We start from the raw sequence: 54,884 nt of genomic DNA, 5'->3' as shown, positions 1-54,884 counted from the left end.
GCTAGACTGAAAAAGAAGAAAAAAGCAGCTTAACGTTGATTGCTTGCACTCATGTTGCCCGGTGACAACACACTCTGCAATCGGCAGAGATAGAAGCTCTTGCCTCTTTTTTTGTTAAAAGTCCAATAAGGCCCTGACCGCCTAGTTTTGGGAGTATTGCGTTCAGAGTGTTGAAGTTTGGTGGGTGGATGTCACTCAAAATTCAACACTCAGCACTCAAAATTATTCATTCACAGCGGCAAACACGGCTGAATAATCTTGGTCAGCTAGTCCTTTGTCTACGGCTTGTTGCACCATATGAGCCACACTTTTGGCGACGTCGGCGTTAAAGGTGTCGGCAGCTTGCACAAACAGGTTCATGTCTTTGAGTAGATGCTTGCTGGGGAAATTGGGATTGGCAAAATTGCGATCGCACATACGTCCTAATTTTTTGTCAAAGGTGGGAGCGTAGAGTGCACTTTGTCGCACAATGGCCATGAATTTCTCAACGTCGATGCTTTCTTGCTGGACCAGTCCTAAACTCATGGAGAAGGCAGTGGTCAGGGTGCCAATCAGCTGGTTCATAGCCAGTTTGACACCACTGCCTGCACCCACTGGACCCATTAACTGAGGTTCTGGCCCAAAACATGCCAAAATGGGTCGCCATTGAGCAAATTGCTCTGGGGTGGCCCCTACCATCACAATTAAAGTGCCTGCTTTGGCTTCGGGGATGCTGCCGAGAACAGGCGCTTCGAAATAATCGCCACCAGCCGCTTGGACGGCTTGGGCAATGGCTTTACTTTCTTGAGGGGCGATGGTTCCCATTTGTAACACTGTTTTGCCCGTTAGCTCTGCCTTAGCTTCTGGACTTAAGAGGGTGGTCTCGATGGCGGCAGCATTGGTCAACATCAGGATAATCAGTTGGGAAGCTGCGATCGCACTAGCAGGATTTTCTGCCTGTTTAACCCCTGTTGCTAACAGTCCCTCTAACTTATGAGCACTGCGGTTCCACGCATATACTTGATATCCAGCTGATTGGAGCAGCTGTGCCATGGGGGTACCCATCAACCCTGTACCTAGAAACCCAATGTTCAATTTAATTTCCTCTCTGTCAGTATGTTTGAATTCCAGCTGTCCTGGGGTAACCCTAGTAACCTGTAAAACTAAGAAGCGATAGTGTTGCTGCTTGTCCTGTGGAAGTTGGCTAATGTCTTTTCACTGGAAATCGGGAGACGCACAAAGCCAAAGGGGCCTTCGTCGCAACCCAATCACTGTATGTATAAATCTTATATGTCCACTTTTTATTGTTCTCGTATCGTAGGTCGCTTAGTTGTATCGTTAAGTGTTTCGGCGGCCCTAATTTTGACTAGCTGTACTCCTCGTGAAGACTGTTCCTTAATTAATGGAGCGCTAGCAGAGGGCAACTTACGTATTCAAGAAATCAATGAAGGCAATCTGGGCGGCTCGGACTACAACCAGGGCATTGAGCGTCAGATTGGCCGCATTTACTATGATGTGTCCCAGGTACTTGATAGTCTGCTGATCTCAAATCGCAAGTTGCAAACGATTCAGTTCCAGCTTGTTGAGGTATATCAGCAAGCTTCGGACTATCGCTATCAAGCGGCGGAGTTGATAGCTAGCAACCCTGACCCTAACGATCAGATTAAAACCGATGTGCGTACACTACAGCTAGATTCTGAAGCGCAGGTGGGAGCAGTGACGGAAAATCTACGTAAACAATGCCCGCTCCGTTAGTAAAACTGTAGAGCGGGCAGCGAGTCAAATAATTTGTGACTGATTGTTTTGGCTATTTATTCGTTATTTAGCTGCGGTGGCTAGGAACTGAATATTGGAGAAGTTGAACTCCATGTCGCCCTCATCATCAGATGCGATCGCACGACGAGTCAAGATAAAGTAATCACCTACTTTGTCGTACTCGTCGGTAAATTCGCTACGCCCTTTTTTCTGCTCTCCAGTTTTTGGGTCGTGGTATACCGAATCATAGGTATGGGATAAGTAGCCGGCACCAGTGTCGTGAGTGCTAAAGGTGTTAATAGTAACGACTACGCCGTGAATGTGGCGATGAACTAGCACCACCTCATTATCAAGAACCTTGTACTTATCACCAGTGGATTTTCCTTCGACCAGGATCTCCACAGCTCCACGCTCATCAGTGTCACCCATGGCAAATGTATTTTTTCCATGGGTATCTTCAAACTCACGGCGTACTCGATGAATGGCAACCTCCCAGAGTTGCCCTTTAACCAGCTTCAGCGCTGCCTCATCCTCAATATCAAAAACCTCAGCTGACAGGTCGGGATTCACTCGAGCTTTCCCAATATAGGTTTGCTCACCATGCTTAAATTCGACATCTGTAGTGTAGCCAGGGAAGTTTCCATCCCAGGTGTAGCGGTTTTCGTAGGCGGCACGCATGATATCGCGCGCAGAAAGCTGTACAGCAGTCATGGGCACTTATTGGATTACATCTATCCTTTACTTTAGTCAGTTTTTTATCCCTTGGGCAGATAGTATATATATCGACTGTCAATAGCGATGATTCCGCCGATGGGAATCATCGTCACAACATATACTCAAAAGATTACTCGTGCACATTACCCCACAGCTCTCCTAAACGCTGATCACGACCACAACCAAGGCGATATAACCGATAGCGAGCTGGATGAGTCTGATAATAATTCTGGTGGTAATCTTCTGCCGGATAAAACGTATCTGCTGGTAGCAAGTCAGTGGCAATGGGTTGATCAAATAAATGACTCACTGCTTCTTTTGACGTTTCAGCAAGCTGTCGCTGAATTTCATTGTTATAAAAAATGATCGATCGATATTGGCTACCTTTGTCGCAAAACTGCCCTTGGCTATCCAGGGGATCTACATTTCGCCAAAAGGTATCTAAAAGTGTTTCATAGCTGATGATATCGGGGTCATACTTAATCTGTACAACCTCTGCATGGCCTGTTATCCCTGAGGAAACCTGACGATAGCTAGGGTTTTCAACTGTGCCTCCCATGTAGCCTGAGGTGGTATCTGTGACCCCTTGTAGCTCATCAAAGGGATGCTCCATACACCAAAAACAGCCCCCTGCAAATGTTGCTTGGGCCGTTTCTGCTACGGCTGTAGAGGCTCCTAGACACCATATGCACCCTATTAGCACACTCAGAAATCCTTGTTGTAGCAACCGTCTCAACGGCCATTTCTTGAAAATGCTGTGCATCATTAAAGTGTACCTCTGCCAGTGATTAGATGCTGGGAATAACAATGGCTCCCAGCATAAATGACAATGAAGCTAGTAGCCAATAGTCAACATACCGTTTGTTCATAAGTCTGATTTTTTGGCCCATCATGTCCAGTTTCTATTGCCTCTTTCTAGCCGACATTGATTGTTGCAGGTTGGTGAGACCTTTCAAATATAGACCCTAGGGTTCAATGCCTGCTTCATCATTCCCCAAGACGCTGTTTTCATCCGGTAATGTAGCTGAGTTGGCCATGATCACGCCGGGTGTCATGAGGGTCGTGAGCTGCATAATAGAGAGATGATTCAATTCAGAGTTTGGATGTCTGCGTCTAAAGTCTAAGATTTGAGAGGTCATTGTCAGATGATCTGTCCCTGTGATGCCCCAGCGTTGAGGTAGTTGCGGGCTGATTGTGTTGCCTGCTCTACTCCACTGCTGGGTGGATAGCGGTGTCATGATTCCGGGTGCGGTGCGACTCTGCCAGGTCATTGTTAACTGGTGGCGTACCAAGGAAGCTGTCATACCTGCCATTACTGCTAGTGGTAATAGAACAGCTACACTGCGATTTCGCCATTGCTGATAAATGGCAGTACGTTTACTCAGTTGTATAAATTTTTGAGCCAATGTAGAAAGCTCTTGCCCATGTACCAATAAGAACTGACTAATATCGTTTAAGTACTTTTGCCCTAATAGATAGTCAGAGCATTTTAATTCCCCACGGGAGTGCCATATCCATGCACGGGTTTCAAGGTCCCGCTGCTGACGTAACGCAGGACGATCAGCCTGTAGCCACTGTCGTAGTAGATGCCAGTCTGATACCAAAGATTTATGGGCTAGTTCAATCCTTTCGTCGGATGTTATTCCCTGTTCACACCAGTGAGCGATGATGCTCATGTCTGAGCGGTTGGAATGATGATTAGCTTGCCAAGCTGCTGTTGCAATGGTCTGACCGTTTGTTTGTGCTGCCAAGTGTGGTTTATCTGAGACTACGAGCCGGGCAGCTACTAACTTCTGCAACATTCGCTCAACCATCACTGCGGAAAATTGTGGATTGATCAGCTCAGATTTGCGAACGGAACGACCCTGATCCAGCCGACCGTCCCCTAAATCACATAGAGCAATAAAAATACGTTTTGCGATCGCTTGTTCATTTGCTGGTAAGGATTCATAAAAAGTTGTTGCTCTGTTCGTGAGCATTTGCGATAAACGCCCTAACTTCATATAGCTATCTACTGAGAGACAAGGACCGCCTTTGCTATAGGACATAGGGGTCCGATGTTGCCAAAGTTCATATAGAATACTTTGTAGCAAGGCTAGTTCACCGGGAGCTCCAGTGAGATCTAACGTTAAATGATGTACTAAATGAGGGTCTATTTTGAGCCCCAGCTTCTCAGCAGGTTTCTCAATCACACTTCGGATTGCTTGGTAATTCATCGGCTTGATGACAACCTGATTATTTTCGATTAGCGAAAACATCTCGCTATGGCATGTCAGATGGTCGAGAGCATCTGAACGGATGCCAATAACAACGCCTAAGGCTATGGATGAACAACGCAATGCGGTGACTAAAACTTCCATAACCTGAGCACGTTCTTGTTGAACTAGGGGATCAGTCGTTGGCATTAATAGCTCTTCAAACTGATCAATAACGAGCCATAACTTAGTGCCAGTAGGTTGTTTTAGTAATGCAGCAGTAGCTAAGTTAATCAGACCACTGGATTCATGACGCAGAAGTTCTTCTGCTTGCCATAATTGTTTAGCCACATCTATTTCCCGACTGCCGAGTGTGAACGCGGTTGCTAAAGTTTTCAATGGCGTTGTCCCAAGATTGACATAGCGTATAAGCCAATTATCGCTGCCCAAAATATCATTACCTGCTGACAATCTGGGAATTAATCCTGCTCGCAGGAGTGATGTTTTTCCACTACCTGATGCTCCTACTACGGCACAGACATTGGTTTGTTGGAGTGACTGAAGAAGTTCTTGTATCAACTCGTCGCGACCAAAATAATACTCAGCATGTTTCTCTTCAAAGGGATGTGGACCTCGGTAGGGACAAAAGTTAAAACTATACTGTTTGAGGCGAGAGATAATTGAGATGTTCTCTGATGTAGATGTTGAGAGCTCTGTGTGTTGGGTAATAACAATTTCACTGCCTCCCTGTTCAAAGAGGGGTTGTTGCAGCTCGCCACTTAGTTGATTAGTGATAGATGCAACTAAGTCAGTACTTGTGACCCGACCACTATTAGAATTTTGAGGCCGTAGGCTAGAGATAACTGCCTGGGTGAGCACACTATAATCGCTACTTAATGACTCATAAGCTTCCTCATACTCACGGGATGCTGCTATAAAGAGATAACTCTGACCATCACAGCCTTGCCATGCTTCATCTTTTAGTGAAAGAAACTCACCACTATGACAACAATCTAAAATAATGATGATTTGTCTGATAGGGCTATGTTTAATAAGTCGGCGCAGCCAGGACAATGATATGCCACTATTATTTGAATTGTTTGGCTGAGTTTCACTAGTGGCGAGATATCCCTCTCGTATACCTATTTCACGCTGAAGCCCATGGCCTGAAAAATAAAAAAAGACAGCTTCGGGAATATGATTGCCTTTGGGCAGTAGAAGTCTAACTAAGCTATTTTCTAATTGTTGTGTAGATACTAATGTTTGTTGGCCTACTTTGGGACGCTGATTTTGTATGATTTCCGGTAACCTACGTACACGGAAATTACCATGGTTCTCCAACAAGTTAGCGATGCCTTCTGCATCTTTAGCTGCTGCTGTGAGTCTAGGTAATGTCTGGTATTGATTAATGCCGACAATAAGTGCGTCCCGTGACATGACCGGTACATTCCAATAAATATTTAGGTGGCGTCATGATTTTCTACTGTGCAGAAGACTATGGCTGCCAGATGGATTTTCATATATCTTGAGAGAAAAACACAAGCAAATGAGTTTTCTGGAGCAAGACATGAAAGCATCAGATCGTTTTGATGCTCGTTTCAGATATAAACAATATTTTCAGAGCTAGCTCGAAAAACACTTGGGTAGTTGAGCAACAACTGATGCCAGTAGGCTTTGAATATGATTGTTTTCATACTCAACATACTAGAAGTTTTTGCGGACAGTCGAGAGGGGTGAGACCCTCCTGTCGGTAATATCAAAGAGAATTAATGTGTTGTGCTTTATGGGTTATCCATAAAAACTCGTAGGAACTTCATTGAAACACTGATTATGGTTGATATATTGATTATGGTTAGACGTATGTTTACTCAAAGTAACAACAAAATTTGCTAGTAAAAATCAGTGAATTAAAGGTTTACTTTGTCCACAGCAAACAAAAAAAAGGTGCCAATCGATCATCATTAATTTATATCGGCCAGTCGGCGGATATTTTTGAATAAGACTCCGTAAGACTATGCAAGATTCCGTTTGGTTGTGTCGGTGATGACCGATATAAACCTTTGTTTAATAGGGGTTCTACTGATCTGTCTGAATGAAGTCTAAAAATATATAGCGTTTTTAATATCATTAACGATGGTGTCACTGCTCATGTCTCATGCACTGACACTATCAAAATCTGTTGATATCAGGGTTAGACATGTCTATATATTGATTTGCTTGAGCTATAACCTGTGGTGTAATTATCTTTGATTACAAAGAAAAAATCTAAGGTTGTGAATCTGCTCAATATGAAGAGTCTAGACAGAATCGCGTAGAGTTTGGGGGTTTATCTATCAGTAGTAATGATACTTAGGAGTTTTTATACTCAGCAATTTAAGGAGATCTACTAAACTGGTTGTTTGTGCTTTAGCTATTTTGAAAAAATATAGCGTTTCTCTATCTGATAGAGCATGGAATTAAGGCTGAAAAGCTTGCTAATAAAAGATTCTAATGTTCTTTGTTTGCGTGGGAACGTTGTCAAAAGTATTCTCTATGGAGTCTTTATAGGTATAAGCCTTAGCCTAGTTGAGCGATATCAGAACTTAGAAATATCTTCCTGAAAAGCGTTGCCTTGCCTTTTACTATGGATCAGCAAAATAGCTTAATTCACAATTATAAGGAACAAACTAATGCACCTCAAAATCTAAAGGAACAGCATCAATGAATATGATGAGATTTTGGGGGAAGGACAGTGCAGAATAAGAGAGGGTTCTTGTTTGCTGAATGCTAGCTTGTCAATGGGCGAGACCTTTAATAAGCGCTTGTGTGACTATGTTAAACCGTTGATTCCCCATGAATGTAAGGTTTGCATTTCAATATTGTTCAACTCTAGGAACTTTGCGTGCCTGCATCCTTCAAGGATAAATAATGGGTGGTTTTGAGAATTATTTATCTTAACAGTTAAGGTCTCGAAAAGTATTAACTCAAACTATTGAAATTGGTCTTAGGGGCTTAACTTAAGCATCAGGGTGCTGCTGAACTACCTTAATCGAAAACTCAATTCATACGTTTATTTAGGATAGTTTCATATGTCACAAGAGATTCTGGAGGCTGCTATAGATGCGGTTAGGGTCGGACAGTTTCAAGCAGGTATTAGTGGCTTGAGGCATGTTGCGTCTCAAGTGCGTCCACCGGATAAGCTATATTATTCGGCAAATATTTGGTTGGTCAGAGCCTATAAAGAGAGTGGTCAACTGCCACAGGCCATTAAACTCTGCCGTCAGTTGGCGACGAGTTCTCATCCCAGAGTTCAAGTTTGGGCTCAGCAGGCTTTGCCGGTTTTGCGACAACCGTCAAACATTTCTAGTCGTCTAGATATTTTCTAGAAACTCTAAAGAAATTGGCAATCCTTAACTCGAATCTTTGATTTAATATCTCTATTGCGGCTATGCCATGCTGGAAGACGTCGTGGCAATCGCTGTCCAGGTAAACTAGGCTAGCGCATGCATACTTTAGAAGATCGTTTAGGGATGTAATCAGGGGTTGCCATGTATCTGCTGTCGGTTACCCTTACTAATTTTAAGACTCATCGCGATCGCAACTTTGAGTTCCAGCTAGGGACCAATGCCATCTGTGGGGTCAACGGTGCGGGTAAGACTAGTATTTTAGAAGCGATTGCTTGGACCCTATTTAACTATCGAGGGAACTATAAGCAAGAGGACTTGATTCGGAATGGCAGTGGTAGTGCGCAGGTTAGAGTCGCGTTTGTTTCTGGCCATGATGGCCGTACCTACGAAGTAGAGCGTTGTACTAGCCGAGGCTATACCCTATACGATCCCCAGCTTGGGGAACGCTTAAATTATAGTCGCATTAAAGATGAGGTAGAACCCTGGCTCAAGCAGCATTTAGGCGTACCGATCGGAACAGAGTTGGGGCAACTTTTTGCTAATACGGTTGGGGTCCCCCAAGGGACTTTTACCGCTGATTTTTTGCTGAGTACTGAGAAGCGTAAACCTATTTTTGATAATGTTCTCAAGGTAGAGGAATACCGCCGGGTTCATAAAGATTCTAACGCTCTGCGGCGGTATGCTGAGGCTCAAGTAGATTTGCTTAAACATCAGCTACAACAGTATGAGGAGCAACTCCAGTCTTTGGATACGCTACAGACTCGCTATGATGGTGTTGCCGAAGAGATTGCTCTTGATGAGCAACAGCTGGTTAATTTACAGCAGGATCTGACGAAACTCCAGGCAAAGAAAGAGGCCTTAACTAGGCAAGCTCAAAAAGTGCAGACTTTACAGCAACAGCAACAGCAACTAGTGTTGCAGCTAGAGGCAAAGCAGCAAGCCCAGCAAGTGATGGAGCAGGCTCAGCTAAGAGCACAACAGGCAACAGAACTATGTCAAGCCCATGCTGAAGCTTATCGATGTTATCTGGCGGTAGAAAATATTCTTAAGACGTTAACCCAGAGAAATAAGCAGTATCAGCAATTATTACAGCAACAGCAGTCCCAACAACGTAGCTTAGATCAGCAAGCAGCTACCATGGCAGGACTTAAAGTGAAACTGGAACAACGTAGTCAGCTTCAAACTCAGGCAGCTAATGTAGCCCAACCATGTCAGCAACAAGATGAGCTAGAGGCTGAACGCCAGGGGGTGATTCAGCAACAACAAGTTTTGGGTAAGTTGCAGCTGCGTTGTCACAGTTTGAAAGAGCGTTTGTCTAGAAACCAGCGGGATGTTCAACAGGTGCAATATGAACGTAAGGCTCTTGATGCACTACAAGACAGTGTAGAGACAATTTCTAGTTTGGAGCAACAGCAACAACGTTGGCAGCAACAGCTGAGCCGAGTTGAGGCCGCTCAACAGTTTGAAGCAGAGCTTCAACAACTGGTTGTTACCCATCGTTCTCAAGCTATAGACTATGGTCAACAAACGATGGCTGCCTTGGCGTCCTTAGAACAGTTGCAACAAAGTTTACCCCTGCTGTCTAATGATGTATTTGAGCAGTTAGAAGCTGCGATCTCAACTGGACAATCTCTTAGTCAGACTACTCTGTCAACCCTAGAGAATATTCTCAATGATCTCTCGGGACAAGTGGACACTGAACAGCTGACTCGTAAATTAATGTCTGTACAGACACAGTTAAACAAAGCTTATGGCCATAAAGCGCAGCTGAGTCATCGCCCACGTCTACAACAAAAATATGCAGAACTGCTCGAGCAACAAAGCCAACTTCAAAACGATATTCTCCAGCTTGAACAACAGCTGACACAAACGGAGCAGCTTGAGCAGCAGTTAAGTGAGATAGATAAAACTTTGGATGCTCTCGGTGATCCGAAAGGACGGCGGCGGCTTTTACAAGAACAGCTTCAGGCAATGGAAAATGTTGAGGCTGACTATGGGCGTCTCACTGCCCAGCATCAAATTTGGGAAAAGCAGCTTGCTGAACTGACTACTCAGCTTTCTGACTTTACTGACCTCGATCAAGAAATTGCCCAGCAGCAGCAGTTGCGCCAGGAGTATCAACCGGGCTATCTGATCTATATTCAAAATGAAAAAGATGCCCAATTGTTAGAACAGCGGACCGCTGATGTAGCAGCCACTCATCAGTTGGTTGTGGAATTAAGCCAGCACCGTGAACGTCTTGTTGATCAGCTGAGTCGTCTCTTGGATGAGTTAGACCCAGCAACATTACAACTGGTAGACCAACGGTATGGGGAGGTGAAGTCTCAGTGCGATCTCATCACGGGCAGTCTGCCTCAGCAACGCAAGCTCCAGGCTGAACTGACCGATCAACTTGAGAGTTTGCGAAAAGTAAAAGAAAAGCGAGATCAGACTCAGCTCGACCTGAAACAAAAGGAGCGTACCAAACGCTTTATTAACTTCGCTCGAAAAGCATATAAAGAAGCCGGACCCCGCATCACTGAACGTTATGTAAAGGGCATCTCCCAGGAGGCAGATCGGCTATTTCGCGATCTGCTCAATCGACCCAACGTCTCATTAGAATGGACACGGGACTATGAAATCGTGGTTCAGGAAGGTAGCAATACGCGTCGGTTTATTAACCTGTCTGGTGGAGAGCAAATGTGTGCCGCTCTAGCTGTGCGTTTAGCCTTGCTAAAGGTCCTTGCTGATATTGATATTGCCTTTTTTGATGAACCGACTACTAATATGGATCGCTCCCGACGTGAGAGCCTGGCTGAGGCGATTGCGCGGTTGAAGGCATTCAAGCAGTTATTCGTGATCAGCCATGACGATACCTTTGAAAAGGTAACCGAGAATGTCATTGTTGTTGAACGAGAAGATTAGCCCGAACGGTTGGTCAAACGTTTTACCATGGTGTCTTTAAGGGTTGAGGGGAGGGGCAGCCACTCAACTAAGATAACCCAAAGGTTTCCCATGCCAACCCTCCATATCTAGGATCTAGATCTAAGGCCGGGTTCCAATCACTGCTCCCTAGATATAAGCTTTTATCAATCTAATTCATTGATTTATTAAGCATTCCGAAAGGTAGAGCTGCAAGGGCAATTTGCCTGAATATCAGCATTTAAGCAACGTGAGATTTTACTGGACTTGATGTGTAATCAGTGGGTGAAAACAGCAAATGAAAACCTCTGTATTGCCTTGCATGTAAATCTTCCACAGGAATTTTATCCAAAAGGTAAATCCGTCTTGGATTTGTAGGCTTATAAGTTAAGCTTTTCACTCCAATTCAAATTAATAAACGAAACAAATAGTGGAGTCATTTCAATTTATTGGTAGACTTTAATCAATGAAAATTAGGAGTTTCATTTATCAGAGTCAATTCTCCCTTGGTAGCCTAACCATTGAGTCTGATTTTCTGAGGCAGTGCAAACAATAGCTTTCTTTGGGAGGCATCAGGCAAGCTTGCTGATTTCAGAACCAATGGTAGGCAACTGGTAGTCTTGGTTGGACTAATAGGTGCTTCAAAATGCAAATTACAAATAAGATACATTTCCGAAATTTACGCGGTGACCTCTTTGGGGGTGTCACCGCTGCTGTGATTGCGTTACCCATGGCCCTAGCCTTTGGTGTTGCCTCAGGTGCTGGTGCGGCATCAGGTTTATGGGGGGCTGTATTAGTAGGTTTTTTTGCGGCTTTATTTGGTGGTACACCCACGCTGATTTCTGAGCCCACTGGCCCTATGACAGTTGTTATGACAGCTGTGATTGCCCATCTAGTGGCTGCTGATCCTGACAACGGTATGGCGATGGCCTTTACCGTCGTCATGATGGCCGGCGTATTCCAAATTATTTTTGGCGCTTTGCGGCTTGGTAAATATGTCACGATGATGCCTTACACAGTGATATCGGGCTTTATGTCTGGTATCGGCATCATTCTGGTGATTTTGCAGCTAGCGCCATTTTTGGGCCAAGCGAGTCCTAGTGGCGGTGTTGTCGGTACGCTACAGGCGATTCCGGAACTGTTAGTCAATATTCAACCGGAAGAGACAATGCTGGCGGCTGTCTCTGTTGCCATTATTTTGTTCATGCCTGCTCGCCTTAAACGGTTGGTCCCCCCTCAACTAGTTGCATTAATAGGTGGCACAATTCTCTCATTAGTCTTATTTCCTGACTTAGACATTCGTCGCATTGGCGAGATTCCTATGGGTTTCCCGCAAATGCAGGTGCCTACCTTCAGTGCTGATCAGCTGCAACTCATGTTTGTTGATGCAGCTGTGCTTGGTATGTTGGGCTGTATTGATGCACTTTTGACTTCTGTCGTTGCTGATAGTCTTACTCGGACTGACCATAACTCTAATAAGGAATTGATTGGTCAAGGTATCGGGAACCTGATGTCGGGACTGTTCGGTGGTATTGCTGGTGCAGGGGCTACCATGGGAACCGTTGTGAATATCCAAACGGGTGGTCGTACAGCCCTTTCTGGCTTGACTCGTGCGTTTGTTCTGCTGGTTGTTATTCTGGGGGCTGCTAATTTAGCTGCAACAATTCCCCTGGCGGTGCTTGCAGGTATTGCTCTCAAAGTCGGTATTGACATTATTGACTGGGGTTTTCTCAAACGAGCGCATCAAATTTCTGTCAAAGGTGCGCTGATTATGTATGGCGTTATTCTGCTGACGGTTTTGGTGGACTTGATTGCAGCTGTTGGTATTGGCGTGTTTGTTGCCAATATTCTCACTATTGATCGCATGAGTCAGCTCCGTTCTGAATCAGTTCGAGCAATTACTGATGCGGATGATGCGATTCGGTTAAATTCTGAGGAAAAACGTTGGTTAGATGAGGGCAATGGTCGCGTGCTGTTATTCCAGCTCAGTGGCCCTATGATCTTTGGGGTTGCAAAAGCGATTTCCCGAGAACATAACGCCATTGGTGAGTATGATGCAGTTGTCTTTGATGTAAACGATGTGCCTCATTTAGGCGTTACAGCATCTCTAGCCTTAGAAAGTGCTATCGAAGAAGCTGTTGAAAAGGGTCGCTCTGTTTATATTGTAGGGGCTGCTGGCCAAACTAAGCGTCGTTTAGCGTCACTGAAGGTTTTTAATCTAATGCCTGCTAACAATCTGTATACAGATCGTACTGAAGCTTTAAGACAAGCTGTTCTTCAAATCTATCCAACGTCCCCAGAAGTGACTGTGTCTGTGGACGCCTCTTCCAAAACCTGAAACCAAATCATGTAAGGGCTATGCAACCTGTTTTGTGGCTGTTACTTGCTCTCGGCATGACTGCTTTAGGTTACCGCTTACGCCATCGTGATGAAGTTTATGCGCTCGCGCTCTATATCGTTGCCTTGCTGAGTGGGCTTTGGGGATTTTCCTTAGTGCCTAGTACGGTGCAACTGACAATGGGGGCTATTGCCATTGGTTGGTTACAAATGAGTAGTCGGCGTAATTAGAGGCTTGTTGTCGGCGAGTAATCCAGCTGTGTTGCTGGGTATTGAATTCAAGCTTTTGGTGAATACCCAGCAACCAACACCTTCAACTTACTATTTTTGCTATTTATCTTGGGAGAGTGCATATTTTTCATACTGAATTTAAGACAAAAACACTTTAAAACTATGAAGCAAAGAGGATTTACTCATGTTGTTCAATAACGTGTCAGCGTTATCCCTGGATCAGTTGATAGACACGTGGCCATCAACCCCATGGACATTTGCAGAAGTCTTGCCAGCTGAGTTCAGCCCTTTTATTTTGATGGGTGTGCTGCTGAGTTTGATAACAGTCTATGCCACTAGTAAGATTGGTGGTGAGCTATCAAAGCGCCTTGATTTACCTCCCGTATTAGGTGAATTAGTAGGGGGTGTTGTTGTTGGTATCTCTGCTCTACATCTGTTGATGTTTCCTGAAAACACCGCAACGATTACAGATTCATTGATTGCTCAATTAGTGCAATGGATGGGGCATCTGGATGCGGATGCAGCAATGCGTGTCTTTGAGGGGCAGAGTGAAGTAATCTCAGTATTGGCAGAATTAGGTGTTATCGTTCTGCTATTTGAAATTGGCTTAGAGTCTGACTTACGTGAATTGAGTAAGGTCGGCTTTCAAGCTGCTGTGGTAGCTGTTGTCGGGGTAGTTGTTCCTTTTACCTTAGGCACCGTAGGCTTGGTATCGATTTTCCATGTTCCTGTTATTCCTGCCATTTTTGCGGGAGCAGCGCTAACTGCGACTAGCATTGGTATTACCTCTAAGGTTTTATCGGAGTTAGGCCACTTAAAGTCTAAAGAAGGTCAAATTATTGTTGGAGCTGCTGTCATTGATGATGTTTTAGGCATTATCGTCTTAGCGGTTGTGGCTAGTTTGGCTAAGACAGGTGAGGTAGATCTGCTAAATGTGGTTTATCTCATCATCAGTGCCAGTGGCTTTTTGCTAGGAGCTATTCTCCTCGGTAAGTTTTTCAATACAGGATTTGTTGCGATTGCTGATAAGTTGCAAACTCGTGGTGCATTGCTGATCCCTGCGTTTACGTTTGCTTTGGTAATGTCTTGTTTTGCTAGCGCTATACATCTAGAAGCCATCTTAGGTGCATTCGCAGCAGGTCTTGTGCTAGATGAAACTGACAAGCGCAAAGAACTCGATCAGCAAATTATGCCGATTGCCGATATCCTGGTACCAATCTTTTTTGTTACTGTAGGTGCGAAAGCAGACCTGGGAGTTTTGAATCCTATGGTTGCTGAAAATCGGGCTGGTTTAATTATTGCCGCTTTCTTAATTGCGGTGGCTGTGGTAGGTAAGTTAGTCACCGGTTGGGCTGTGTTTGGTCAGCCTGGAATTAACCGTATGGCCATTGGTGTTGGCATGATTCCTCGTGGTGAAGTGGGTCTTGTCTTTGCTGGAATTGGATCTGCTAGCGGGGTATTGGATCGACCTTTGGAAGCGGCGATTATCGTGATGGTAATCCTGACCACATTCTTAGCGCCTCCACTACTTCAGCTGACGCTGAAAGGATCTAATGTGGAGATGTCGTCTAGTGACGTGTTGCCAGCGACAGATTAAAGTCGCTAGTCCAATCCTCTGTTGCCGGGGACAGATTAAATATCCTGCCACTTCTGTTGTGCTCAATTGAAGTGACAGGATATTCCTCATAATCTGAATCAACCAGCTGTTTGTTTGATATTTAAATCAATGATTGCTGTACTCGAAGCCTGTATTTTTGCCACGGTCATGGGTGGTTTCTTTGGAATTATTTTGAAGAAAAACCTCATGATGAAAATTCTCTCTATGGATGTGATGAGCACTGGTGTCATTTCCTGTTATGTGCTTGTGGCATCGCATCGCGGTTTGTTTACGCCCATCTTAGGATCTGGGGCTGGGATCGAATTGGGAGCAGACTCTGGGGCCTATGCGGATCCGGTGCCTCAAGCTGTGATTTTGACGGCTATTGTGATTGGCTTTTCGATTCAAGCATTGATGCTGGTCGGGGTGATGAAGCTGTCACGGGATAACCCGACTCTGGAGATTTCCGAGATTGAAAAGAGTAATACGCCATGATGATTTTAACGATTGCTTGGATTGCATTACCGCTCTTAATTGGATTTAGCATCTATCTTTTGCCCAAGTTAGATCGTTATCTGGCCATGGGTGTTGCGCTGGTTTCAATAGGCTATGGTTTGGCCTTATTTCAAATGCCAGATGCCCTCGATATAAGTCTATTAGACAACTTTGGTGTAACTCTTTTAGCGGATTCACTGAGTGGTTACTTTATTTTAGGAAATGCCCTGGTAACAGTTGCGGTGCTGCTCTATTGTTGGGAGCAAGAGAAATCGGCTTTCTTTTTTACGCAGATGATAATTTTGCACGGCAGTGTCAATGCCGTTTTCATCTGTGCTGATTTCATTAGTTTGTATGTAGCCTTAGAAGTCGTTGGTATTGCTGCTTTTTTGCTGATTGCCTATCCACGAACGGATCGTTCTATTTGGGTGGGCTTGCGCTATTTATTTGTCAGCAATACGGCCATGCTGTTTTATCTAATTGGAGCAGTGCTAGTGTATCAGGCGAATGGATCGTTTGCCTACACAGGTTTACAGACGTCTCCTGCAGATGCGATCGCACTTATCATGTTGGGCCTTTTAACTAAGGGCGGCATGTTTGTATCGGGTTTATGGCTGCCGTTAACCCATTCCGAAGCCGCAACACCTGTCTCAGCAATACTATCTGGTGTAGTGGTCAATACAGGTGTTTATCCCTTGGCACGGTGTGCGCTGTTAGTTGATGATATTCAGCCGATTCTTCAATTATTTAGTATAGCCACAGCGCTTTTCGGTGTGGGCTACGCAATCTTTGAAAAAGACACAAAGCGAATGCTGGCATCCAGCACGATTTCTCAGCTAGGATTTGTTGTGGCTGCGCCAGCGGCATCAGGTTTTTATGCACTAAGTCATGGTTTAGCCAAGGCATTGCTTTTTTTAGTCGCAGGCAATTTACAAAGTCGCAGTTTTCAAGAATTGCGTCAGATGCCTATACAGTTTCCTGTGTGGGGTGTACTGACAGCCGCTAGTCTGTCTATTTCAGGTTTTCCGTTAATGGCTGGTTTCGGTGCTAAAGCGCTCACCTTAAAATTAATGGCACCTTGGCAATCCACAGTACTTACCCTTGCAGCCATTGGTACAGCAGTTGCATTTGCCCGATTTATCTTTTTACCATTTGAAAAACTCGCCATCTCAGATAAGAAACCGTCCCGTGGATTTTGGTCAGCGACGATAGTGTTGTTGGGCGGCCTTATTGCAGCCAATAGTTTCTTTTTAGGGGGGTATACACTTCCTAATATTGTCAAAGCATTGCTGGTCATTATTGCAGGCTGGTTGATTTACTTCATAGGTGTTCGAAGACTTAAGTTTGAACTGCCCCGTGCTGCTGAACAATTTGAACATTTGATTGGTGCAATGAGCCTGATTTTAGTGTTGCTGTTTAGTATGGTGTTGGTGTAATGAGTATTCCAGATTTATTACTGCGACTGACGATTTGGTTTTTACTCACAGCTGATTTAAGTCCAGCAAACATTGCGATTGGACTCTTTGTTGCCTGGTTCATTCCTCACCGGTATACTGTTCCCGCTTCTTGGAAGCGCTGGTTAAAAGAGTTGTTGCGAGTCTGCTGGGAAATTGTCTTAGCTATTCCCAAGGCTTATTTTGAAGCGTTTGAGATTATATTGCGTCCCCATGCAAAGGAGGTAATAACGCGAGAGCGTGTACGCCCTTTTCGAACACCTGGCTTGATTTTTCTCGATATCTTTTTAATCACGTTTACACCTAAAACAATTGTCCTTAAATGTCGTGAGGATGGCTGGTATGAGGTCCATCAAGTTGAGCGGAGGAAACGCCCATGAACGGTATTTTATTAGCCATGATCGGTGCTTTATTGATACCAATCTATGAAGCTTGGCAAGATGACGATATCTGGCAAAAAATGTTGGCATTTGCCAGCATTGCCACCAAAACATCAGTCATGATTCTGATGCTTTCTATCCTACGTGATGACTGGATGATTGGTGTTGTTGGAGTCCTAATTTTAAGTGTTGGCAATGCTGCATTAATGTTGTTAGCTCATGTGCTGAGACGGGTGAATGAATCATGATAGATACTGTTATTAATGTCATCAGCTATAGCTGTATTGTAATTGGTCTAATCTTTTGGTTTTGGGGCACATTACCGTTGCTGGGGCATCGCTCCGTCCTCTTTAAACTACATAGTTTGTCTGTTTCTGACACCCTTGGTTCAATGAGCATTATTGTGGGTCTCTTGCTCAAAATTCCGAGAGAATGGCCCTTGCTTTTGCTAGCACTGATTTCTCTGTCTCTTTGGAATACGGTGTTGGGTTATGTTCTGGCTTACTGCTCAAATGAGGGACGTTATGACTGAAGATATTTATACGGTTGCAATACTTCTCCTGCTACCCATGACAGCCAGTATGTTGGTGTCACAAGTAAATCCATACAATGCGCTAGTGATTCGTGGCATCCTTGGTGCTGTTGCAGCCTTAGTCTATGCAATGTTTGGTGCGGCTGATGTTGCTCTGACCGAGGCTTTGGTTGGCACAATGTTATCAATTACCCTCTATGCAGTAGCGGTACGCTCCTCGATGAGTATGCGGCTAGGGGTGGTTGAAACCGCGAGTAGTGAATGTCCAGGCTATGAGGCCTTGTTATCTTCTTTACGCACTCATCTTCAAGAAAAGCATCTGAGATTGGAAGTGATTCCATTCACTCAGACTTCTACCCTGCAGACAGCATTAGCCAATAAAGAAATTCATGCGGTTTTCATGGTGCCAAATTCCGAGAACTCTGATCAGCTAACGGCTCCTACTGGTGACTTGCAAATTCGTGTGCGTCGTCTATATGAGATCTTGCAGGCTAAATTGTCTCATGAGTTAGTGAACCTCAGATTTGCTGATGTAGAAACCGCTAATTTATCCAGAGGGAAAGGACTATGAAGTGGATTTATGTGATTGCTGGAGTTGCTCTCTACATTAAGATGCTGGTTTTTCCTAATCCATCTACTGATATGGCTGAGGTTTCTATTGTTGACGTGATCGTGCAAGATACGGGTGTGTCGAATGCGGTGTCAGGCATTATTTTTAGAAACCGCCTCTATGACACCATTTTTGAAGTTGTTGTTTTTACCCTAGCAATTATGGGGGCACGCTTTTTGCTTGCTAATGAACAGCCTTCCTGCACGATTTACCAATTTACCGATCACCCATCTGTAGTATTGGCACGGTTAGGCGCAACGATTGCAGCCTTAGTGGGTATTGAGTTGGCAATTCGGGGGCATTTGAGCCCCGGTGGCGGTTTTGCTGCTGGTGTTGCGGGCGGTACAGCGATTGGCCTTGTGGCGATTACCTCGTCACCAAAATGGATGGAGGATATTTATCAACGTTGGGGGGCTGCTATTTGGGAAAAGATAGCAGTGCTGGTTTTTATTGTTTTAGCAGTGCTTTCGTTAGTCGGCATTGCTTTACCCAACGGCCAAGTCGGCACGTTAGTCAGTGGTGGCTGGATTCCACTGCTCAATATTTTAGTGGCGGTTAAAGTAGCTTTGGGATCTTGGGCGGCTATTCTGACATTTATTCGTTATCGAGGATTGTTGTAGCTGGTGATGCTACGTCTTAAGTTTGAGTGATAGAACTGCTTGCCATACAAGTTATCGCTTAGTCCTAGATACATCCATGCCTCTCAAACCGCAGTTCAAGAGGCATGGAGTTGGAATGAATTGGAGACAGTGAATGTAGATTCACTATGAGTACCAGCTCTACAGCTAATACGAGAGGGTTAACCCTCTAAGCTTCGACTTGAGAATGCGTCATAGCTATAGGCAGGAGTACGAGTGCTGAAGCTAGTCTCACGTCCAGTGATAGTTTGAGATAGGGCGTCGAAGGAATCAGAACGCCAGTTACGCTCATGAATGGGTTTAGATTGCTCGCCTAGGAAGTATGCTTGAGAGCCAATCAGTACAGCGGCTAGCCAACCTACGATCAAAAGTGCCAATACGATAGCCATATTTAATCTCCTATTTAAAGTGCTGATGATATTGCGATGTAGGGCAACACCAGCCGGTCAATAAGTGCAAGCGTTGTCTTATGTAATTAACGGTAACGAAAATTATTAAGAAACGTCAACTGCGATTGACTAAATTGTTGGTGTGGCTATCAACACTTTGCTTTATGACTATCACCCTTGATGCCAACGTTGTGTGCTCTAAGTAGAGACACTGAGTGTGGGGAGTAGAGTGTATTTTAAGTTACACGCTGTTTGATCAATTCAAACAGTGCTCTCATGCCCATGGCGTCCCCTCCCTCAGGGCGTCCGGGCAAGCTCCGGAGGTTGTAACCCATAAAATCTACATGGATCCAGGAGATGTCTGGCTGAACGAATTCTTGTAAAAAGAGAGCTGCTGTAATGGAACCACCATAGGAGCCGCTGGCAATATTATTCATGTCAGCTACTGGACTATCTAGCATGGAGCGATAGGCCGTATGTAAAGGCAGATTCCAGAGTGGGTCGTCTATATTTAGACCTGCATCAAGTAATGTTTTAGTGACCCCATTGTCGTTGCAGAAAAAGGCTGGCAGTTCAGTGCCAAGGGCAACACGGGCAGCACCGGTAAGGGTGGCACAGTCAATCAGTAAGTCTGGGTCTTCGCTGCTAGCTTCCCATAAGGCATCGGCTAATATTAAGCGTCCTTCAGCATCTGTATTGCCTACTTCGATGGTTGTTCCTTTGCGGGATGTCAAAATATCTAAGGGGCGTAGGGCATTGCCCGCAATGCTATTTTCAACGGCTGCCACCAATACTCTGAGGTTGACCGGTAAGCCGATTTCCATAATCATCTGTGCTATCCCTAGCACCTGGGCTGCTCCCCCCATGTCTTTTTTCATGAGGCGCATGCCAGTGGCGGATTTAACGTCTAAGCCGCCACTGTCAAAGCAAACTCCTTTGCCTACCAGGGTGACTTTGGGGGCGTCTGGATTGCCCCAGCGCAGATCAATCAGGCGAGGCGCACGGGTGCTGGCTTTTCCAACGGCATAGATCATCGGGTAATTTTCGATGACTAAATCGCCACCTGCAATGACTTCCACTTTGGCTTCGTAGCGCTCAGCTAAGCTGCGGGTTGTTTCCTCAAGCTGATCAGGCCCCATATTGTTGGAGGGTGTGGTGATCAGATCGCGTACTAGATAGGTGGCTTCTGTGGCGGCTTTAACGTAGGTTACATCTACATGATCAGGGGGGTGTAGTTTTGCAAGAATGCTGGTTTTGGTCAGTTTGTAGCGATCAAAGCTATAGCTGCCCAACTGCCAACCCAAATACAGTTTGGTCGCGTTAGCGATAGCTAACGCATTGCCCAAGGTGTATGTCCCTGCTGGCAATGTTTTGGGTAGACTTGCCAGGGTCCAGGTATCTATGGTGTCGGGACGCCCCACTAAGACTTTGCCAATTTTGCCAGTGGCATCGGGAATTAAGCATACTTTGCCAGTTTGACCAGAAAATCCGGCTGCCTGGCACCAGGCAGCACTATCAGGATGATCGGTCTGGAGCTCCTCTTCATTGACTAGGTAAATTGCGATCGCATCTGCCAAGGGGGAACCTCCACACGTTCAAACATAGTTATTCAGACGAGTTTAGTTTGCCTTATGGCTACTAGCAACGGTGTAGCACCTGAGCTTTATTTCAAGAAATACACCTTAAAATTATTTGTCTTCATGGCCACTCAAATAAAGCTGGCTTTTCTTCGACGCTCTGACGAACACAGCAACTTTCCAGATGATCGTTCACGGGACCCATGGCCTGCATAAAGGCATAGACGGTAGTTGGTCCAATAAATAACTAGCCCCGGTTCTTTTAAACCTTGCTTAACGCTAGAGATTCTGGCGTTTTATTCAGCTGGAGATAGAGTTGCGTAGTCACACTCAAGCGGGCGTTGAGTGGGCTCATATTGCCAAAAGTTACGCGGCTAGTGAACCCCATTCATCAACACCAATAATGAGGCCCTCAATCATATACGCCTAAGGTTGAACTACGTATTCTCCATCAATGGAGTCAACTCTCCCTTGGTTCGCTAACGTTTGATAAATCATCGCTGCAACTTCGGCACGGGTAGCAGGCTGATTGGGATTGAGCATATCCAAGTTGGGGTAGTTAACGACAATATTGGCTTGGGTAGCCGCCGCCATTTTGTCAATTGCCCAACTAGGGATCTCTGCGGCATCGCTGTAGAGATTAACTATGGTTTGAGTGTCTGTGGGGATGGTGCTATTCAGCCCTGTAACTAAGGCCGTGAGGACCTGGGCACGGGGTACCGGTAGTGTAGGTTGGAAGCTTTCATCAGGGAAACCACTCATAAAGCCACCTTTTACGGCTTTGTCGATGGCTTCGGTTGCCCAATAGCCTTCCTCAACATCCAAGAATGCGATCGCGGCCTCTTGATCTTCTAGGGGAAATGCTTGAGCAATTGCACTCGCTAACTGTGCCCGTGTCACTGGTTGCTCAGGAGCAAACGTACCCTCAGAAATACCATCCAAGACCAATCGCTCACTGAGAGCATCAATGTAGGGCTTAGCCCAATAATCGTCAGGCACATCCTGAAATTGAAGCGCCTCACGGCTTGACTCCAAAGGCTCCTGGTTCGTTGGGGCAGCAGCCGTATCCGTTTGTGCAGGCTGCGCCGATTGTTGAGGCAGCTCCGTTGAGGCAGATGTCTGAATGTCAGAACGCGACGGTACCGTTGTTGTCTGACTAGTAACCCTATTGTTCAGAGAGGGACCCTTCAGAAAGGGATCCTCAGCTGCTCTTTCTAGCGCCTGATTGCTATTCCTAAGGACGCCAGCACTACCTGAACCAATATCCTCTACAGTGCCAAAGCCAATACCATCTCCATCAGTTTCAGCTTCCAGGCTACTATCAGTGTCTTCAGCTCGACCCAGTCGCTCTCCTGCGTCGAACGCACCCGCTACAGAAGGTGCACTATCGGCATTAAAGAGTCCCGCTTGCCCCAACAAGTTCACCCCGGATCGGGTCAACCCCCAAAATAATACGCTGCCCAAGGTTAGAAATGCTACAAATAAAGCAATCAGTTCATCATAGTCAACTGAGCGACGACGATTATTATCAGTACCTGGGTCAGACGGAATTTGTGACACAGCAGACTCCTAATCCCTTAATAGAGGATTAATCAAAATATATTCCCGATATAAAGATAAATCAGAAAAGGATCGACTTAAGCGTTATTACTTACATTTCTAAATTATTCTTTCTATTAAGCTTTTGCGTAAGTGGTTATTTCTTGACAGTGAGCTACCATAGCTTGCTACTTTCTTGACTGATGATTTTACGATTTAGAAAGTCCAAATTAAAATCTACAGTGGGTCGTGCCAAGCGTTTACTGGTCATCGCTTTACCTGCTCTTGGTATGAGTGGCTGTGTAATGATGACTGGGCAAATCTCCACATTGCGCCCTGTGTCCGCCTTGGTGACTCACATCATGGTTAGAGCTACGGCGGTTGGCGCTCTGATTAGTAAGGTTCATCAACGCTTGGATATCCTACAGCCGTTAGAAAAAGAAGCCGTATCCATTGGCGGTTTAGGCCCAGTAAGACTGGGAATGTCTATTCAAGAGGCAGCCAATGCTGCCCAGGTTAGTTTTGTCGTGGCTCCGATGACCCAGTCAGAATTGTGCCAGTACTACTTACCAGAAGTTTATGATCCTGAAAAGGCAACCCGTGTCGCGTCGATTGATGGCATTGGCCTCATGGTGGTGAATGATCAAGTAATTCGAATTGATATTTGGTCGGAGAGTCCAATTAAAACCCTGAGTGGTCTTGGCATTGGTTCCACCATTGAAGAGATTGATGCCGTTTATGACGGACAGATAGACGTGACGCCCCATCCATACACCGACGGCAGTTATGTCACACTAACCTCGGAGGCTGCTGGCAGTAACCTGTATAGCCTCGTCTTTGAAACCGATAAAGAAGGCCGAGTAACCCAGTTTCGCACTGGACAATTCCCTGCCGTCACATGGGCTGAAGGCTGTTCTTAAGCACATCATTATGGCTAATCTTGATAGACTCAGGGGGCAACAGTTCTTTGTTTCCCTGACCTATGGTGAATCGTCTTGCCCAAAGTCAAAGTCTCTACTTGCGTAAACACGCCGAAAATCCAATTGACTGGTGGCCTTGGTGTGATGACGCATTAGAGGCAGCAAGACGTGACAATAAGCCAATTTTTCTGTCGGTGGGCTATTCTAGCTGCCATTGGTGCACGGTAATGGAAGGGGAAGCTTTTTCGGATAGTGAAATAGCTACCTATCTCAATGCCAACTTTTTGCCTATCAAGGTTGATCGTGAGGAGCGTCCCGATCTTGATAGCATTTATATGCAAGCCCTTCAGATGCTTGTAGGACAAGGAGGCTGGCCGCTCAATATTTTTCTATCTCCTGATGATTTAGTGCCCTTTTATGGAGGCACTTACTTCCCCGTTGAGCCTCGCTATGGTCGTCCTGGTTTTTTGAAACTGTTAGAGATTTTGCGCAATCTCTACGATACAGATCAGCCTAAAGTGGGTGCAGTCAAATCTCAGATTTTAGAAACGCTCCAGCAGTCAACGTTGTTGCCCGCAGACGACAACCTCAGTACAGAGTTGCTAGTCCGTGGATTGGCCGCCAGTGTGAAAATCCTGATGCCATCGGGGCAAGGCACCAGTTTTCCCATGATTCCCTATGGGCTCAGTGCTTTACGTTCTATTCGTTGGGTGGAGCCCACAGACGAGCTGAATCCTGAGGAAATTTGTCTGCGTCGAGGAGTGGATATGGCCCTTGGGGGGATATATGACCATGTAGCTGGCGGTTTCCATCGCTACACCGTCGATCCCAATTGGACGGTGCCTCATTTTGAAAAAATGCTCTATGACAATGGTTTGATCATGGAGTACTTGGCAGATTTATGGAGTCAGGGACATCAGGAACCTGCCTTTGAGAGAGCGGTTGCTGGAACTGTTCAATGGCTAAAGCGCGAGATGTGGGCGGGGTATTTCTATGCCGCCCAAGATGCCGACAGTTTTGTCACCCCTAATGACGTTGAACCTGAAGAGGGGGCGTTTTATGTGTGGCGTGAGACCGAGCTGCGAGAACTTTTAACAGATGCGGAATTTGCTGACCTGAACGCTGACTTTTTTATTTCGGCTGAAGGCAATTTTGAGGGTAATATCGTGCTCCAACGGCAGCAGCCTGGAGCGCTTAAGCCAGGGACAGAGTCTGCCTTGAAAAAACTGTTTGCTGTGCGCTACGGTCAACCTGCCTTGGCAACCTTTGCACCAGCAATCGATGCTCATGCTGCCAAAAACTCGGCGTGGCCAGGTCGTATTCCCCCTGTCACTGATACCAAAATGATCGTCGCATGGAATAGCCTGATGATTTCTGGTTTAGCTCGTGCGGCGGCTGTCTTTAACCAGATGGAGTATCTAGATTTAGCGGTTGAAGCAGCTCAGTTTATTTTAGAAAACCAATGGATAAATGGACGCTTTCATCGGTTGAATTACGATGGGGTCCCTGCTGTATTAGCTCAGGCCGAAGACTATGCCTTATTTATCAAGGCTCTGTTGGATATTCAGCAAGCTAGTCTTGGGTTGTCGAAGGGTACAGCAGCAGGCTGGTTAGCCCATGCCAAGAACATTCAAGCTGAGTTTGACCAATGGCTTTGGAGTGATGTAGCCAATGGGTATTACAACACGGCTAGCGATGTCAGTGGGAGTTTATTGATCAGAGAACGAAGCTATCAAGATAATGCAACGCCAGCAGCTAATGGTGTGGCTATTGCCAGCCTGATGCGATTATTCCTACTCACTGAAGATTTGACCTATTTAGATCATGCTGAAAAGGCTCTAAAGTCTTTTAGCATCGTTATGGAGCAGGCGACTAGGGCTTGTCCAACCCTGTTTCAGGCCCTCGACTGGTATCGTCATCACACCCTGGTCAGAACGCATGCAGAGAATGTCACTAAACTATCGCGTAGTTACTTACCTACCGTTGTTTTAGTGCATCAAAATTTATCGGATGGAGAGGCCGGGTTAGTATGTCGCGGTCTGTCATGTCGTAAGTCAGCAATGAGTGTTGAAGAAATGATGGAGCAGATTGTTATGAGTCAGCAAAGGGACAAAATTCGCTAGAGAGAACTATCTGCTGACTAAGGGAGGAAGTGCTTTATTGCTGGATGGGCTGCGATCGCAAACAAATTCCATCTTGAACTAGGGTATGCACCTGCCAGGTAGCATCTGTTTCAGGATAATCACTGCGGTAATGCCCACCGCGACTTTCAGTGCGAAACAGGGCACTTTCAAGCACTAATTTGGCCACGGTTAATAGATTGCGAGTTTCTGTCCAAAGACGGAGTATTGTGAAATCTAGCGTTGCAGGGAGCGTATGATTTTTCTGTTCGTTCACCCTGTTTACTATCTGTGTCAGCGGTAATGCGTCGAACTCGGTTTTCCATTGTTCTAGCTGATCCAGTGCCGCATTCATTTGGTTGGCTTCACGGGCAATGCCTGCACTTTGCCACACCAATTGCCCAATGGCTGTTCGATGTTGCTGGAGCCAACTAGCAACCTCATCTAAATCCGGGAGCGTGGTTAATTCATCACTAGCAGCACTATCGCTTTGAGATAAATCTGCTAGTGGTTGTGGTGTAATGTCCTTCAGCTGTGCTCCAAATACCAAACATTCCAGTAATGAATTACTAGCTAATCGATTAGCACCATGTACACCCGTGCTGGCATTTTCACCAACGGCATAGAGGCGAGGTATGGTCGTTTGACTACCAAGGTTAGTGATTATTCCGCCCATCCAGTAGTGGGCTGCAGGTGAGACGGGAATCGGCGTTTCAAAGACGTTAATACCTGCCCATTTTTGACATTTGCGAATGATATTGGGAAACCGATGTTTCACTCGCTCTGGGGCAATCACCCTCAGATCCAGATACACCACAGACTCATCTGGATGTCTCTGAAGATGATTAAAAATAGCTCGACTGACCACATCTCTGGGGGCTAATTCGCCGTCAGGATGATAGTCAAAGGCAAACCGACGGCCATGAATATCAATCAAATGTGCGCCTTCTCCCCTGACAGCCTCACTAATGAGAAAGCGAGGAGCCCCTGCTTGGGTTAAGGCTGTGGGATGAAATTGCATAAATTCCAAATCCCGTAGGGTGGCTCCCGCTCGCCAGGCCATGGCCACACCATCCCCTGTGCTGGCAGTGGGATTGGTCGTTTGTGAATAGATTTGACCACCGCCACCTGTGGCTAGAACGACGGCGTTAGCCTTTACCAACTTTAGTTGTTGACTGTGGACCAGCTGTACACCAAGGCATTCTCCCTGATGCATCCATAGGTCTAATGCTAGGGCTTGGTTAAAGACGTGGATATTTGGGCGTTGGAGTACTTGATCTGCCAGTGTGGTGACTACGGCTCGTCCAGTGGTATCGGCGGCATGTAACACTCGACGCCGAGAATGGGCCGCCTCTAGGGTCATTGCTAGCTGCTCGCCTTTGCGATCAAATGCCACACCCATTTGGGTCAGGTGCTGAATACATTCCCCTGCCTGTCTAACTAGCACGTCTACGGCTTGGCGCTCGCATAGACCAACGCCAGCTTTGAGAGTATCGGCAATGTGGAGTTCTGGGGCATCGTCAGGTGCGATCGCAGCGGCAATTCCTCCCTGTGCCCAGTCGCTGGCGGAGATAGACAGCGTATCTTTTGTGATTAAGCCTACTTGGAGCGTTGCGGGTAAACAAAGGGCTGAATACAGGCCAGCAGCTCCACCACCGACGACTAAAACATCAAACTGTGATGGCAACGCAGCATAGGACGAAGAGGAGTGCACCAATAAAAATTGCTCCTGACAGAGGGATTAAACCACTCTATCAAGAGCAACGATAGATAAAGACAATACCAGGGAATTGAAATTTTTGAGATTTACCCAATATTCAAGTCTGGGAATGCTTACTTACCTGTAAAAACCATTGTTGTAACGGTCGTCACCTTCCACTAGCGCAGGGTTAGGGGGAGAGAGGGTAAATATGTCCATGTTCTCTTGAATCCGTGATTTCTCAACATCACTAAGTCCAGGGATTTCTAAGATATCCTCCAGGTTTTCGTAGGGCGCATTCCGAATGATTTTGCTTGCAATCGTCGGAAATAGGCCCCGATACTTCCTAAACGCTGCAACGTTAGTGTTATTCACATCAAGCTTATAGCCATACTCTGTAGCCAGCTTGTCATCCACTGCGTTGCGAGGTAAGTTAGCTTCTGCCAGAAACACCGTACCGCCATTCAACATATTGGCTACTGCGGGCTGAGCATCGCTCACCAAAGTACCAAATACCAGTCCAAGCGCCATTAATAGGCCAAAGAATTGTTTCATCTCTCCGCCGGATTTATTTAAATCTCATACACAGCATTAATGAGCAGCCTATCACTTTCGCTGTGCCAATGTTGAGTAATGGTGATAATCCTTTGCGGACCGTTACGCAAATGCTCACCTGAGCCCTAATTTAGGATGACTGCACAGACGAGGATTTTATTGGAACTGAGGATTTGCGATCGTAACTGATCAAAAATCTATCCAAGTCTGAAAACGTGCATGCATAGGTCGTTAACGGTTTGTCATAACCCTTTAACAAAGCTGAATAGCGCTTAAATGTTTGTTCGTTGGCTCCCAGCTTACTCAAGTACTTATAAGTTTCTGCCCCCAGCGCTACATCTAGGCCTAGCTGTTTGGTGGAGCTTTCAAAGCGGAAGGCCGCATTGACGGTGTCACCTAGGGCCGTGTAGTCAGGACGGTCTCCTGTACCTGTATTACCTACGACTGCATAGCCAGTGTTCACACCAGCTCCCACCCGTAACGGGAAAGGGAGGGGAAATTGCTTATGAAGCTGACGCGTCATCTCATTCAGTGCACTAATGGCGCGGCTGATTTTCAACATTTCCTCAGCTTCTACCGCCTGGGTGCCATGAATCCAAACAGCCATCACAGCATCACCAATGTATTTATCGACCCAACTACCGTACTCGCCAATGATGTTGCCAGCATGACGGAACCAGGTGCCGATGACTTCTGATAAAATCTTTTCATCGATCTGCCGGGTCATAACTGTGAAGTCTCGGATGTCGACCACCATGACCGAAATCAAACGACGCACGTGCAGTGTAGCGGTTGCGGTAGAGTCGTGTGAGCTCAGTGAGTTATTACTATTGGTGTTAACGGGTTCTGGTGCAGGACAATAGAATTGCAATTCAGTCTGCCCAAAGGTTAGAGCATCCCCATTCCGTAGGGTAACTGGCACACTGACTCGACGGCCATTCACAAATGAGCCATTGCGGCTACCTAAGTCGATCAAATAGAATTCTCCGCTTTCCATAAATTGCAGCATTGCATGGTTGCGGGAAATCCAGCGATCGGGCAGAACAAAATTATTATCGTCGCTGCGGCCAATAGTCCAACAACTATTACCCATCAACGATAAGTGACGTTGACCTGAGTCTGTTTTTAGGACCAGGTAAGGTCCAACTTGAGGGGTCTTTTCAGGGAATAACACTATACCTCGACGCTTCGAGTCAGCTATGTCCTATACCTTAACGCTACTGCTCCTAACAGCACTATAGCCTTTGTGCTTATTTATTATGCATTACATACACAATACTGCTGATCCTAAGGATTCATGGTCAAAGCTTCATACGTTATCTAGATCTTCAACGCTAAGGCTAATTTTTCTAAGTCCCCACCAGGTGCCTAGATTCGAATAATCTTGCTTATTTGTCAAGAAAGTCACGCCGTTTAGCGGTAAGGCTCTTGCAGACAAGCTTATGGGGCCTCTTACTTATTTATGCCAGGATTGCCGCAAGTAGGAATAGCGCATCTACCAGAATTGTGCTTAGCACTGCCCCAGCGAATGCCCACCAATGGGTTTGGTTAGATTTGAGTGCTAGGGTGCCAACACAGATAAGTGCTATGAGCAATGCCAACGCCCTGGCGACAGCAATAGGGTTTTCAATCTGTAGTAGAGCTGCCTGCAAAACATTACCTGCCTCTGTGGGTTCCACGGTCATGGCTTGTCGCCAATAGGGAATTAGATTGACCCAGTAGAAATAAAGATCCGTAATAGCAGTACCCAGTAAAGACCCTACATAAAAATAACTGCCAATCTTAAGGCGAGTCTGGCTGATTAAAATAATGACGATGGGTAACCCAATGGCTTCAACGGGTAAGTGGACATAGGGATTTTCCCTCAGCCATCCCCAGTAAAGGCTGCCAGCGAGCCATGTCCAGGAAAACCCAATGGCCAAGTCTCCCCAGAGTTTGTATGTGTGCTGACGCAGGGCATAGATCCCACCGAATAGCCAAATAAAGGTCATTAATAAGCTCACCCAAGGCTGAAACCGCACAAGGGGGGCTTGAAAAAAAACGGGCACACTGACCAAGAAAGCAGATGCTAGGAATGCAGGTAACCGATGAGCTGCATGCTCATCAGAACGTAGCGTTAGTTGTTCAGTGAGTTGGGTTTGAGGTGAAGTTTCGGATAGCAATACTTCCTGATGAATTCAATTGAATTCTGAGAGAGGTTAATTATTGTTAACATAACATGTCAATCGAGCCACTCAGGAACTGTAGCCTCGTAAATGGCGACCTAGATAATATTGCAGTATGTAAATTTTTCGGGAGAACCCAATTAAAAATTGCTGATAAGGGATTTTCAGTTCTGATTTGTCTTGCCAGCATGTACCTTAGCGAGCATTGGATATATCTTTGCTAAACTTCAGATTTTCTTTGGGTTGCTGCTTAGCTGAGGATCATGCTTCAGTCTATGAGCGGTTTGTCTGTTGATACATACTTGCGACTGCCTGCCGAGGGTTTTGTGGTGCACCCATACCGACATTCTTAATTTCAGTGCAGTTGGATTCCAAAGTGCTGATATGGCGCATCAGTAAAAGCTTGTCGAGGTAGTCCGGATGTAGTTGTGAATGGTTCGTGTCCTTTAGGAGTGGTCTGCGCTAGACCTAATTGATAAAGTTCGAGCTTTGGAGCATTTTTCATGTTTGTTTGCCAATTATTTGAGCTTTTGGCCCAAGCACCTACGAGTCAAGCAGCGCAAATTAACCTGTTTCAAGCCATTGTGATTGGCATTGTGCAGGGACTGACGGAGTTTTTGCCTATTAGTAGTACCGCTCACGTCAAAATTGTGCCTGTAACGCTAGGTTGGGGCGATCCTGGTGTGGCATTTACGGCTGTGATTCAGCTTGGTAGTTTAGCTGCAATCTTGTGGTACTTCTGGGATGATTTGACCAAAGTGACTCGCAATACGATCAAGGCGGCCATTGCAAAGCGCTATCAGTCTTCAGATTTTCGTTTGGGGTTAGGTATAATTCTGGGCTCGATTCCGATCGTATTGTGTGGCCTAATCATCAAGCTGTTTTTTGAAACGCAGTATGAGACGTCAGTGATTCGGAGTACCCAAGCGATCGCAATTACATCTATTGTGATGGCCGTCCTTTTGGGCATTGCTGAAAAGGTAGGCTCTCGTAAGCGCAAGTTTGAGAAGTTAGACCTCTGGGATGGCGTTGGCGTTGGCATCGGTCAGGCCCTGGCCCTGGTTCCTGGTGTATCTCGTTCAGGTTCAACGCTAACAGCCGGTTTGTTTTTAGGTCTGGAGCGAGATACGGCAGCACGCTTTTCGTTTTTGCTAGGGACACCCGCTATTTTGCTGTCTGGTCTAGTAGAACTTAAGGGGTTGCTGGATGAGATGGCGACAGTGGGCGATGCAAGTTTGGTGCCCCTGGTCGGTGGCTTGATTGCGGCGGTGATTTCTTCGTATCTTGCGATCGCATGGCTAATTCAATTTCTAAGGCGCAATAGTACCTGGGTTTTTGTTTGGTATCGCCTGGCCTTTGGCGTCGCTATTTTAATTGGATTAGCTACTAAGACTATTCAAAACGTTTAGGGCGTTTTTGCTTTTATTTATTCCCACAATAGGTGGTTTCCCTAAGTATTATGGATTAATTGTCTAGCCCGATGGTTTATGCGTAGTGCGTCTATCCAACCGGCTGTCGTTACCAGTGTTCTCAGTGATTCTATTGCTGAAGCTATTGGCTTTGAGCCTGGCGATCGGTTGGTTTCGATCAATGGTGATCGTCCCCGTGATTTAATTGACTATCGATTTCTTTGCTCGGATGAATGGTTGACCCTGGAAGTATTAGACGCCGCCGGGGATAGCCACACCGTTGAGATTGAAAAGGAGTATGACGAAGATCTGGGCCTGGAATTTGAAAGTGCTCTCTTTGACAACCTGATCCAGTGCAATAATCGTTGCCCTTTTTGTTTTATTGACCAGCAACCTCCTGGTAAGCGAGACACTTTATACCTGAAAGATGATGATTATCGCCTTAGTTTTCTGTACGGTAGTTATCTGACACTGACCAATCTGCCTCCCTCAGAATGGGAACGGATTGCACGTTTGCGTTTGTCTCCGTTGTACGTTTCGGTCCATGCCACCGAACCAGAACTGCGTCAGCGCTTACTGAAGAATTCTCGTGCTGGCTTACTTTTAGAGCAGCTCAAATGGTTTCAAGAGAACCGTCTACAAATCCACGCACAGGTGGTTGTTTGTCCTGGCATTAATGATGGTCCACATTTAGAGCACACGTTGCGTGATTTAGCTCAATTTCATGTTGGTGATACCCCTGCTGTTGCTTCAGCCGCTGTTGTTCCAGTTGGGCTTACTCAGTTTCGTCCAACAGAAGACGAGCTCATCCCTGTCAACACCGCTAAAGCTAATGAGGTGATTGAGCAGGTCACACAGCTACAGTCTGAATTCAAAGACACCTTGGGCTCTACATTTGCCTGGCTGGCAGACGAATGGTTTTTAATTGCACGACGTAGCTTGCCACCAGAGGCTCACTATGAGGCCTATCCCCAAATTGGCAACGGTGTAGGGTCTATTCGTTTATTTCTGAAGCAGTTTGAGGCAGCAGCTCAGAAATTGCCTGAATCTATCAATACCTCTAAACATCTAACCTGGGTGGTTGGTAACGCTGTTGAAAAGGCGTTTGAGCCCATTTTGGAACGAATCAACCAGGTAAGGGGGCTAACAGTTACTATGGCGGCTCTAAACAGTGAGTATTGGGGGCAGGAGATTACTGTTACTGGCTTACTGACGGGTTACGATATTTTAGAAAAGCTAAAGGAACGCAACTTAGGGGATGGAGTGTTACTGCCGTCTTTGATGTTGAAGCGGGGACAGCATGCTACACCTGAGAACACATATTTCCTAGATGATCTGTCCTTATCGGAGCTAAGTCATCATCTTCAGTGTCCTGTCTGGCCAGTGGACGATATTACCGAGTTATTAGCGGCCTGTGCCACTCCAGATTGCACCGATTAGCTCTAAGCTTTAATTCTCTCAATTATGACGATTGTCAGCTTGTAAGTCTGATTCAATTGCTATTGAATGAGAATTTCTTAATGAATGGGCGGCCTTGGGCTCGATTGCTTGTATATCTGTGTAAGCTGCTTGAAAAACGAGCTTGTGTACGAATTTACTAAATTTATTAGCTACCAACTGACGCAAACACTATGGGATACATCAACCACTCGCTTTTGATCCGCATAGCTGTGCTTGGAGGCGCATTGTCCCTACTGCCTCTTCCAGCGCACGCTAAGGTCTTAATTGATGATGATCCAAGTGGTACCTCGCTGCCTTTGATCACAGCTCAGTTAGATGTGCAGGAGACTGAAGTAAGTAGCGGTAATCATGCCGATTCTTTCCCAGATATGCTGGCTCCTGCTGTTATGGCAAGTGCGGCATCACCGACGTTTTCAGCAAAGTCGTCAAGGGCTCATGGAATTGCTTTACCGCCAGAGCTAACCCAAATGTCTCAACTGCCTGAGTTGTCTGAGCAGGACGAATCTGAGGGAGAGGTTGCTCCGGATACGATTCCGTCTACTGATGAGGCAGATCCCGCAGAACCCGCAGCTTTAGATGAAGAACAAGACCCCGCAGCTGTAGATAGTGATGGAGCTGAGCAGCCATCTGCGGTCGATAGTGAAGAAATTGTGCCAGCAACTGGTCAGGCCGAATCTACATCTAGTGATGACTTGCTAGATGAAAGTAATTTGCCACCTACAGAATTGCTTGCAGACCCTAATCCGTTAACTGTACCTACGTTAGAGGCGGAAGTATTGCTGCAAGAAGGTGACGAGCAAACAATTTCGCTGGAAGAAGCGATTGAGCTTGCTTACTTTAATAATCAAGATTTGCAAGCGTCTTTGCTAGAGCTGGAGCAGGCTGAGGCAACCCTGGCGGAAGCGCGGGCTGCTTTTTCTCCCACCGTGAGCACGTCGGCAGATGTGACGGCCCAAGAGTCGGATTCGCAAACAATCTTTGGGACTACGGTGGGGGAGGATGAGCTTGATACCACCCTCAATGCATCGGTGCAGGTGAACTATGATCTATTCACATCAGGCCAGCGAGTTGCTTCAGTCCGAGCCGCAAAAGAGCAAGTCCGTTTGAATGAGCTGGAAGTTGATCGTCGTCGCGAAGAGCTTCGTCTTCAAACTACCAGTCTTTACTATGATTTGCAGGAAAGTGGTGAACAGATTCGCATTAACAGGTCCTTTGAGGAAGAAGCACAGCGGAACCAGCGGGATAATGAATTGCGTCGCCAAGCTGGTGTAGGTACCCGCTTTGATGTGCTGCGGGCAGATGTGCAGTTAGCCAATGCTCAACAGGCACTGATTCAATCCCAAGCAGATCAGCGCATTGCTCGGCGTAACCTGGCGCGTCTGCTGAATATCCCCTCTACGGTGAATATTAATGCTACGCCGGTGCCTGCCCCAGATAACTGGGAAGAAACCTATGAGCGCTGGAGTTTAACGCTAGAGGATAGTATTCTGCTTGCGTTCCAAGGCCGTGTGGAATTAGAGCAGCAGTTAGCGCAACGGGAAATTAGCACTCAGCAAGCTCGCGCAGCTCGCGCGGCGGTTCGCCCACAGGTGAGTTTGTTTGCTAACTATAGTTGGAGCGATCTGTTGGATGACTCGTCGGATAACTATAGCTTTGGAGCGCAGTTAAACTGGCTACTGGTGGATGGCGGTGCCGCTCGAGCCCGAGCTCGTCAACAAGAAGCCAATGCTGATATTGCTGAAGAACGGTTTTCAGAACAGCTGGATCAAATCCGTTTTGAAGTGGAGCAGGCCTATTTCACGCTACGTTCTAATGAAGAAAATGTGAGAACGGCTAGAACGGCGATCACTCAGGCTACTACCGCCCTGGAATTGGCTAATTTACGTCTTGATGCGGGTGTGGGGACACAGTTAGATGTGCTGACAGCCCAGTCTGAATTGACTGAAGCTGAAGGTAACTGGGTCAGTGCAGCCTTAGGATATAACCGAGCGCTCGCCTCATTACAGAGAGCTGTTAGCAACTTGCGTTCTACGCTATAGCGGTTAGAGGTGTTTTAACAGCTCCAAGATATAGCAAGCTGCTGAAATGCATATCTCCAAAGGATAAGTGCGCTGAGCTATATTTAACCAAGCACCAGTGCAGCAAACTCCTTCACTTTGAACGGACATTCCTAAGCTATTCAACTAAGTTGGATAGCTTAGCTGTTCGGACATTGAGAGTTTGGAGTTGTCTGTGGTTGATATCTCACCGCCACATAATTTCTCAATGACTTGATCAGCGGTCATGAGCCGTTTCAGAACAACTTGGCCAATTGGGTTGCCAGTCTCATCTTCAGGCAAGACTTCAACCATTAGTACATCCTCTTCGACTTGATATAACCATAGCTTTTCTGTGGCTTCTTCGATGTAAAGCCCTAGCTTGTTGATAATTGGTTTGCGCTGCCAGGCAATTTCATTCCAAAGGCCGCCAAACTCCCATACTCTGCCAGTTGTCCAGCCGTCGGACAGAAAAAAATATTTCACAGATCCTGAGTAAGGTCAAAGGTTTAATCGCATTATCTCTGGTCATGTTGTTTTTGACACGGGGTCGCTAAAATCTTGATGCTTTCTTATGGTAAGAACGGAAAAAGAAGCTGATTTTGAGTTCTGTCCGGACGTCAGGGGGGATGACATGGACAATTAGCTGGTAGATGCACCCTGATGTCTAACTCCTGAGCCCTTCTGGGACTTGGGAGCTTTTTTTTGCTAATTAATGCTGCTACTTCTTCTTACCAAATAATGAGGGCTAGGTTGCTAGTAAAACTTGATTCTATTGTGTCCGGTAGCGGGGAAGAATAGTATTGACAGTTCGCTGGTAGATGTATCCTGATGCCTAACCTATGAATCCTTGTGGGGCTTAGGAGTTTATTTTTGATCAACTCAATTACTTAATTAGATATGACGTTTAAAAAGAAGATTCAGTTGTAAATGCAATTTGATTTTGTTCTGTCCGGAAGTAGGGAGTAATGGCATGGACAGTTAGCTGGTAGATGCACCCTGATGTCTGACTCCTGAGCCCTTCTGGGGTTTGGGAGTTTTTTTTATTGCCTGAAATCTAGATTTTAGTGCTATCAATTGATCAAAGATGAATCCAAATTTCTACTACTTAAGTTGTAAATAAAAATTGATCTTTATTCTGTCCGGAAGTAGGGAGTAATGGCATGGACAGTTAGCTGGTAGATGCACCCTGATGTCTGACTCCTAAGCCCTTTTGGGGCCTGGGAGTTTTTTTTGCTAATTTTTTAGCAGCGAAATGTTAGCACCATTATTTGTGCTCAAATTGTGAGGTCTCACTGGTAAATAAAACTGATTTTTTATTCTGTCCGGAAGTCAGTAGGAATTGTGTGGACAGTTAGTTGGTAGATGCACCCTGATGTCTGACTCCTGAGCCCTTTTGGGGCTTGGGAGTTTTTTGTAATTGTCTGATAGCCACGGAGTATCGAGATTGCCTAATGGGTAGGTTGAGTCTGTGATAGGCTAACCCCTTAATAGGATTTTGGCGTTTCTGATCCTCGGGCACAGCAACTTTTTATTTAGCCTTACGTAAATAGCGTTCGTTGTAGCTCGGTTTATTGATAAATCAGAATAACGTCCTTTTGAGATAAAAAGGAGCCTCACTTAATGGCAAAGATGCGCGTAGGCTTATTGTTTGGTGGATGCTCAGGTGAGCACGAGGTGTCTATTTTCTCAGCCCAAGCAATTGCTCGAGGGCTAGAGTTGAAAAGTAATGCTGAGAAGTATGACGTGGTGCCGGTTTACATTCGTAAGGATGGCGCTTGGGTGATGGATGCCTACGATGTTCTGAAGTCGGGTAGTCCACTACTAGTAGCTGATGATCAAGAAGTTTTAGCAACGGAGCGTATACCGACACAGGTAGCCAATATTGATATTTGGTTTCCTGTACTCCATGGGCCCAGTGGTGAAGATGGCACGATTCAGGGCCTATTTGAATTGATGCAAATGCCCTATGTCGGTTGTGGCGTCTTAGCGTCAGCTGTGGGTATGGACAAACTCGCCATGAAGTCTGCGTTTGCTCAGGTAGGGTTGCCTCAGGTGAAGTATATGGAAGTTTTGCGATCGCAAGTCTATTCCAACCCCTGTGTTTTCCCAAAGCTGTGCGACGATATCGAGCTTACTCTGGGGTATCCATGTTTTGTTAAGCCTGCCAACTTGGGGTCGTCCGTTGGTATTGCTAAAGTAAAAGATCGCCAAGATCTAGAAGCGGCTCTGGATAATGCGGCCAGCTATGACCGTCGCATCATTGTTGAGGCGGGTGTTGTAGCCCGTGAAGTTGAATGTGCCATTTTGGGAAATGACAATCCGAAAGCCTCGGTCATTGGTGAAATTAGCTTTGATGCAGATTTCTACGACTATGAAACAAAATACACGAGTGGCCAGGCTGATTTAGCCATTCCTGCATCACTGCCAGCCGATATTGTGACAGCGATTCAAGAACAGGCCATGAAAGCGTTCCAGGCAATTGATGGTGCCGGTCTATCACGGGTAGATTTTTTCTATCTTGAAGACACAGGCGAAGTCTTGATCAATGAAATCAACACATTCCCAGGGTTTACAGCTACCAGCATGTACCCCATGTTATGGAAAGCTGCCGGTGTGGAGTTTGATCAGTTGGTTGATCGATTAATTCAGTTGGGTTTAGAGCGCACAGCGCGTAAATCCTAGAGCGACCCCGTCCTATAAGCTTTCTAAAAATACGAGTAGGTCGGCCATATCCTGAGTATTTGGTTGAAACTGTGGCATAGGTGGAGTTTTACCACTAATAACCTGCTGGATGAGTGCTACCTGTGATTTACGCTCAGAGACATGCTGTAAATCTGGTCCAACTTCTCCAGTTCCTTCTAATCCATGGCAGGTGGCACAATTTTGCCAAAATAACTGTTGCCCACGTTCGAGATCTCCTGTGGAGGCTAAGACGTCATGTACGTACGGATCGGATACTTGTACCCTATGAATTCCCCAAATAATCAAAATGACGCACAATAAAATTGTTGTTGCCGCCAATACAAACTGGACCAACAGCCGATTGTCCGAGTTGGCTACGGTTGTCTGGGGAAGAGATGGGCTATCGACTGTTTTTTGGGTCACAAGCAGAACGTAACACTTTGTCATTACGCATATGATACATAGTTTAAAGTTTTCTCAGGAGCCAGTGCAAGTTGTTTTGGCTGGAAAATGAAGATCAAATCTATAGCTTTGATTAAGCTATAGATTTATCAAGCTTAATCTTGCGCATTTACCAGCAGACATCGTCACGGGATCTGGCTAGGCCTGACCAAGGGACTAGGATCAATTAAGGGAATGTCTTAATATAAAGGTAGAAGAAGTAATGTGTAGTGCTGCTTCTATGAGCTCTGTAAGTCATTGAGGAAATACGGCGTGATTGAACCTTTGCTGTTAGGAATTGTTTTGGGCCTAATTCCGGTAACATTGGCCGGTTTGTTTGTAGCGGCTTACATGCAGTATCGCCGGGGTGATCAGCTCAACTTTTAGATTTTGATTGGTAAGAACTTTTGCGAAGCCAGCGTTTCTAAAAACGCTGGCTTTTTTCGTTCAGGCTTTTGCGACTAGGTTAGCGGCGAGGCGTGCAGTTCCATAGGCGGCTTCACTGTGTAGCGAAGAAACCAGGGGAATGCCTAAGGCTTTTGCCCTTAATGTTTGCCAGGTCAGGTTTTGTGCTCCTCCTCCCGCTGTATAAATGCGGTGTACTGGACCTCCACCCAGGGTAATCAGCTTTTGATAGCCTAAGGCTTCGATGTGAGCCATGCCTTCTAATAATCCGTGGAGAAACCGTACCGGATCGCTGGGACGAGGAGTCAAGCGAGGTGGCAGGTGAGGATCGCTGATGGGGAATCGTTCCCCAGCGGTGAGTAATGGATAGTAGTCAAGTCCGCTAGGGATTTCGGTGTGAATACGTTGGCTGATTGAGCCAAGTTCGTCATCACTAAAGTAGTGACGTAATACAGCTCCCCCTGTATTGGATGCACCTCCCACTAACCATTGTTGACCGAGCCGATGGCTGTATATACCACTTTGGGTGTTATTAATGGCAATGGGGCTTAACAGTTTAATCACCAGCGTAGAGCCAAGGGAGGTTACAGCGTCTCCTGGGGTGCTGGCACCACTCGCTAAAAAGGCGGCAATACTGTCGGTAGTGCCCGCTTTGATCATGCAGTTTTTCGGCAGGTTAAACCGCTGAGTCAGTTGAGGCTGAATGGGTGAGATCGCATCCCCAGGCGCTAAAACGTTGGGTAACCATGGACTGATCTCTACGCCCAGTAGCCAGTCGGGATAACTGAGAGTCTGTGGGTTATAGCCTAGCTTGAGGGAATTGTTATAGTCGCTGATACCCGGTTGACCATGGAGCAGACTACTGAGCCAATCTGCTTGATGCACCAGGTAACGAGCATTGGCCAAGATATTAGCCGGTAAATTATTTTTCCACCATAGGGCTTTGGCCAGGCTAGAGGTGTTGCTGTGGGCTGGGCTATGGGTAGGTGCAATGGCAGGAGTACTACCACGAGTATCGTTGTAGAGCAATGGCGGCACTAGGGGGATATGGTTGCGATCGCACAGGAGAACGGTGGCCGAGGTGCCATCAATTGAGATCGCGCTCGTGTGTTGGCGAATAGCCTGGGGGATTTGGTCAATCAACGCCCATAGTGTTTGCTCCCATCCCTTCGCATTTGGCTCTGGAGTAGGATACTGACAGCGACCTTCGCCGACAATCTGCCCATCGGCATCGATTGCGATCGCCCGTGCGCCCGAAGTGCCAAAGTCAATTCCTAGGTAGTTCATAAGCACGCAAAAAAAGAGGTACCCGAATGAGCACCTCTTTTCAAAACTATTGATCTTAGGTGGAATTAAACGCTCACTTCACCCAACTCACGGCTTAAATGGTCAAAGGGAGCATCCACAAATGAAGTGTCACTAATGCCCTGGGCCGTTAGTTGCTCCTTCAGGACATCTTTCATGATTTGAATACCAATGACCGTTGGGCCAACGGGCACTTCCAAAGAGTTGTAAGTTTCACGCAGACCGTTGAGAACGCGCTCAGTGAGGACATCACAGTTGCCTGCTACCAGCGCATAGCTGCTGTAGCGCAGGTAATAGTCCAAGTCGCGTAAGCAAGCGGCATAGCGCCTAGTGGTGTAAGCATTGCCGCCGGGGCGAATCAATTCAGGTATCCGCTCAAACAGTTCAGCTCCTGTCGCCTTTACCAGGCCAGATGCATTTGCACTGATATAAGCAGCGGCTTTAACCCGATCAGAGCCACTGTCAAAATAACTCTTTAGAGAATCGAGGGCGTCGCGATCGAGGTACCGACCTGTGATGTCGTAGGTGCTGATTAAACCCGTCACCGTATCCCGCATGAAACCTTTCTCCCAGTGCGATTAATGTGCGACTCAAAAACTAGAGCAAGAATTTGTAACCAAGCTTGGAGTGAAAGTCCTCATACAGACCATGGTATGACCCAAATATGAGAACAAGCGCAAGGGCTATCCAACCGCTTGTTAAGGTAGTTCCAAGTGCCTTGCCGCTGCCATGTAAATCCTGAAACCCGTTCAGCGACAACGATTACCGACACTTGAGTACCAAAATTCAGTCTACCACGGTGAATTAAACCCCAGGCAATCGACTCAATGGAGAAGTGGATTGACCTGCGTATTTTTTACAATCCGCAATCTTTCGCAACATTGTATGGCATGCTTAGACACCATTTTAGGGGCATCTGAATAACTCTGATGTCAGTTCACCTCTCCAAAATGAGACGGAAACATCCCAATCTTCCATGGGTTTGCTTGAGAAAACTTGAATTTGTAACAAAAGATACAATTGCTCGGTATTACAGTTCTTAGGATTATCCATGCCTGGTTAAAGTAGGCACTAATGCATGCTTTAACCCAGTAGATCTGTTTATGGGTGTTACTAAACCTTTGGACCATAGCCAGGTTCAGAGGTTGTATGGGGATGAGTGAGCGTCTCTGGGTGACATAGTCGTATGGCCCGAGTGCAAATAATATGCTTGCCACTGTTAAGGGATATAGAAAACTTCTAACAGGCATACATTTTTCGTTACACTCATTTTTTAATGTTTTGGTCGTTACACAGGTTGGCCTGTCCGTGCTGCAAAGCGCCTACATTACCCTCAGATTTTCCTGGTGTTGCTGGCTTGGTTTGAGTCGAGCTTGGGGATATTACTAATCTCTGGATATTCTCAGCAAGGCATACCTCCGCTTAGCGACGATATTTGTGAAAACGGCTCTAGTTGAATGCATAGAAAGGAGTGATCCATGGCTCAAACCGCCGCAGAAGTTTTGCAGATGATCAATGATCAGGACATTCAGATGATTGATCTGAAGTTCATTGATTTGCCTGGTATCTGGCAACACCTTACGGTGCATCGTAGCCAGATTGATGAGAGTAGCTTTACCGACGGAGTGGCTTTTGACGGATCCAGTATCCGGGGGTGGAAGGCAATTAATGAGTCGGACATGTCTATGGTTCCAGATCCTGCAACAGCCTGGATCGACCCTTTTATGAAAGAGCCTACCCTCAGTCTTGTGTGTTCTATTAAAGAGCCTCGTACTGGTGAATGGTATGATCGTTGCCCCCGCGTTATCGCTCAGAAAGCTTTGGACTATCTGAATGCAACTGGTATTGGCGATACCGCATACTTTGGCCCTGAAGCAGAATTTTTCATCTTTGATGATGTGCGTTTCGATACCACATCTAACTCTAGCTACTATCACGTAGACACCGTTGAGGGCCGTTGGAATACTGGTCGCGAAGAGGAAGGTGGCAACCTGGGGTATAAGCCCAACTACAAGGGTGGTTATTTCCCCGTGTCTCCCACTGATACATCTCAAGATATGCGTACTGAGATGCTGTTAACCATGGCTGATTGTGGTGTGCCCATTGAGAAGCATCACCATGAAGTGGCCACTGGTGGTCAGTGCGAACTAGGTTTCCGTTTTGGTGAGATGATCCAAGCGGCTGACTGGTTGATGACCTATAAATATTGCATTAAGAACGTTGCCAAGAAGTACGGTAAGACCGTTACCTTTATGCCCAAGCCTCTCTTTGAGGACAATGGTTCTGGTATGCACACGCACCAGTCCATCTGGAAAGATGGACAGCCTTTGATGGCAGGCGATAAGTACGCTGGCTTGAGCGAACTCGCTACCTATTACATTGGCGGTATTCTTAAGCATGCCCCTGCACTACTGGCATTTACTAATCCCAGTACTAACTCTTACAAGCGCCTGGTTCCTGGTTTTGAGGCCCCTGTAAACTTGGTTTACTCAAACGGTAATCGTTCCGCTGCTGTTCGGATTCCGTTGTCTGGTGATAATCCTAAGGCTAAGCGTTTGGAGTTCCGCTGTCCTGACCCCACTGCGAATCCTTATCTTGCCTTTGCTGCAATGCTGTGTGCTGGTATTGATGGTATTAAGAACAAGATTGAGCCTCCTGAGCCTATCGATCAGGATATTTATGAGCTCAGCCCTGAGGAGTTGGCTAAGATTGCATCCACTCCTGCTTCCCTAAAAGAAGCCCTATCTGCCTTAGAGAGTGATCATGCTTTCTTGACTCAAGGTGGCGTGTTCACCGAGGACTTTATCCAAAACTGGATCTCTTACAAGTTGGATACTGAAGTAATTCCAATGGATATTCGTCCTCACCCCTATGAGTTGGCTCTCTACTATGATTGCTAATCCGTTTTGAATGACTTTTGATTAGCGATCGCTTTTGGTCTGACGCCAGTCCAGAGACTGGCGTTTTTTTATGGCAGTAGCCAATAGATTATTGAGTAAAACCAATCTTTATTTGAAATAAGATTAGCATTTGTTTAAAAATAAATTTAAAACCGTATCAATTGATACGGTTTTTTTGGCTATAATTAAAACTGAAAAGAGTCCATGGCACTACAACGGTGCCTTTGCTGTACTTTTGTAGGAGTTCAATAGATATGTCTATTCAAGAATCTGCTAGGCTGCGCATCGTTAGCAACCGCCATGCTGTTACTAATCGTCAACGTTCTTTGCTGAGTCGTGCTGCCGTGGATGTTGGTATGCCAATGGATTCAATTGGTGGGGGCAGTCGCATTCAAGGTAAGCCTAGGTATGATGTGCAGCATACCTATGGTCGTAGTAATGCTGCTATGAGTTAAACACTGAGCTAATTGCCATAAGACATCAGTGGGCGGGGGATGCGATCGCATCCCCCGCCCACTGATGTCTTATGGCATCACAAAAAACTATTAAACTTAGATCTAGGCGTAAAGATTTGAAACTAAGCGGTACAAAATGTTAATTTGCAGGGAGCTAGATGTATTGACTTAGTCTTTAGGGTTAGTGTCACAAGTTTTGTTATTCCGTTGCTTCTTCGGTTAAAAGGTTTATGGCTGCTCTTACTTCTCGTGCTGCCGAGTCCCGCAATGGTCAGGCTAAGTCCGCTCATCCTAAAAAAGTAGTTGTTATCGGCGATAGCCTGATTTACGGTTACGGTGATATCGAAGGTGGCGGTTGGGTTGAGCGCTTGCGTCGTCAATGGATGGATCCATCACAGCCAGGACCCATTATCTATAACCTGGGCGTGCGAGGCGATGGTGTACAGCGTGTAGCTAGACGGTTAGACGGGGAGTTTAAGCTGCGCGGTGAGCTGCGCCGTCGAGTGCCTGATATTTTGGTGCTCTCCGTAGGCTTAAATGATAGTGCACGCATAGGACGGTCTATAGGACGCCCCATCATGGATCGGGTTGCCTTTACTCAAGAACTTTACGGATTACTTGATCAAGCTACGCAGTTATGCCCCACATTTTTTGTGGGCATGATTCCTGTGAATGAGGCTGCGATGCCCTATGCAGATATCCTTCACTTTTCAAATAGTGACCAAATCCATTACAACCAAATCACTCGTCATGCTTGCGCAGCACGACAGATTCCCTATCTAGATCTTTTTCAACGGTGGCAATCCCAGGGACAAGCTTGGTGTAACGAACGCCTGTGTGAAGATGGCTTGCATCCTAACGTATTGGGATATCGTACGCTTATGCAGGAAATTTCAGTATGGGAGCCATTGATGCAAGCCTTAGTCTAAGATTTGAGGCTTAACCTGGCATCACTGAGCTGGTGTTGCTGCTAAAAGTACCCAAAGACAAGCCAGCACAGTTGCTAATACAAGTGTGGTGAGCATTGTGTGAAGAACGGTGCTTGAAAATACTGTTCTGGAAGACTTATGGGTAACCATGGGCAGTGCTCATATCACTGAATCAGCTGCTCTGTCCAGTCATCGCCAACGCGGATGGTGATATCGGAGTCTAGATCACCTGTGGAGTCAGCAACGACTTTACCAGCTCCCAGGACGGCCTCTAAAAAGCCAGCACCGTCAATGTCACCCCGTTGGGCAATCACCGTTGTTTGATGCTGGAAATCAGGCCAATCTGCAATCAGGTAAACATTGCGGAAGCCTTCATTGCGTAGATGATCGGCCACGGCTTGACCCATATATGGCTCCCTTGATGCATTTTGAACAGCGATGCGGAGGCGACTAATAGAACGGCGAGGTGTATCGGTAGCTAGAAGGGCATCGGGTTCTGCATCGAAGAACTTCTGCATGACCTCATTCGTATTATTGGTGTCAGCAATCCAATAGCTTGCCCTATATTCAGTTGGGCTGCTAAAGCGACCTGGCAGCATCACCATGTTGAGATTTTCTCGGTCAAGCTGTAGTCCAAAACCTGCTAACGCCAGAATTTCTTCGGTAGATAGATTTGTATCGATATGGCTTTGCAGAATGCGAACAATTTGTGGCAATTGGGTAATGACCTTTGGATTGATCATGCGATCGCGCAAAGCCTTTAGCAAAATTTGCTGCCGTTGTACCCGCCCAATATCCCCCAAGTTATCCTGACGAAATCGAGCAAATTGTTCAGCCTCATCGCCATTAAGGGTTTGCCAACCAGGTTCTAAATCAATTACTAGCCCTTGAGTTTTATCCTCATATTGCATTCGTTTGGGGACAAAGACTTCGACGCCACCGATTAAATCGACAATTTCACGAAAGGCAGCCGTGCTGACCCTGACATAGCGGTCAATCTCAACCTCGTTGAAGTTATAGCTGACGGTTTGAGCAGCGAGTTCTGCTCCACCTTCCACATTGGCTTGATTAATTTTGTCAATGCCATAGCCTGGAATTTCCACACGGGTGTCCCGTGGAATTGACATGACATTAATGGTTTCTGCCTCTGGGTTGATCCGGGCAAGTAGCATTGTGTCAGTACGACCCACCAAGTCAGTGGGTACTGCTCCATCAATATCAGTAGCCTCGTCGAGTCCCATTATTAGGAGCGTCACTGGACGGGATACCTGATAGCGGAAACCTGATTGCCATAGATCGCTCAATGGCGGTGTGGCCGTTTCTTCTCCCAAACCCTTAGGTAGAGGCACAGTCAATATAAAAGCTGCCCCAGCCGCTGCAGATACCACTGCTGTTGTTCCAAAAATGCCAGTCCAGGCAAAAACTCTGAGGGCGTTACCTAGAAATGAACGATGCTGAGGTATATCGGATGAAGTCGTGGAGTCGGACTGAGACGATAGAGAGGGAGACATAGGGTATTTATTAGAATGCCCGGACAGGCGGGGGATGCCTAGCAAAGAATGAATGGTGATCCCTAGAAACAAACTACGCACTCTTCAATCGAGAGTCAGAACGCGATTGGACGTGATTGTCGGATTGTCATCCAAACAGCATGTTTGTTTATGGATTTCTCAGGTGTAGAAACAGTTGTGTTTGCTGGTGTGTCTATGGGGATGGGGCTATGGACGTTTGATGTGTTCTACACATTAGTGAGAAGTTAACCAATATTAAGCTGTTTCTATGCTTCGCGTTTTGGGGAATCGCTAATATTGTTCAGAATTCTATAAGGACACACCATTTTAACGCCGTAATTTAACTTTATTAAGTAAACAATGACACAACCTATGAATCCAACTCCAAAGTTAGTGCCAATTATTTTAGCTGGCGGTAAAGGTGAGCGTTTTTGGCCGGTTAGTCGTCTGAAGAACCCTAAACAGTTTTTATGTTTAGACGGTAGTGGTCGCAGTTTGATGCAGTCTACGGCGGATCGTTTGTTGCCTTTGGCGGGTGGCTGGGATGCAATTTGGGTGATTACGGCGTCTCATTTGGCGGATGGTGTCAAACAGCAGTTGCCTGAACTGCCTGAGGATAATATTTTGGTGGAACCCCAAGGCCGTGATACTGCACCAGCTGTGGCCTGGGCAACGTTGGAAGTGGCTAAGCGCCATGGGGAGGATGCGATCGCATGTTTTTTCCCGGCCGATCACTACATCACTGACGAACCCAAGTTTCGTGCCACAATTCGTGCCGCAGCTGACTTGGCTCTGAGCCAGCAAGCCATTGCCACACTAGGGATTCAGCCCACGTTCCCATCCACGGGATACGGCTATATTGAGCAGGGCGATGATGCGGGTCAATATGGTGAGTTAGCCGCTTACCGTGTGAGTCGCTTTACAGAAAAGCCTGAGCGTAGCGTAGCCGAAGAGTTTCTGGCGAGTGGGCGCTACAGCTGGAACAGCGGCATGTTCATTTTTCCGGCAGGGGTAATGATTAACGAGCTCAAGACCTATTCGCCTGAGCTCATGGGACCGCTGATGTCTAAAGGTGTCGATGCCTATGCTGAACTGGAGAAGCTCAGCATTGACTACGCAGTAATGGAAAAAACCCAGAAAGCCTATGTAATGCCTGCCAACTTTGGTTGGGATGACCTGGGGGACTGGAATGCCATCGAGCGTCTGATGAAGGGGGATGCTGAAAATGTGGACATGTGTCAGCACCAGGCCCACGATACCAATGGCTGCATTGTTTACTCTTCTTCGGAAGACGAAGTAGTGGTCACCATTGGTTTAGAGGATGTAGTGATTGTGCGTGATGGTAAAGCCACCCTCATTGTTAAAAAAGACCGCACCCAAGACATCAAAAAAGCGGTGAAAGCCCTTGGACAAGAGCAGAAATTCCATCATTTCCTTTAAGGCATAGGTCATAGCCAGCCAGGCTAACTCATTAGCTTAACTTATATAGCTACAGATGCTTTATAAAGCTCCATCCGTTTTGGTTGGAGCTTTATTGCATTTTAAGAAGCGATAGTCAGTGAAAAAGGTTGAAAGCATTAACCTTAAACCATTCAGAGAGTTCATTGCTAGCTATTAAGAGGTTTTATGACAGCCACAAATCTCAAACCTGTAGAAATTCTTCGGGATACGTTTCAGCGGGTAGGCCCTGTGTTTGTGCCAGTTTTGCTGCTGGCGTTGCCTGGTGTACTCATTTCTGTTCTGGTTCGGAATGTGATGCTTCAAGGCATGCTCAATGTAATATATGCAATTTTGGTTGCGCCTATTTTAGGTGGAGCCATGATTATTCTGGTTAATCGCTGTTTAACAGGCCAGACAACGGATCTGAGTGAAGCGGTGGCCATGGCCTGGAGAAAGGCTAGCAATCTAATTCTGACGTCACTGCTATTAGTCGTAATTTTAATCCCAGCGTTTTTATTGCTGATTGTTCCAGGCATTTTCCTCTCTGTACGACTATTTTCGACCCAATACGCTGTTGTCTTGGAAAATAAGTCGCCAACTGAGGCGTTATCAGCCAGCTGGGAGCTAACTCAAGGAAAATGGTGGAAAATCTTCTGGGCTGTTTTTGTGATTACGCTTGCCTTGGTGATTCCACTGTTTATTGTTAGCGCTATTGTGGGTGCCGCCTTGCCCTGGGGTGCCACCATTGTGTCCAATTTGCTGGGGCTGGTGATCACGCCTCCCATCGTTATGGCATTGCTCATGGTCTATAAAGTGCTTAAAGGTGAAGCGGCTTTAGACGCTGATGGTGCGAATCCCGCGAGTGCTTGATCACTCTGATTAATTGATTAATATTGCTTCAGGTAAAGTTGGATCCTGAAACTATTTTTCTAGGCTGTGGAGTACGACACCCACAGCCTATTTTTTTAAGCATCTGACAGCTTCGAGCATGCCCCGTGCTTTGTTCAGGGTTTCCTGATATTCATTTTCAGGCACCGAATCGGCAACCAGTCCTGCTCCTGCCTGAACGCTAATCCGATGTGTGCCATCCTCCTTGCTTTCGACCACCATAGTTCGGATAGTGATCGCGCTGTTGAGCTGACCTTCAAAGTCGTAGTAGCCATAGACCCCAGAATAGGGGCCGCGACGACAGGGCTCCAGGTCATTCATAATCTGCATGGCGCGAATTTTGGGCGCACCACTGACTGTACCTGCTGGAAAACAGGCTTTGAGTAAGTCCCACGCGGTTTTGCCAGGTGCCAGTTCGCCGATGACGTTGCTGACGATGTGCATGACATGGGAGTAACGCTCAATGATCATCAGCTCATCAACGCTGACGGTGCCGCTGGTACATACGCGCCCCAAATCATTACGGCCTAGATCCACCAGCATCACGTGCTCGGCAAGTTCTTTGGGGTCAGCCAATAGATCCTCAGCATAGGCATTATCTTCAGCAATTGTTTTGCCGCGAGGACGGGTACCGGCAATAGGTCGGAGAATGGCGGTCAGGGTATCGTCATCGCCTTCGCGGGTGGCTTTGACCATAACCTCAGGGCTGGAGCCAATAATCTGCCAGCCTTGGAAGTTGAAATAGGCCATATAGGGCGATGGATTGACCAGTCGCAATGAGCGATATAGGTCAAACGGATTACCACTGTAGTCAGTTGTCAGACGCTGGGAGATGACCAACTGGAAAATATCGCCCGCTTTGATGTGGGCTTTGGCCGTTTCTACACTTTGGCAAAATTCGTCTTTGCTGCGGTTACTGGTATAGGCCAGCTCAGCTGCTTGATTACTGCCAGGAGGGGTCCAGGCAAGGCGACTGTCTTGGCTCGCTAAGGGCAGGTTGAGTTTATTGACGAGGTTGCTTATGCGATCGCAACTCTCCCCATAAGCCTGCTCCAGCCCAATCTCAGGGTCACGTAAATCTGCATAGCTAACAGCCCAAATTTTTCGCTTAACCTGGTCAAAAATCAATAGGCTATCCACCTGCATCCATAGACCATCAGGCAGGTCACCCTGACTAAACGGGTGAATCGTAACCGTCGGCTCAATCCACTTGATCAGCTCATAACCCCAAAAGCCAAATAACCCACCAATACCAGGGGGTAAGGCGGGCAATTTCACCGGTTGATAGGGAGCAAGACAGTCCGTCAAAATATCAAAGGGATTGCCGGTAAACACTTGCTCAGTACCGTCGCGAAATCGCTGAGTGGTCGTTTCGCCTTTGGCTTCAAGAGTCCATAGTGGATCACACCCCAATAGACTATAGCGGCCAATATTTTCACCCCCCTCGACAGACTCCAGTAAAAAACTGTAGGGCTGCCCTGCGCATACCTTGCACCAGGCTGACACTGGCGTATCCAGATCGGCAACCCACTCCTGGTATACCGGGACAAAGTTACCCTGTTTTGCAAGCGTCTTAAATGTGTCGAGGTCTGGATAAATCATGGAGTATTGGAAGGTAGGCGTAAACGCATATGCAAGTTCAACCTTAAGTTGTTTTGCAGAAAACTACAGCTCTAGATGTGGATAACGTTGTTCAGCCTGTCTTATGGGGTTGAACCTTGGGTAAGCGGCAAAATTAATCAGAGGATAGTCGGCCATTAGACCATTAAAAAGAGGCAGCCCATAGACTGCCTCTTAAAGCCGTAACGGTTATTCTTCTAAACCAATGCAATAGGTGCAGTAGCTAAAATCCTTAAACCTCGTAGGGTTCCTTACCGCTAAACTTAATAGTCGCTGGGTTAGGATTACTCCCAATGTTGCGATCAATCTTGCCGCTGTAACCACGACCTTCGTTAACCTTCTCAGGAGGAACACCATCTGCCGGGTGCAAATAGGTAGTCTCACCAGTAGGTAAAACGCGATAAATTTTATAATCAGTAATTCTGGGCTTAAATTTGGTCTTGAGTTGACGGCTGAGAGCTAAGCACTGCTCTTTGCGAGCTAGATAAAGCATATTCTCGCCTGTGTTCATGATAGCTACACCACCAGTGGGCATCTCAAAGGGCTGTTCCTTTTTGCTGCTCCAGGTGATAACGTACTTTTCTTCCCGCTCAGCAGCGGAAAGTAGGCCACCAGTACTGCCACCAAAGATCGGAGTTTTGCCAGTAATTTCTTCAGACATGGAAATATTATCTCTCAACCTTATCGCTCACAAATTTATCACTGTAAATGACGTTGTTTACATTCTTTGTGAGGAAGCGTAATAGTTCTTCAGAGTTTAAATGTGGCTGTCTAAATCTGCTACATCCCATGACGATTAAAGGATTTCTAGCTTCACTGTTTTCTTCCCAGGAAAACACCATATCTAGTGGTAGTAACAAAGAACAATCATCAAATATGGTGAATTATTTATTTGGTGGAAAAAATTTATAGAATTTCTTGAGTAAGGTCAATAAGGTCAATATAGATACGTAATGAATATATGGGGAAAATGGCACCGTAACCATTGATAATAAAGACACATTTAAGATTTCGGATTTATAAGCTGTGAAAATATTCCGAGCTCGCACACTACAGACCCTGTTTGCAGACAGTTGGACCATTTTTTGGGGGGACTGGTTGGATTTGCGGGTGCGGATTCCCCAAGTGGCGGCATCAGGGTTGGTGTCTCCCCTTATCTATATTTTGGCGTTTGGGTTGGGGTTGGGGAGTTCTCTCGACCAAGCTGCCCGCCCCCCCGTAGGGGATAGCTATTTAGAATTTATTCTGCCTGGTATGGTGGCGCTATCATCCATGGTGATTAGCTTTGGTGGAACCACGTTCTCGATTTGTGGTGAGCGACTGTTTACGAAAAATTTTGAGGAAATGCTGCTGTTTCCCATTCATCCTCTAGCGATGCATTTAGGAAAGATGTTGGCAGGGATAGTACGTGGTTTGTTAACGGCTGGCTCAGTGATTTTGGTGGCCATCCTGTTTACCCGTGATGTATGGAGTTTCTTGCACCCACTGTTTTTATTGCTGCTAGTGCTGAATTGTGCGGTGTTTGCTGGTTTAGGGGTAATTGTTGGCTTAAATGTTAAATCCTTGGAGAGCGTTGGACTCTTTAACAATTTTTTGATTGTACCGATGTCATTTCTGGGGGCGACATTTTTTGACCCATCTACGCTGCCCGCTGTGCTAAAGGGCATTGTTTATCTGCTGCCCCTCACCTATACAACCATTGGCTTACGGGCTGTAGCGTATCAACCCCTGAATGAGTTTCCTTGGTACTCGATTCCTGTGTTGTTGATAGTTGCGATCGCACTTTCCATGAATGGGGCCTATCAGTTTGCCCGCCAGCAAGACTAACTTGCGATCGCGTCCTGCATGGTGGGAGGCATAGTTGCGATTTCTAGTGGAGTTTGGGCTACTAAGTGTTGTTGTAAGGTCTCGTCCTCCATGATGCGCTGTTCAAGCTCTGCTGCAACTTGGTTAAAGTTCAGATGCTGATCTCGCAGTTGTGAAAAAATCCGATAGGTACTGAGGGGCGGCACAGTCGCATCGTCTGTGGAGATCTGCACTAAGTTGTAAAGAGTGCCGCTTGCATAGACTGCAAACGTAATGCGAAATACCTCAAAAAAGTTGATGACCCAGCGACAGTCTTCTTCTGAATAGGTTTCGTAATATCGAATTAAGCTAGCAATACGAAGCTCTAGATGAGATTGTACATTGGGACAAAATAGGGCAATTTTGAGCAATAAAATGACTAGCACCAGTGGGTTTCCTTGGGCTAGGAACATACTAAAGAATTTGGACGGTTGTACCCCATCTTCACAGGTAAGAATGTCAATGACTCGTTTGCAGGTACGTAAAATCAGAGCTTCTGTTAATAACTCCGAGTTATTGTGCCTGTAAATTGTCAAAACAGAGTCGGGTAATTTGTCTTTGAGGGCGCGAGTAATGGGGGTATTGGGGAGTGCATAGGCTAGATAGTGCAATAACGCCCGTTTAAATTCCCAGTAAGTCAGCTGCTGGCATTGTTTACGCAACAAATTTGCCAGGTTCTCATAGCCAAAACGACCTGGCTGCAACAGCAGCATCTTGATCAAATTAATGGCAGCTTCGCCTAATACCGTTGGGTTATCGATTGTTGTGGGCGGAGACTCCATCTGGGATTTGGCTGTATACATTGCCAGATCAAAGCGAAACTTTGACTTCAGCTGTGACGATAAGTGACGAGCGGCTTCGCGTTGTTCTAATGGGTTCTCTAGATTTAGATACTGAGGAGCCAATAAATAGGATGTATATCGATTGCTCCAATGTTCATGCTGTTCGTAGCGGGCTGCAAACAGTTTCAGATCATGAAAGTCTTGACTGGTAATAAAGTTCCGCATCCAAATGCGCAGTCGCTTGAGGATTAGCGAAAACCCAGGACGCATTAAAACTTGGTCATCAAACATCTTGATCAGAGCGCGGATGGCGTCTGGTTGGCGTTGAATGCCCCAGTTGTTAATTAGGATGTAGCAAACCCGTTTGAGGGTAAATAGAAACTGCTGTTCGCTGTTCGCAATGACTATAGAATATAGGGCGACAGGAAGCTCTGATTCAGTGGATGATTCTGTGTAATCCACAAAAAGACGACGAAATGTGGCCAAAACAACGTCAACAGGTTCCGTTTGGACACTGTAGAGAAAGAAATCGTATAAGACGTGTTGGGCGTTCTGGATATCTGTACGAACCATAGTCACCAGGAACTCAATCAGGAACTTACATATTGTCAGCTAAGTCTACCTAAAAGAATTAATGATTTTCGGATGTAATGGCACCCGTGTGCCTACTGAAGCACTGCCAAGGGTATTGAAAAGTATAAATCGAGACATAAGATTGGGCTGGGATGTCTGCGTATGAATCATGAAATTGCTCTTTAAAAAGCATGGACTGCCCCCCAGAGGCTGCCGATAGGTTTTAATGTCGAAGCATTAAATTGAACGGGTAAGCAACAATAAGACCCATATCTGCCCCTCAATGAGAAAATGGGAATAATCTGGTATACCCATCTTTCCATTTTAGGGAAAATCACTGGTGTGACGCCACTTAGAACGCCTAGCTTTGATTTGCTCCCTTTCGGTGTCCCTGTTGCTTGCACCAGGAGTACGATTGGAACTCATAGGTAACCTATTACTCAAAGGGTTAGCTTATTCACCGCAGCTAATCCCTTAGACGGATGGTTGTGCAACGACAGGAGCTGGTTGCTCTGCTTTGAGTTGAAATATGCGTTGAATGACCTGTGCCACTGACTTATCAGGGGTTGATGCACCTGAGGTAATGCCGATCACAATTTTGCCAGTGGGCAACCAATCTTTAGAAACGGTTGGGGTTTGATGGAGTGGCTGATGCTCGATCTGGTTGCCAGGCCCTAAGCGCTGGGGACCATCGATGTGATACGACGGAATGTCACGCTCAATGGCAATTTCTTGTAGATGGGTCGTATTCGATGAATTGAAACCACCAATCACCACCATCAGATCCATGTCCATATCGACTAACTCAAACATGGCGTCTTGCCGTTCTTGAGTGGCGTCACAGATGGTGTTAAAGCTGGAAAAATGCTCATTAATAGCTTGAGGGCCATACTTTTTCAGCATGGTGCGTTCTAGCAGTTTGCCAATTTGTTCGGTTTCTCCTTTGAGCATGGTGGTTTGATTGGCAACGCCCACAGCGCCTAAATCTTGGTCAGGATCGAAACCTTGTGAATAGGCATTGGCAAATTTATCCAGAAACTCGGTGCGTTTGCGCAGCCTTTCCTCTGGAGAATTGCCGCTGTTAAGAATGTAGTTAGCAACGTACTGTGCTTCGTCCAGGTTGAGAACCACCAGGTATGTATTTGCGAAGGATTTGGTGGCTACGGTCTCTTCATGCTGGTACTTGCCATGGATTATGGAGGTAAATGCTTGTTTTTTATGCTTCTCTACGGACGTCCAGACCTTAGATACCCAGGGACAAGTGGTATCGACAATGGTGCAGTTAAGCTCGTTGAGGAGCTTCATTTCGTCAACACTGGCTCCAAAGGCGGGCAAAATTACCACATCACCCTGCTCAACGCCTGAAAAATCTTTTGTGCCGTCGATGACCTGGATAAACTGAACGTTCATTTCCTGGAGACGTTCATTGACACCGGGATTATGGATGATCTCGTTAGTAATCCAAATACGCTGGTTTGGAAAATGCTGGCGAGCTTCATAGGCCATGGCAATGGAGCGTTCTACGCCCCAGCAAAAACCAAAATCTTTAGCAAGCTTAATCGTTACATCGCCTTGAGTGTAGGTATAACCCTGGTTGCGGATAGTTTGAATGAGGTCGCTTTGGTATTCGTCATCCATTTGAACCGCAATTTGCTCTTTTTCTCCAAAGCCTTGATTGCGGTAGTAGTTATCGGATTTGTTGAGACTACGGCGAAATGCTCTGGTATCCATTGGTTTTACAAAGATGCAGCGAATGTACCTAGTCTACCGAAAAGGGGAATAGGGAGTGGGGACTAGAGAATAGGGAGTGGGGACTAGAGAGTAGAGATAAATTTCAATGCTTGAGTGGCCAAAGCTTTTAATACCCTTCAAAGTTTATGTTGGGGTCTCAAACTGGGGTCTTTGCCCATTCCCTTTCTCACCTATGGCAATTCCAGTTGACTATAAAGTGCGATCGCAGCACGCCACACCAAATACCCTTCTCGGTTCAGGTGTAGGCCATCGGTCGTTAGATCAGGTCTCAGTTTGCCC

At 46.2% G+C, this 54,884-nt stretch carries 48 protein-coding genes (1 of these 48 only partly in view); 26 read left to right on the top strand and 22 right to left on the bottom strand.

Going from position 1 to position 54,884, the window contains the following annotated elements; all coding sequences use genetic code 11:
* Positions 1–222: 222 nt before the first annotated feature.
* Positions 223–1,074, bottom strand: a complete 852-nt coding sequence (locus QGP82_RS27440; RefSeq protein WP_499061598.1) for an NAD(P)-dependent oxidoreductase — start codon at positions 1,072–1,074, stop codon at positions 223–225.
* Positions 1,075–1,269: 195 nt separating this feature from the next.
* Here QGP82_RS27440 and QGP82_RS27435 point away from each other — a divergent pair, with 195 nt between their 5' ends.
* The gene (locus QGP82_RS27435; RefSeq protein WP_499061597.1) at positions 1,270–1,734 is read left to right on the top strand and encodes a hypothetical protein; all 465 of its coding nucleotides are present in this window, start codon (positions 1,270–1,272) and stop codon (positions 1,732–1,734) included.
* A 63-nt stretch (positions 1,735–1,797) separates the two neighbouring features.
* Here QGP82_RS27435 and QGP82_RS27430 read toward each other — a convergent pair whose 3' ends face one another.
* From QGP82_RS27430 to QGP82_RS27420, 3 genes are all read right to left on the bottom strand, one after another.
* Entirely contained in the window at positions 1,798–2,445 is a 648-nt protein-coding gene (locus tag QGP82_RS27430; RefSeq protein ID WP_163659894.1) for a DUF3386 domain-containing protein, read from the bottom strand.
* Positions 2,446–2,578: 133 nt separating this feature from the next.
* On the bottom strand, positions 2,579–3,211 hold the full coding sequence (gene msrA, locus QGP82_RS27425; protein ID WP_499061603.1) for a peptide-methionine (S)-S-oxide reductase MsrA: 633 nt from the start codon (positions 3,209–3,211) through the stop codon (positions 2,579–2,581).
* Positions 3,212–3,413: 202 nt separating this feature from the next.
* Positions 3,414–6,080 carry an nSTAND1 domain-containing NTPase gene (locus tag QGP82_RS27420; protein WP_499061596.1) on the bottom strand — a complete coding sequence of 889 codons (2,667 nt, stop codon included), beginning with the start codon at positions 6,078–6,080 and terminating at the stop codon, positions 3,414–3,416.
* A gap of 1,631 nt (positions 6,081–7,711) precedes the next feature.
* On the opposite strand from QGP82_RS27420, the gene QGP82_RS27415 reads away from it, so the two are divergent.
* The 12 genes from QGP82_RS27415 to QGP82_RS27360 all read left to right on the top strand — a co-directional run bounded on the left by QGP82_RS27415 (position 7,712) and on the right by QGP82_RS27360 (position 19,186).
* Positions 7,712–8,008, top strand: a complete 297-nt coding sequence (locus tag QGP82_RS27415) for a hypothetical protein (protein WP_163659889.1) — start codon at positions 7,712–7,714, stop codon at positions 8,006–8,008.
* Positions 8,009–8,170: 162 nt separating this feature from the next.
* Positions 8,171–10,933, top strand: coding sequence for an AAA family ATPase (locus QGP82_RS27410; RefSeq protein ID WP_163659887.1), 2,763 nt, complete (start codon positions 8,171–8,173; stop codon positions 10,931–10,933).
* A gap of 643 nt (positions 10,934–11,576) precedes the next feature.
* Positions 11,577–13,268, top strand: a complete 1,692-nt coding sequence (gene bicA / locus QGP82_RS27405; RefSeq protein WP_163659885.1) for a bicarbonate transporter BicA — start codon at positions 11,577–11,579, stop codon at positions 13,266–13,268.
* A gap of 20 nt (positions 13,269–13,288) precedes the next feature.
* Positions 13,289–13,498: a hypothetical protein gene (locus QGP82_RS27400; RefSeq protein ID WP_163659883.1), complete on the top strand. Its 210-nt coding sequence runs from the start codon at positions 13,289–13,291 to the stop codon at positions 13,496–13,498.
* A 184-nt stretch (positions 13,499–13,682) separates the two neighbouring features.
* Positions 13,683–15,095: a cation:proton antiporter gene (locus QGP82_RS27395; RefSeq protein WP_163659881.1), complete on the top strand. Its 1,413-nt coding sequence runs from the start codon at positions 13,683–13,685 to the stop codon at positions 15,093–15,095.
* A 129-nt stretch (positions 15,096–15,224) separates the two neighbouring features.
* Complete coding sequence (locus tag QGP82_RS27390; protein WP_163701819.1) at positions 15,225–15,590, top strand: cation:proton antiporter subunit C; 366 nt, start codon at positions 15,225–15,227, stop codon at positions 15,588–15,590.
* Positions 15,587–17,026, top strand: coding sequence for a cation:proton antiporter (locus QGP82_RS27385; RefSeq protein WP_163659877.1), 1,440 nt, complete (start codon positions 15,587–15,589; stop codon positions 17,024–17,026). The genes QGP82_RS27390 and QGP82_RS27385 overlap by 4 nt, the downstream gene beginning before the upstream one ends.
* Positions 17,026–17,424 carry a Na+/H+ antiporter subunit E gene (locus QGP82_RS27380; RefSeq protein ID WP_163659875.1) on the top strand — a complete coding sequence of 133 codons (399 nt, stop codon included), beginning with the start codon at positions 17,026–17,028 and terminating at the stop codon, positions 17,422–17,424. Before QGP82_RS27385 ends, QGP82_RS27380 begins: the two co-directional genes overlap by 1 nt.
* Positions 17,421–17,672, top strand: a complete 252-nt coding sequence (locus QGP82_RS27375; protein WP_163659873.1) for a hypothetical protein — start codon at positions 17,421–17,423, stop codon at positions 17,670–17,672. The genes QGP82_RS27380 and QGP82_RS27375 overlap by 4 nt, the downstream gene beginning before the upstream one ends.
* Complete coding sequence (locus QGP82_RS27370; RefSeq protein ID WP_163659871.1) at positions 17,669–17,956, top strand: monovalent cation/H(+) antiporter subunit G; 288 nt, start codon at positions 17,669–17,671, stop codon at positions 17,954–17,956. Before QGP82_RS27375 ends, QGP82_RS27370 begins: the two co-directional genes overlap by 4 nt.
* Positions 17,949–18,527: a DUF4040 domain-containing protein gene (locus QGP82_RS27365; protein ID WP_163659869.1), complete on the top strand. Its 579-nt coding sequence runs from the start codon at positions 17,949–17,951 to the stop codon at positions 18,525–18,527. Before QGP82_RS27370 ends, QGP82_RS27365 begins: the two co-directional genes overlap by 8 nt.
* On the top strand, positions 18,524–19,186 hold the full coding sequence (locus QGP82_RS27360) for a Na(+)/H(+) antiporter subunit B (protein ID WP_163659867.1): 663 nt from the start codon (positions 18,524–18,526) through the stop codon (positions 19,184–19,186). The genes QGP82_RS27365 and QGP82_RS27360 overlap by 4 nt, the downstream gene beginning before the upstream one ends.
* Before the next feature lie 179 nt (positions 19,187–19,365).
* Here QGP82_RS27360 and QGP82_RS27355 read toward each other — a convergent pair whose 3' ends face one another.
* The 4 genes from QGP82_RS27355 to QGP82_RS27340 form a co-directional block, all read right to left on the bottom strand.
* On the bottom strand, positions 19,366–19,593 hold the full coding sequence (locus QGP82_RS27355) for a photosystem II protein, Psb35-related (RefSeq protein WP_163659858.1): 228 nt from the start codon (positions 19,591–19,593) through the stop codon (positions 19,366–19,368).
* Positions 19,594–19,829: 236 nt separating this feature from the next.
* Positions 19,830–21,170: a leucyl aminopeptidase family protein gene (locus QGP82_RS27350; RefSeq protein WP_163659856.1), complete on the bottom strand. Its 1,341-nt coding sequence runs from the start codon at positions 21,168–21,170 to the stop codon at positions 19,830–19,832.
* A gap of 121 nt (positions 21,171–21,291) precedes the next feature.
* Positions 21,292–21,384 carry a DNA-3-methyladenine glycosylase I gene (locus QGP82_RS27345; RefSeq protein ID WP_250564679.1) on the bottom strand — a complete coding sequence of 31 codons (93 nt, stop codon included), beginning with the start codon at positions 21,382–21,384 and terminating at the stop codon, positions 21,292–21,294.
* Positions 21,385–21,596: 212 nt separating this feature from the next.
* Positions 21,597–22,730 (bottom strand): S-layer homology domain-containing protein, encoded by a 1,134-nt coding sequence (locus tag QGP82_RS27340; RefSeq protein WP_163701821.1) that lies wholly within the window; start codon positions 22,728–22,730, stop codon positions 21,597–21,599.
* Positions 22,731–22,912: 182 nt separating this feature from the next.
* Between QGP82_RS27340 and QGP82_RS27335 the strand changes: the two genes are divergently transcribed.
* The gene (locus QGP82_RS27335) at positions 22,913–23,629 is read left to right on the top strand and encodes a hypothetical protein (RefSeq protein ID WP_499061595.1); all 717 of its coding nucleotides are present in this window, start codon (positions 22,913–22,915) and stop codon (positions 23,627–23,629) included.
* Positions 23,630–23,691: 62 nt separating this feature from the next.
* The gene (locus QGP82_RS27330; protein ID WP_499061594.1) at positions 23,692–25,752 is read left to right on the top strand and encodes a thioredoxin domain-containing protein; all 2,061 of its coding nucleotides are present in this window, start codon (positions 23,692–23,694) and stop codon (positions 25,750–25,752) included.
* 34 nt (positions 25,753–25,786) lie between these two features.
* On the opposite strand, the gene nadB is transcribed toward QGP82_RS27330, so the two are convergent.
* From nadB to QGP82_RS27310, 4 genes are all read right to left on the bottom strand, one after another.
* The gene (nadB, locus tag QGP82_RS27325) at positions 25,787–27,463 is read right to left on the bottom strand and encodes an L-aspartate oxidase (protein ID WP_499061602.1); all 1,677 of its coding nucleotides are present in this window, start codon (positions 27,461–27,463) and stop codon (positions 25,787–25,789) included.
* 123 nt (positions 27,464–27,586) lie between these two features.
* A complete protein-coding gene (gene psbU, locus QGP82_RS27320) occupies positions 27,587–28,003 on the bottom strand; it encodes a photosystem II complex extrinsic protein PsbU (RefSeq protein ID WP_163659848.1) in 417 nt (138 codons plus the stop codon).
* A gap of 130 nt (positions 28,004–28,133) precedes the next feature.
* Positions 28,134–29,096: an adenylate/guanylate cyclase domain-containing protein gene (locus QGP82_RS27315; protein ID WP_250564677.1), complete on the bottom strand. Its 963-nt coding sequence runs from the start codon at positions 29,094–29,096 to the stop codon at positions 28,134–28,136.
* Positions 29,097–29,463: 367 nt separating this feature from the next.
* Positions 29,464–30,165 carry a DUF3120 domain-containing protein gene (locus QGP82_RS27310; protein ID WP_163659844.1) on the bottom strand — a complete coding sequence of 234 codons (702 nt, stop codon included), beginning with the start codon at positions 30,163–30,165 and terminating at the stop codon, positions 29,464–29,466.
* A 506-nt stretch (positions 30,166–30,671) separates the two neighbouring features.
* On the opposite strand from QGP82_RS27310, the gene QGP82_RS27305 reads away from it, so the two are divergent.
* From QGP82_RS27305 to QGP82_RS27295, 3 genes are all read left to right on the top strand, one after another.
* Positions 30,672–31,577: an undecaprenyl-diphosphate phosphatase gene (locus QGP82_RS27305; protein ID WP_006516893.1), complete on the top strand. Its 906-nt coding sequence runs from the start codon at positions 30,672–30,674 to the stop codon at positions 31,575–31,577.
* Between the two features lie 78 nt (positions 31,578–31,655).
* Positions 31,656–33,017, top strand: a complete 1,362-nt coding sequence (locus QGP82_RS27300; RefSeq protein ID WP_499061593.1) for a TIGR03279 family radical SAM protein — start codon at positions 31,656–31,658, stop codon at positions 33,015–33,017.
* Positions 33,018–33,208: 191 nt separating this feature from the next.
* Positions 33,209–35,077 (top strand): TolC family protein, encoded by a 1,869-nt coding sequence (locus tag QGP82_RS27295; protein WP_499061592.1) that lies wholly within the window; start codon positions 33,209–33,211, stop codon positions 35,075–35,077.
* Between the two features lie 144 nt (positions 35,078–35,221).
* Here QGP82_RS27295 and QGP82_RS27290 read toward each other — a convergent pair whose 3' ends face one another.
* Positions 35,222–35,560 (bottom strand): hypothetical protein, encoded by a 339-nt coding sequence (locus tag QGP82_RS27290; protein WP_163701834.1) that lies wholly within the window; start codon positions 35,558–35,560, stop codon positions 35,222–35,224.
* 1,137 nt (positions 35,561–36,697) lie between these two features.
* Between QGP82_RS27290 and QGP82_RS27285 the strand changes: the two genes are divergently transcribed.
* Entirely contained in the window at positions 36,698–37,759 is a 1,062-nt protein-coding gene (locus tag QGP82_RS27285) for a D-alanine--D-alanine ligase family protein (RefSeq protein WP_163701836.1), read from the top strand.
* Between the two features lie 12 nt (positions 37,760–37,771).
* Here QGP82_RS27285 and QGP82_RS27280 read toward each other — a convergent pair whose 3' ends face one another.
* Positions 37,772–38,182 carry a c-type cytochrome gene (locus tag QGP82_RS27280; protein ID WP_225920325.1) on the bottom strand — a complete coding sequence of 137 codons (411 nt, stop codon included), beginning with the start codon at positions 38,180–38,182 and terminating at the stop codon, positions 37,772–37,774.
* Positions 38,183–38,473: 291 nt separating this feature from the next.
* On the opposite strand from QGP82_RS27280, the gene petG reads away from it, so the two are divergent.
* Positions 38,474–38,587 carry a cytochrome b6-f complex subunit V gene (gene petG / locus QGP82_RS27275; RefSeq protein ID WP_006516887.1) on the top strand — a complete coding sequence of 38 codons (114 nt, stop codon included), beginning with the start codon at positions 38,474–38,476 and terminating at the stop codon, positions 38,585–38,587.
* Positions 38,588–38,647: 60 nt separating this feature from the next.
* Here petG and QGP82_RS27270 read toward each other — a convergent pair whose 3' ends face one another.
* Together QGP82_RS27270 and apcB are read right to left on the bottom strand one after the other, a co-directional pair.
* Positions 38,648–39,892 (bottom strand): FGGY-family carbohydrate kinase, encoded by a 1,245-nt coding sequence (locus QGP82_RS27270; RefSeq protein WP_499061591.1) that lies wholly within the window; start codon positions 39,890–39,892, stop codon positions 38,648–38,650.
* Positions 39,893–39,957: 65 nt separating this feature from the next.
* Positions 39,958–40,467, bottom strand: coding sequence for an allophycocyanin subunit beta (gene apcB / locus QGP82_RS27265; protein ID WP_163659836.1), 510 nt, complete (start codon positions 40,465–40,467; stop codon positions 39,958–39,960).
* Between the two features lie 921 nt (positions 40,468–41,388).
* Between apcB and glnA the strand changes: the two genes are divergently transcribed.
* From glnA to QGP82_RS27250, 3 genes are all read left to right on the top strand, one after another.
* Positions 41,389–42,810 (top strand): type I glutamate--ammonia ligase, encoded by a 1,422-nt coding sequence (gene glnA, locus QGP82_RS27260; RefSeq protein WP_163659835.1) that lies wholly within the window; start codon positions 41,389–41,391, stop codon positions 42,808–42,810.
* Positions 42,811–43,064: 254 nt separating this feature from the next.
* Positions 43,065–43,265, top strand: a complete 201-nt coding sequence (gene gifA, locus QGP82_RS27255) for a glutamine synthetase inactivation factor IF7A (protein WP_163659834.1) — start codon at positions 43,065–43,067, stop codon at positions 43,263–43,265.
* Between the two features lie 230 nt (positions 43,266–43,495).
* Positions 43,496–44,194, top strand: a complete 699-nt coding sequence (locus QGP82_RS27250; protein WP_163701841.1) for a GDSL-type esterase/lipase family protein — start codon at positions 43,496–43,498, stop codon at positions 44,192–44,194.
* A 164-nt stretch (positions 44,195–44,358) separates the two neighbouring features.
* Here the strand turns inward: QGP82_RS27250 and QGP82_RS27245 are convergent, their stop codons facing one another.
* The gene (locus QGP82_RS27245) at positions 44,359–45,705 is read right to left on the bottom strand and encodes an LCP family protein (RefSeq protein ID WP_499061590.1); all 1,347 of its coding nucleotides are present in this window, start codon (positions 45,703–45,705) and stop codon (positions 44,359–44,361) included.
* Between the two features lie 360 nt (positions 45,706–46,065).
* On the opposite strand from QGP82_RS27245, the gene QGP82_RS27240 reads away from it, so the two are divergent.
* Positions 46,066–47,145, top strand: coding sequence for a mannose-1-phosphate guanylyltransferase (locus tag QGP82_RS27240; RefSeq protein ID WP_499061589.1), 1,080 nt, complete (start codon positions 46,066–46,068; stop codon positions 47,143–47,145).
* A gap of 186 nt (positions 47,146–47,331) precedes the next feature.
* Complete coding sequence (locus tag QGP82_RS27235; protein ID WP_163659831.1) at positions 47,332–48,015, top strand: DUF7847 domain-containing protein; 684 nt, start codon at positions 47,332–47,334, stop codon at positions 48,013–48,015.
* Positions 48,016–48,102: 87 nt separating this feature from the next.
* Here the strand turns inward: QGP82_RS27235 and QGP82_RS27230 are convergent, their stop codons facing one another.
* On the bottom strand, positions 48,103–49,635 hold the full coding sequence (locus QGP82_RS27230) for an anthranilate synthase component I family protein (protein ID WP_163701846.1): 1,533 nt from the start codon (positions 49,633–49,635) through the stop codon (positions 48,103–48,105).
* A 250-nt stretch (positions 49,636–49,885) separates the two neighbouring features.
* Positions 49,886–50,314 carry a photosystem I reaction center subunit II PsaD gene (locus QGP82_RS27225; protein ID WP_163665834.1) on the bottom strand — a complete coding sequence of 143 codons (429 nt, stop codon included), beginning with the start codon at positions 50,312–50,314 and terminating at the stop codon, positions 49,886–49,888.
* 365 nt (positions 50,315–50,679) lie between these two features.
* Between QGP82_RS27225 and QGP82_RS27220 the strand changes: the two genes are divergently transcribed.
* Positions 50,680–51,480: an ABC transporter permease gene (locus QGP82_RS27220; protein ID WP_006516876.1), complete on the top strand. Its 801-nt coding sequence runs from the start codon at positions 50,680–50,682 to the stop codon at positions 51,478–51,480.
* On the opposite strand, the gene QGP82_RS27215 is transcribed toward QGP82_RS27220, so the two are convergent.
* The 3 genes from QGP82_RS27215 to QGP82_RS27205 all read right to left on the bottom strand — a co-directional run.
* Positions 51,477–52,853 (bottom strand): Sll1247 family protein, encoded by a 1,377-nt coding sequence (locus tag QGP82_RS27215; protein ID WP_163701848.1) that lies wholly within the window; start codon positions 52,851–52,853, stop codon positions 51,477–51,479. The genes QGP82_RS27220 and QGP82_RS27215 overlap by 4 nt on opposite strands.
* Before the next feature lie 474 nt (positions 52,854–53,327).
* Positions 53,328–54,584, bottom strand: coding sequence for a 4-hydroxy-3-methylbut-2-enyl diphosphate reductase (locus QGP82_RS27210; protein WP_163701850.1), 1,257 nt, complete (start codon positions 54,582–54,584; stop codon positions 53,328–53,330).
* A gap of 191 nt (positions 54,585–54,775) precedes the next feature.
* Positions 54,776–54,884, bottom strand: the end of a protein-coding gene (locus tag QGP82_RS27205; RefSeq protein ID WP_499061588.1) for a GDSL-type esterase/lipase family protein. It continues 737 nt past the right edge of the window; 109 of the gene's 846 nt are visible here — the last part of the coding sequence; its start codon lies off the right edge, out of view — the gene reads right to left on this strand; its stop codon occupies positions 54,776–54,778.

It is taken from the genome of Leptothoe sp. LEGE 181152, from assembly GCF_032906605.1.
In the GTDB taxonomy this organism is placed as follows: Bacteria; Cyanobacteriota; Cyanobacteriia; order Phormidesmidales; family Phormidesmidaceae; genus Leptothoe; species Leptothoe turfae.
The sequence above is the reverse complement of the archived record's forward strand: the minus strand, read 5'-3'. Positions and strand labels throughout refer to the sequence as shown.

What these genes read in the sequence shown, in the direction of transcription:
- QGP82_RS27420 (WP_499061596.1), bottom strand. Translation starts at nt 6,080, where the DNA reads ATGTCACGGGACGCACTTATTGTCGGCATTAATCAATACCAGACATTA.
- QGP82_RS27230 (WP_163701846.1), bottom strand. Translation starts at nt 49,635, where the DNA reads ATGATTTATCCAGACCTCGACACATTTAAGACGCTTGCAAAACAGGGT.
- QGP82_RS27295 (WP_499061592.1), top strand. Translation starts at nt 33,209, where the DNA reads ATGGGATACATCAACCACTCGCTTTTGATCCGCATAGCTGTGCTTGGA.
- gifA (WP_163659834.1), top strand. Translation starts at nt 43,065, where the DNA reads ATGTCTATTCAAGAATCTGCTAGGCTGCGCATCGTTAGCAACCGCCAT.
- QGP82_RS27360 (WP_163659867.1), top strand. Translation starts at nt 18,524, where the DNA reads ATGAAGTGGATTTATGTGATTGCTGGAGTTGCTCTCTACATTAAGATG.
- glnA (WP_163659835.1), top strand. Translation starts at nt 41,389, where the DNA reads ATGGCTCAAACCGCCGCAGAAGTTTTGCAGATGATCAATGATCAGGAC.
- QGP82_RS27285 (WP_163701836.1), top strand. Translation starts at nt 36,698, where the DNA reads ATGGCAAAGATGCGCGTAGGCTTATTGTTTGGTGGATGCTCAGGTGAG.
- QGP82_RS27345 (WP_250564679.1), bottom strand. Translation starts at nt 21,384, where the DNA reads ATGCAGGCCATGGGTCCCGTGAACGATCATCTGGAAAGTTGCTGTGTT.
- QGP82_RS27370 (WP_163659871.1), top strand. Translation starts at nt 17,669, where the DNA reads ATGATAGATACTGTTATTAATGTCATCAGCTATAGCTGTATTGTAATT.
- QGP82_RS27335 (WP_499061595.1), top strand. Translation starts at nt 22,913, where the DNA reads ATGATTTTACGATTTAGAAAGTCCAAATTAAAATCTACAGTGGGTCGT.
- msrA (WP_499061603.1), bottom strand. Translation starts at nt 3,211, where the DNA reads ATGCACAGCATTTTCAAGAAATGGCCGTTGAGACGGTTGCTACAACAA.
- QGP82_RS27390 (WP_163701819.1), top strand. Translation starts at nt 15,225, where the DNA reads ATGATTGCTGTACTCGAAGCCTGTATTTTTGCCACGGTCATGGGTGGT.
- QGP82_RS27250 (WP_163701841.1), top strand. Translation starts at nt 43,496, where the DNA reads ATGGCTGCTCTTACTTCTCGTGCTGCCGAGTCCCGCAATGGTCAGGCT.
- QGP82_RS27315 (WP_250564677.1), bottom strand. Translation starts at nt 29,096, where the DNA reads ATGGGTAATAGTTGTTGGACTATTGGCCGCAGCGACGATAATAATTTT.
- QGP82_RS27270 (WP_499061591.1), bottom strand. Translation starts at nt 39,892, where the DNA reads ATGAACTACCTAGGAATTGACTTTGGCACTTCGGGCGCACGGGCGATC.
- apcB (WP_163659836.1), bottom strand. Translation starts at nt 40,467, where the DNA reads ATGCGGGATACGGTGACGGGTTTAATCAGCACCTACGACATCACAGGT.
- QGP82_RS27415 (WP_163659889.1), top strand. Translation starts at nt 7,712, where the DNA reads ATGTCACAAGAGATTCTGGAGGCTGCTATAGATGCGGTTAGGGTCGGA.
- QGP82_RS27225 (WP_163665834.1), bottom strand. Translation starts at nt 50,314, where the DNA reads ATGTCTGAAGAAATTACTGGCAAAACTCCGATCTTTGGTGGCAGTACT.
- QGP82_RS27395 (WP_163659881.1), top strand. Translation starts at nt 13,683, where the DNA reads ATGTTGTTCAATAACGTGTCAGCGTTATCCCTGGATCAGTTGATAGAC.
- QGP82_RS27355 (WP_163659858.1), bottom strand. Translation starts at nt 19,593, where the DNA reads ATGGCTATCGTATTGGCACTTTTGATCGTAGGTTGGCTAGCCGCTGTA.
- QGP82_RS27410 (WP_163659887.1), top strand. Translation starts at nt 8,171, where the DNA reads ATGTATCTGCTGTCGGTTACCCTTACTAATTTTAAGACTCATCGCGAT.
- QGP82_RS27245 (WP_499061590.1), bottom strand. Translation starts at nt 45,705, where the DNA reads ATGTCTCCCTCTCTATCGTCTCAGTCCGACTCCACGACTTCATCCGAT.
- QGP82_RS27400 (WP_163659883.1), top strand. Translation starts at nt 13,289, where the DNA reads ATGCAACCTGTTTTGTGGCTGTTACTTGCTCTCGGCATGACTGCTTTA.
- QGP82_RS27435 (WP_499061597.1), top strand. Translation starts at nt 1,270, where the DNA reads ATGTCCACTTTTTATTGTTCTCGTATCGTAGGTCGCTTAGTTGTATCG.
- QGP82_RS27380 (WP_163659875.1), top strand. Translation starts at nt 17,026, where the DNA reads ATGAGTATTCCAGATTTATTACTGCGACTGACGATTTGGTTTTTACTC.
- QGP82_RS27385 (WP_163659877.1), top strand. Translation starts at nt 15,587, where the DNA reads ATGATGATTTTAACGATTGCTTGGATTGCATTACCGCTCTTAATTGGA.
- QGP82_RS27240 (WP_499061589.1), top strand. Translation starts at nt 46,066, where the DNA reads ATGACACAACCTATGAATCCAACTCCAAAGTTAGTGCCAATTATTTTA.
- bicA (WP_163659885.1), top strand. Translation starts at nt 11,577, where the DNA reads ATGCAAATTACAAATAAGATACATTTCCGAAATTTACGCGGTGACCTC.
- QGP82_RS27330 (WP_499061594.1), top strand. Translation starts at nt 23,692, where the DNA reads ATGGTGAATCGTCTTGCCCAAAGTCAAAGTCTCTACTTGCGTAAACAC.
- QGP82_RS27375 (WP_163659873.1), top strand. Translation starts at nt 17,421, where the DNA reads ATGAACGGTATTTTATTAGCCATGATCGGTGCTTTATTGATACCAATC.
- QGP82_RS27365 (WP_163659869.1), top strand. Translation starts at nt 17,949, where the DNA reads ATGACTGAAGATATTTATACGGTTGCAATACTTCTCCTGCTACCCATG.
- QGP82_RS27215 (WP_163701848.1), bottom strand. Translation starts at nt 52,853, where the DNA reads ATGGTTCGTACAGATATCCAGAACGCCCAACACGTCTTATACGATTTC.
- QGP82_RS27235 (WP_163659831.1), top strand. Translation starts at nt 47,332, where the DNA reads ATGACAGCCACAAATCTCAAACCTGTAGAAATTCTTCGGGATACGTTT.
- QGP82_RS27305 (WP_006516893.1), top strand. Translation starts at nt 30,672, where the DNA reads ATGTTTGTTTGCCAATTATTTGAGCTTTTGGCCCAAGCACCTACGAGT.
- QGP82_RS27210 (WP_163701850.1), bottom strand. Translation starts at nt 54,584, where the DNA reads ATGGATACCAGAGCATTTCGCCGTAGTCTCAACAAATCCGATAACTAC.
- QGP82_RS27430 (WP_163659894.1), bottom strand. Translation starts at nt 2,445, where the DNA reads ATGACTGCTGTACAGCTTTCTGCGCGCGATATCATGCGTGCCGCCTAC.
- psbU (WP_163659848.1), bottom strand. Translation starts at nt 28,003, where the DNA reads ATGAAACAATTCTTTGGCCTATTAATGGCGCTTGGACTGGTATTTGGT.
- QGP82_RS27300 (WP_499061593.1), top strand. Translation starts at nt 31,656, where the DNA reads ATGCGTAGTGCGTCTATCCAACCGGCTGTCGTTACCAGTGTTCTCAGT.